Below are 57,671 nucleotides of genomic sequence, written 5' to 3' on the forward strand. Positions count from 1 at the left end.
CTAAGAGTGAGTTGTGTACTCCAATTCGTAATTTTTGTTTCTAGAAGCAGGTTTTTTTTATGTGCTGCCAGATAAGATTCTATTTCCTTGCTATTTTTTTCTATGCGTGTATAATCAATCTGATGATCTGCTATTGATTTTTTAAGAGTTTTTAATGCTTTTTCACCCTGCTGCTTTGTTTTTAAAAGGGTGTCTCTATTGGTTGCTATACTTTTAATATTCGCATCTAATTTGGTTACCTCATCTAATTTAGGTAGCCAAAGATCTCGTTTACGCTCTGTTTTGAGTACGTTTTCTTTATGTTGACTATCTTTTTCTTTTACTGCATCAAACTGTTTAGAGAGAGTATGGTATTCATTTTTAAGCTTTTGATAGTGTTGTCTTTTTTCTTCTAAAGTGGTTTCTGTCCGTTTTAATTCATCTACTTGCTCTTTAAATGGTTTTGCTTTTTGATGAGTTTCTAGTAACTGAATCGTTGACCTTTGTGCATCTTTTTCTTTTTGTAATGCTTCTATTTTCTGTTTTAGAATTTCTTTTTCTTTCTGTAATACTTCTTGATTAACATACCATTGTTCTATTTTGTTTAATTGCTCTAACTTTGGTGTAATTGCTAATATCTCAGCGGATAAGTTATTTTGTTCTTTTAATAATTCGGTACGTTGGAGATCCGATAATAAATCTTCGGTATTGATTTTAGATTTTATACTATCTAGATTTTTAGTTTCTTCTGCTTTTTTAGCTCCTATAGCCTCTCCTATTTTTTTATAGATTTCTTCTCCTGTAATTTGCTCTAATAATGTTCCTTTTTCTTTGGCACTTGCCGAAAGAAAGGCTGCAAATTCTCCTTGTGCTAACATCACAGACCTTAAAAACTGCTTATAGGTTAGCTGAGTTATTTTTTCTATTGCTATTTTAAATTCTGTTTTCTTTTCTGCTATTATTTTCTCGGAACTGAGATTTTTTAATCGAACTGTTTCATCTGGTCTATTTAGTTTCTTACCACTTTTACCTACTAATCGTATGTTCCACTGGGCTTCATATCGAACTCCTTTATTAGAAAATGTAACTCTAGAGAATGCACCTGTTGCTCCATAGCTTACTACATCTATTAAACCTGCTTTACTATTAGATTTATTAAATCGAGGTACTTCTTGATACAATGCAATGGTAATCGCATCCAAGATAGTGGTTTTACCTGCTCCCGTAGGTCCTGTGATAGCATATAAGCCTACATCCTGAAAGGTCGCCTCTTCAAAATCAATGATAATTGGAGTGCTGGATTGTAATGAGTTGATATTTTGTAACTCAATTTTTAGAATCTTCATAAGCTATACTTATTGTTCTTTAACGATTTGTACAATTTCCTGAAATGCATCCAAAAGATCTGGATGCTCTTTTAGATCTACTTCCTCTTCTTCGCATTTCTTTTTAAATACTTCTATAGGAGATAATTCCTTTACAGATTGCGAATAATCAATGAGCTGTTCTAATCCTTTTATTGTACGTTGGTCTTTCACAGTTATTTTTAACACCTTAAAATTACTATGTTCTACAGCCTTAGTTATTTCTGAATGATCTGCCCGAATACCTAAATTCTTATCTAATACTACCTCTACCCATGTGGTTAGGATATCGGCACTCGTATTAATTTCTTGTAGTTTAGCGATACATTCTTCTATAGTACCTTTTACTCTCAGTATTTTTCTAAATGTAGGTACAGTTACCTCTTCTATATCTTTAATTATATTGTTTTGAGTCTCTAGTACAATAACTTTCTTATCGTATCCGATTTCACTAAAACTAAGAATATTGGGAGATCCCGAATACCGAATATGGGTATAATCTCCTACAATCTGAGGGCGATGTAAATGTCCTAGCGCTACATAATCAAAGGTTTTAGGAAAATCTTCTGCTCCAATATGCCCTAGGGTACCTACATAGATATTTTGCTCACTATCTGATGTCGATCCCCCAATCGCAAATAAGTGTCCCATGGCTATAATCGGAGTATTTTCTTTTGCTAATGTTTTGCAATAAGTAGCTGCTGCTGCATAATGATTTACCAAAGCTGCTTTATAACGATCCGTAACTTGATCAAAGGTTTCTCCTGCTACTGCACGTCTGATATCCTGATCTCGTAGATAAGGAACAGCTGCAATAATAATTTGTTCTTCTCCTACGGTAAGCTCTAAAACCTCATCTTCAATATTTTCTGTAGCTTTACCCACTACATGCACCGATAAAGCTTGTAATAATGCTTTAGGAGCATTGATAGTACCAGGTGCATCATGGTTTCCTCCTGTAATTACGACATGACTACAGTTAGTCTGTTGTAAATTGATTAGAAAATCATAATACATTTTTTGACTTTGGGTAGAGGGTACTCCTGTATCATAGATATCTCCAGAAATTAATAGAATATCTATTTTATGTAGATCAATCTGGGTAGTCAACCATTCTAAAAATAGTAATTGTTCTTTATATTGGGAGTGCTCGTGCAAGCGATGTCCTAAATGCCAATCTGCAGTATGGAGAAGTTTCATTGAGGGAAACATGGTTTAATTGAACTATATGATGTTACATCAACTAAACCTCTACGTTTTCTAAAATCTACTTGTCCGTTTTTAGGTACATTGAAAGGTTTAATTGATAATACAAAGCTACAGATTAACTTTTTTAAAATTCTGAAACATTTCTGTTAAGTTCTGTTCTTTACCTTTTAGTACTAAGTTTTATATTAAATATGGAGCTATACGGTGTAATATTATATCTGGTATTCCTTAAAAAATTATATAACATGATCTAAATGAAAAATTATATAAGACTCCTCTTTTTGTTATATAACAATAGAAGCATATATTACGTTATGATTACTTTATTATAGTATAACTCTAAAAAAAGCTGTTATTAAACAAGCTCGATATATGAAATTTTTAACATCCATTCTTGTATTCCTAATCATATATCAGAGTTATGCTCAACAAAGAGAAAGCGCTAGTCCTAATAGATATCGATTTAGTTATAAATCCAATACCTATAAAGGTACAAGAGTAGAGATCACTACACAATTAAGAACATTAAAAAATAATTCTTGGTTTATAAATATTCCTAAAGAAAAACAGACTGTACTCAATACTTTATTTAAAAAAGTAAAAGAGCAGCCTATACCAAGATTATACCGAAAACGTGCCATCATATTTCTTGATGCCTTGTATGCTTATGAGAAGTTCTTAATACTATATGATAATGCTGTCTATGAAGTTATCCAAAACCTAAAACAAGACATGCGACGTCTCGATTTTAAATTCGAAAGGCAATATACAAAAGCCAAAAGAATACTAGATCGAACTCAAAAAGAAGATAAAAATAATGTCCAAAAAATAGGCTTCTTACAAAAAGAACTCCATGACAGTCAAATAAAATTAGTTAGTCATCGTTGGATGAAGAAAATAATTGAACGATATAACGGCATGGATGCTGTTAAAAAACCAGATAAATTCATTACAGAATTTAAAAAAATAGAAGCTATGAATGTTTTTATTATGATTGAAGAAAAAGAAATCGACAAAATCAATTCATACCTTGAAAATCAGATTATTGACTTTTTTTATAAAAAATCTATACCCGAAATAGATCCGGATAAACTTGAACTTGATTATATTGATAAAATATAAAAACTCAGTAATACTAATAATTTGTGAGTATCTTACTTACTATAAAAACAATTCATGACAGCATCAAATAAAGACAAAAATGCTTGGGCTTGGGTTCCTTCTTTATATTTTACCGAAGGATTACCTTATATCATTATTAGTACTGTTTCTGTAATAATGTATAAAAAATTAGGAATTAGTAATGCCGCTATTGGATTATATACTAGCTGGCTTTACTTACCCTGGGTAGTAAAACCCTTATGGAGTCCTTTTGTAGATATTAAAAGTACCAAGCGTCGTTGGTTTCTGGGAATGCAATTGATTATCGCAATAGCATTTTTAGTAGTAGGTTTAACAATTCCCACTACTAATTTCTTTGTTTTGAGTCTTTCATTTTTTTGGATTGCTGCCTTTGCATCAGCTACCAATGATATTGCATCTGATGGATTTTATTTAATTAGTCTTTCAGAAAAAAAACAATCTTTTTTCTTAGGTGTACGAAGCACATTTTATCGTCTAGCAATGATAACAGGACAAGGGTTAATTGTAGTACTCGCTGGTTTTTTAGAAAACCAATATGGCAATCATCAAACAGCGTGGTCATATACCATGATTATTACGGCAACTTTTATGATTATATTAACGCTGCTAAATCTCTTTACCACTCCAAAAATAGAAGAAAAGGATACTGCTTCTAAAGTAGAAAAAATAGATTTCTTAAGTGTTTTTAAAACATTTTTTCAAAAGAAACAAATCGGTATTGCCCTCGCTTTTATCCTTGTATATCGATTAGGAGAATCCCAATTAGTAAAAATGGCATCCCCCTTTTTATTAGATCATATAAAAGATGGTGGATTAGCGCTATCCACTACAGAGGTTGGTACTATATATGGTACTTTTGGAGTTATTGCGTTAACTATTGGAGGTATTTTAGGAGGTATTGTCATTTCTATGCATGGATTAAAAAAATGGATGCTCCCTATGATTCTAGCACTAAATCTCCCTAATGTATTGTATGTTTTATTAGCGTTCTGGCAACCTTCTTCTATTGTATTTGCTACTATAGTCGTCGTTATAGAACAATTTGGATATGGGTTTGGATTCGCTGCCTTTTTGATGTTTTTAATCTATATCGCAGAGGGAGTTTCTAAAACTTCTCATTATGCTATTGCAACAGGGTTTATGGCACTAGGGATGATGTTACCAGGTATGGTTAGCGGTTTTATTCAGCAAATTATTGGATATACCGGTTTTTTTATATGGGTAGTTATTGCTGTAATTCCTGTATTGATACTATCTCGATATATTCAATATCCTGAAAATTATGGAAAAAAAGATAGAAATTAAATAATGGAAAGCCCCACTCAAACAATGCATATGCCTAAACTATCAAAAATCGAAAAAATAGGTCAGCTTTTCTGTCCTGCAGCATTTATAAATGATACAGATCAGGAAGTAAAAGCAATTGAAAAATTAATATTAGATTATAAAGTAGGAGGTCTTACTTTTTTTCATAGTAGAGCTAGTGCGGCTACTAATTTTGAAGGAAAGAAAAAAGTTATTAGAAATGAAGATAGTTCTAAACGACTTGCCGAACTCATTACACACTATCAAAGTCTATCTTCTACTCCTCTATTAATAAGTATTGATGCAGAATGGGGCTTGGCAATGCGAGCAGAGAATACTCCACAATATCCTTATGCTATTACTCTGGGTGCAATCCCTAGTAAGCATACAGAACTAATCTATAATGTAGGGAAACAAATAGGATATGATTTAAAAAATATAGGGATTCATCTTAATCTGGCTCCTGTAGCAGATATAAATACCAATCCTAATAACCCTGTAATTGGATATCGTTCTTTTGGAGAGCATAAAAAACAAGTTACTGATCAGTCTCTTGCATTTTATAATGGGTTAAAAGCATCAGGAATATTAGGTTGTTTTAAGCATTTTCCTGGGCATGGCGATACAGAAGTGGATTCGCATTTGGGACTTCCTATAATCACTAAATCTAAACAAGAGCTATATGATCAAGAGCTATATCCATTTATAAAAGCAATCGCTTCAGGAATCGATAGTATATTAATAGGGCATCTGGCAGTTCCTTCTTTATCAAAAGGAAAAAGTATTTCTGCTACTTTATCAAAAGAAATTATCCAAGGAATACTACGAAAAGAATTAGGATTTAAAGGTGTCGTTATATCAGATGCCCTTAATATGCATAGTGTTTCTAAACTATATCCCGAAAAAGGAATACTAGAATGGAAAGCATTTGATGCTGGTAATGATATCCTCTGTTTTGCAGAACATGTAGAAGAAGGAATTCGTACTATAGAGAAAAATGCAACTGATCAACAAATTGAAGAAAGCGTTAGCAGGATACAAAAATTAAAAGAAAATACATCCAAAGAAACTACTTCTGACCATACTTTAAGTTTTGAAAAAACAGCCTCCATAAATCTTGATATCGCTAAAACATCGCTAACACATTACCAAATAGATAAAGAAAGTTTTCAAAAATTTATTACCGAGGATTTTGAAGCTATAGCTATTGGAAATACAAAGGATTGTATATTTTTTAAAGAAATTGAAAAGTTTAGACGTTTTAATAAAATTACTACAGATATTTCTACAGATTTTTCTAGTACTAATATCCTTATTGCCCTATTTCCTCCTTCTATAAAACCAATGCATAAATTTGGTATTGTACCAGAGCTATTACAAATGATTACTGAATTAAGTAAAACAAAAAATGTAATGCTATATCTATTTGGCAATCCCTATGTATTACAAATATTACCAACTAAACATATTAAAAACATAGTACTTTCGTATCAAAGTTTTGATACTTTTCAACAAGTAGCTGCTACTCACTTTCTTGGAGTACATCAAGCTATTGGCATATCGCCTATACAACTTCCTATATGATACCTATAAAAAACCAATACACCGTAATCGGCTTAATGTCAGGAACCTCATTAGACGGTTTAGACATTGCCTGTTGTTATTTCGAAAAGAAAAATAACCTCTGGACATATGCTATTCTTAATAAAGATAGTATTGATTATAAAGCTTCTTTTAAAGAGAAGTTACAAAGTACAATTACTATGACCCCTACAGCTTTATTAGCCTTTCATAATCAATACGGAAGCTGGTTAGGTGTTCAGGTAAAAAAATTCATCACTACACATCATTTACAAGTAGATTTTATCGCTAGTCATGGTCATACTGTTTTTCATCAACCAGAGATTGGGCTTACCTATCAAATAGGATCTGGGCAACATTTAGCTAATACCTGTAGTCAAAAAGTGATTTGCGATTTTAGAACTAATGATGTAGCTCTAGGAGGGCAAGGTGCTCCTCTTGTACCTATAGGAGATCAATTATTATTTAGTCATTATAATTTTTGCCTTAATCTCGGAGGGATTAGTAATATTTCTTTTGTTACCAATGGAAAAAGGATAGCCTATGATATTTCTCCTGCAAATATGGCTCTTAATTATATCTGCAATACCATAGGAAAAATATATGACAAAGGTGGAGAAATCGCCAGAACAGGCACATTAAATACTGCACTATTAAACACCCTAAATGGTTTAGCATACTATACTCTACCCTACCCTAAATCTTTAGGATATGAATGGTTTATAAAAACCATGATTCCTATCATAGACACTACTCAAGACTCTGTAGAAAACCTGTTACATACAGTAGTACACCATATTGCAGATCAGATTACTAATACTATTAAAAAAACTACAATAAAAAATGCTTCTCTATTAGTAACTGGTGGAGGAGCAAAAAATAAATTTCTTATTGAGATACTACAACAAAAACTAGAGGGCTACGCTACTGTTATAGTGCCCTCAGAAGATCTTATAGATTTTAAAGAAGCGCTTATTTTTGCATTTATGGGAGTATTACGAGCTAGAAATGAAACAAATTGTCTAAGATCCGTTACTGGTGCTAATAAAAATTCTTCTTCTGGAGTTATTTTTGAACCTTCGTAAAACTTATGTTTTTATAATCAATTTAGATCATCACTGATATAAAATTTAATCATCGAGCCAGATCATACATATTATATTACGATCTACTCCTATTATCGCAGAAACTGGAGCTACATCATCAAGTCCTTCTGGAGTATTATTAATAAAAAAACGAGTGTGTTTTATATCAAATAATTGTCCTAAAAATAGTTTTTGAAGATAGCTATAATCTTCAAAATTTATAATGCTCTTTCCATTATAATCATATGATACTGTTTCTGATTTAAAAAAATCATTAACTTGTTTTTTTATCAAGGGATCTTTTGCATAAAGACCATCAAGTGTTTTTATATTTAACCTGGATAACAAACAGCTAATTTCATTACGATTATAATGCTGTCTTTCTTTAATTTCTTTTATAGATTTTGAAATCATTTGATGAAGTACTATTTCATGCGCTTTATGTTCTGCAAGTTCCCAATAACCATCTAAGAGATCATAATAAGGCGTAGTCTCTGGTGTACAATACTTTAATTTCTTTAAAAAACAATCTCTAAGTCGTATATGAGTTTCTATTGCATCTGGCATATTTATGTAACTATTCATCCCTTCTTGTTCCTCTTCATTGAGCCACTTAGTAGTTAGTACATCAATACTCACTGCTTTACACCAAGCAACGCTTAGATCATAATGATATACAAATTTCATTATCTCTTCTATATGATCTTTATAATTTTGACTCATATTTTACAATAATCAGATAGACATTTATTTATAATTTAATAGGATATGCTCAAAAAAAAATATTCTCATCTTATACTAAGATAAAGTAATGTAATAAATATTTAATTTGATAATTATAATCAATTTAATTTTTAATATTGATACTAACCATTACCCATCTTAATAATGAAACAAAAAGTTCTTTTGATCTAATAGGCGTTTTTGTTCCCAAAATTATTCTTTTAAAATATTGTTTTAATATTTTACTGTTTTATAATTCTAAAACTTTTATCTTCAATTACTCCAAAACTCAAAAACCACATTCTCTTTAAAACTCAAAAACAATCTTTAAATTTGCCAAAAAAAAACAGAAAATGCTCATTATAGGAATAGCCGGAGGAACAGGTTGTGGTAAAACCACCGTTGTTAATCAAATTGTAAACGAATTGCCAGAAGATGAAGTATGTGTCATTTCACAAGACTCCTACTATAAAGATACCAGCCATCTTACTTATGAAGAAAGAGTAAAAATAAACTTTGATCACCCACAATCTATAGATTTTGACTTACTAGGAACACATCTAATCGCGCTAAGAAAAGGAGAAACTATAGAACAACCTGTATACTCGTTTGTAGATCATAACCGTACTCACCAGACCATCCCAACAACACCTAGCAAAGTTATTATTGTAGAAGGAATTTTGATCCTTACCAATCCTCTAATTAGAGATATGTTTGATATCAAAATATATGTACAAACCGATAGTGATGAACGACTAATACGAAGATTAAAAAGAGATATTTCTGAGCGCGGTAGGGATATTGATGAGGTTATAGATCGATATCAAAATACATTAAAACCGATGCACCAACAATTCATAGACCCAACCAAAGAATTTGCTGATCTTATTATACCTAACAATAACTATAATAATGTCGCTATTGATATTGTACGTACAATTATTAAAGAACGCTTAGATTAACTTTTGTACCTTTACATCACTATATTTTCTAATAGATTGAAGCTAAAGCACTATTTTCAGAAACTAAAAAATACACCGGCATTAATACCTGTGTTTGCCATATTTTTAAATAAATATGTTCTTATTATTTTTCTATTTATAATCTGGATGCTGTTTCTGGATACGAATTCTTGGTTAATTCATAGAGAATTGGATCAAGAAATCCAAGAATTAAAAGATAATAAAGAATATTATGTGAAAGAAATTATAAAAGATCAAAAAAATATTAAAGTTTTAAAAGATAGTAGTGAACTAGAAAAATTTGCTCGAGAAGAATATTTTATGAAACGAGATGATGAAGAAATATACATCATCGAATATGAAGACAGTATCCCTAAAAACGAAAATGATGACTAAACCGCTATTTGAAAGTTTTGAAGAAGTTTCTGCAAAACAATGGAAACAAAAAATTCAATTTGATCTTAAAGGAGCTGATTATAATGAAGCTTTAATTTATAAATCTTTAGAAGGCATTGATATCAAGCCTTTCTATCATCAAGAAGATCTAATAAATATAGATAATCCAGTATCTCATCCTTCTTCATGGAAAAATGCTGTAAAAATACTAGTTGATGACCCAATCATAGGGCATCAAAAAGCATCAGAAGCTATAAAAAAAGGCGCTGAAAGTCTACATTTTGTAATCTCTAAAGAAGCTATTGATCCAAGAATAGTACTACAAAACAGTACTACAAAAATTGATATTTTTATACAGACCAATTTTATTTCACCCACTTATATTCAAAAACTAAGCGACATCGCTAAAGAGAAGGGACTGACGATTTATATCCTAACAGATATCATTGGCAATCTGGCAAGTACCGGAAATTGGTATCACAATCTAAAAGAAGATCATACACTACTAGATGAGATTGTTACAAAAACTCATCTTAATAGTTACATCCATATTGATATGGGATTATATCAAAACGCAGGTGCTACCATGGTACAACAGTTAGCATATGGATTAGCCCATGCTAATGAATACCTAAATCATTTTAACAATAAAACAAGTTCCCCTTTTACCAAAACACCAATAGTATTTAGTATCGCAATTGGGGGTAACTACTTTTTTGAAATTGCAAAATTAAGAGCTCTTAGAATCGTATGGAGTACATTAACCGAAGCCTACAATACACTCCCAGAATGTCATATTATAACGTCTCCATCACATAGAAATAAAACTATTCTGGATTATAATGTAAATATGCTACGTACTACCACAGAGTGTATGAGTGCAATATTAGGTGGTGCCGATACTATACAAAACCTACCCTATGATGATATCTATCATCTCGAAAATGATTTTGGAGCCAGAATATCCCTTAATCAACTATTAATATTAAAAAATGAAAGCTACTTTGATCTAGTATCTAACCCTGCTTCTGGATCTTATTATATCGAAAGTTTAACAGCTCAGATGGCAGAAAAAGCACTTCTATTATTTAAAAATATCGAAGAAGGTGGTGGGTTTTTACAACAACTAAAATCAGGTATCATTCAGAAAAAAATAAAAGAAAGCTCCAAAAAAGAACAAGAATTATTCGATGATGAAGAAATTATACTAACAGGAACTAATAAATACCAAAACCCCGAAGAACATATTCCCGAACTTCAGAAACCTGTATTTATTGAGAAAAACGTAAGAAAAACACTACTCCAACCCATTATAAAACAACGATTAAGTGAAGAAATCGAGAAAAAAAGCCTAATAAAACGTTAATATTTACCAACTTATTGTTAACTTCACGCAGATATAACACAATTAAGTTCATTTATTAACATTACTAAATCTAAATCAATGCCCCTTAAGATTGGATCTAGAACCATATTACTCTATTTATTAATCTGCGTAAATACTATTTACTCACAATCTATTGACAACTGCTTAAGAGTCGATGACACAGGTATTATAAAAAAAGCATATAACTCTTTTGAAAAAGATTTATTTGATTACTATAAATTTAGTAACGACTCTATAAAAACTTATCGAACTTTCTTAGCAGAAGTTGCCAGTTTATCATTAGATCTCAGAAAATTCCCTTCTATTAATTCTATACAATTAGCACGCGAGTTTAAAAAAAATGCAGATACTAAAAAATCACTCTGGATTAAGCTAAGTGAGTATGAGAGCCAAGAGGTAACAAAAAAAACATCCTCCACTACTTCTAAAAAAAATGAAAAAGAAATCCTAATCTTTAACTATCGAGGTGGGTTTATTCAATGTTTAAAAAACACGAGTAATAGTAATGACTTTAAAGAAATCATTACAACCCTAGAAAACGATGGAAATGTAAGCACCTCGTTAATTTCTCAAAAAGTGTACTACCTTATTGATAAAGAATTCTCGACTATAGAAGTCAAGAATTTTATCGCTTTTGATATCTACTACTCTATTTTGATGGTTATTGAAAAAGCTTTTAAGTAAACTACCTCTAAGCAAGCCCGAAGCATCCATCTGAAAAATATTTTTGGTATCGAGGCATAAAATACAACGTATTAAAATCTCACTTAATGAGCCTTTTTTTATCATATTCACTAATAAACTTAGACCTCAATCTATTTTTTTTGATAATAATCATTAATAAAACCTTAATTTTATGGCTTTATTAATGTATCATTTTAATACTACCAATTAAATAACACTAAATAATTTTATTTTATTGGTATATATGAGGCTTTGAGTAATGAATAGAAAAAACATACAACACATACAATTACCAAAAAAAAAGACACCCAATAGAACCGTAAAAACCTCAACATTTACCTCCTCAGAAGGTGTTTCTATTAAGTCTTCATATACTAAAGAAGATACTACAGAGGTAACACATCTCAATTTTTCTGCAGGAATCCCTCCTTATTTGCGGGGTCCTTACTCTACAATGTACGTTCGTAGACCATGGACCATACGGCAATATGCAGGATTTTCGACTGCAGAAGAAAGTAATGCTTTTTATCGTAGAAACCTTGCTGCAGGACAGAAAGGATTATCTGTAGCATTTGACCTCGCTACACACCGTGGGTATGATAGCGATCACGAACGTGTATTTGGTGATGTAGGAATGGCAGGAGTAGCAATCGATACAGTAGAGGATATGAAGGTTTTGTTTGATCAAATTCCATTAGATAAGATGTCTGTTTCTATGACGATGAATGGAGCAGTTCTACCCATCATGGCGTTTTATATTGTTGCTGCCGAAGAACAAGGTGTAGACAAGAACCTACTATCGGGTACAATACAAAATGATATTTTAAAGGAGTTTATGGTACGTAATACATACGTATATCCCCCTACTCCATCGATGCGTATTATAGGAGATATTTTTAAGTATTGCTCTAAGAATATGCCTAAGTTTAATCCTATCAGTATCTCAGGATATCATATGCAAGAAGCCGGAGCAACCTGTGATATAGAACTAGCATATACACTAGCTGATGGACTCGAGTATATTAGAAAAGGAATCGAGACAGGTATGGATGTTGATGCCTTTGCCCCACGTCTTTCTTTTTTCTGGGCAATCGGTATGAATCATTTTATGGAAATTGCCAAAATGCGTGCTGCTCGTATGTTATGGGCAAAACTCATCCAACAGTTCAACCCTAAAAATCCGAAATCTTTAATGCTACGTACGCATTGTCAGACTAGTGGATGGAGTCTCACTGCTCAGGATCCTTTTAACAATGTCGCACGTACCTGTATTGAAGCTAGTGCAGCTGCCTTTGGAGGCACGCAAAGCTTACATACTAATGCCCTAGATGAAGCCATTGCATTGCCTACTGATTTTTCTGCAAGAATTGCCAGAAATACACAAATATACCTGCAAGAAGAAACACAGATAACTCGTACTGTAGACCCATGGGCAGGAAGCTACTACGTAGAATCATTAACTAATGATATTGCTAAAAAAGCTTGGGAATTAATAGAGGAAGTTGAAAAACTTGGGGGAATGACAAAAGCAATTGAAGCAGGAATCCCAAAAATGCGAATAGAAGAAGCCGCTGCTCGCAAGCAAGCAAGAATTGATAGCGAACAAGATGTAATTATAGGGGTTAATAAATATAAACTAGAAGAAGAAGAGGCTATCAATACCCTAAAAGTAGATAATCAAGCCGTAAGAACCCAGCAAATAGAAGGGTTAATCAAAGTAAAAGCCTCTAGAGATGAGCAAGCTGTACAAAAAGCATTACAAAACTTAACCATCGCAGCAACAGATGATCAACAAAATCTACTTGCACTAGCTGTAGAAGCTGCAAGATTGAGAGCTACATTAGGAGAAATTAGTGATGCTCTAGAAAAAAAATTCGGAAGATATAAAGCTGAAATAAAATCATTTACAGGAGTGTATGCCAAAGAAATAAAAGACGATGCATCGTTTAATAAAGCCAGAGAATTAGCAAATCAATATGCCGAATTAGAAGGGCGAAGACCTAGAATAATGATTGCTAAAATGGGACAAGATGGTCATGATCGTGGAGCAAAAGTAGTTGCTACCAGTTATGCAGATGTAGGTTTTGATGTAGATATCGGACCACTATTCCAAACCCCAATTGAAGCTGCAAAACAAGCCGTAGAAAATGACGTACATATTGTAGGGGTATCTTCTCTAGCAGGAGGACATAAAACATTGGTTCCCCAAATTGTAACTGAATTAAAAAAATATGGAAGAGAAGATATTATGGTTATTGTAGGAGGAGTAATTCCACCAGATGATTATGATTTTCTTTTTGAAGCAGGAGCAGTAGCTGTATTTGGCCCTGGAACAAAAATAAGTGATGCCGCTATTACAATCTTAGAAATCTTAATCTCTACATTCGAGTAGAATGTATCTATTGGTATTATTTAGATCAATAATTTTTTAAAAAGAAGAGACTAAAGTACAAGCAATCTTATACTTCAGTCTCTTCTATAGAATTAAAGAACCTGATTCGTAAAAAAGTTAGTTATTTTTTATTGATATCTATTAAATACCTAAATTATATCTTCTTTTTTTACTGTACACTAAAGTATTGATCTAAAGAAACGTTATCATCAAAAAAACCGCAGTTTTCTAAAAAGAAAGCATTCCCTATAGTTCCTCCTCTGTAATCTAATCGTGATTTTTCTCTAGCAGTAGCATCAGCTGTAAACTTTGCTTTGTTAATCCTGTGCCATTGATCATTAGTATCTTGTACCCATTGATTAGAGAGACTTACTTTTCTGGATATATTCCCAGTACTAGTATCAAAGTTTTCTAAAAAAGAATAAAAATTCTGAAGATATGTAGTCGTATAAGGTCTTCTAAAAGAAGCTATAAGATACCAAACTCTTGTTTCTGGATCAAAGAATTTTGCAGTATAATCCGTTGTATTATTTATACTATTTGGCTTTCCTTCTAAGCGAAACTTATACGTTACTTCTGTTTTCCAATTAAAAACTTTATAGCTTTTTCCTCCAGAGCCTTCATTACCAAACTTTCCTGTAACAACACCTTCTCCTTTTTCGAGTAGTTTGATTTTGTAATCTTCAGGAATACTATTAGGATCATCTGTTGTATAAGGACTCCAAACAGAAAACAAAATTCTACGTTCATTTTTAGAATTTACCTGCATCCCAAAATAGCCTTCTTTAAAACCATTAACCATATAATAAGATCCTACAATATCATTGCCAGAAGGTACTGTAACCTCGGAATGAAAAATTTTAAACTCCTTATTTTTTGGTAAATCATATCCTAAATGTACAGAAGGTCCTCTTCTACCAAAATGAAAATCATCTTTTACAAAGAAAATATCTTGTATCGTATCACTATCTAGCAAAATAGTATTGACATCTCCTATATATACTCCGGTTTTTTCTATCCCTTGTATATCTACGTAATTGTACCCTTTTTTTGTTATACTAAAAGTGCCTACATCTATGTTCTGGTATCCTGTATTAGAGACTACTATTTCTTTAGACTGCCCAGCCAAAGATACTCTGATTTTAGAAACACCAGAAGGTACTTTAATCGTTAATCCTAGCTTCACATTTCCGGTGTTATTTACATGAAAATAAGTTCGTATAACATCCTCTAGCGCTATCCAGTTGTGTAATCCATGATCAAAAATAACATTGTTTTTAACATCACTTATTACCCAACTATTTCCTCCAATAGGAATTTCTGCAGTATACCTTTGAGTACTTTTTTGTAATCCTTTAGTTGTAGTAAAATCTTCTGTAACAAGATCCATATCCCTTGTACAGGATAGAAATACGATAGAACACAAAAGAATCTTGATGGTTGTTTTTAAAAATAAATTTTTCATTGTATTTGGGGTTTTCGAAAACATGTTTATATCTGCTCTCATTTATAAAATTAATTTACGGATCAGGTTTCTCCTTAATTTCAGCGTGCAAATAACCTCTTTTAAAAATCTTATGATGTTTAAAAAAAGTAAACTAATTATTATTTTAATGTGCCCTATCCCTAACTGGGTAATGGTCAAAAAACAATCGATTACAACCTTATATTTACTAGTGAAAATACACAAATTAAATGCCCATACCTAGATACAAATTTTACTATAACTTAAATAAATAAAGGCTTCTAAAGCTATAATTAGGTAACTATCAATTAGAATAAGTTAGAAATTCGTTTTTAATTTAATGTCTTTAAAAAAACCAATAACACTAGTATAAATCACACTTTTTGTTTTACTAATAATTAACAAAAAAATCACATTGATAAATAGGGTAATTCATGATTAAAATGTTGTTAAAAGATATAGGTAATCATTTTAACCCAAAACCACTACTTATGACTAATTATAAAGGCACTCTAATCTTACATACCTCTAGACTCTATATTTAATTAATAAAATTAAAACAGGTAGTACTGTTAGTAGCTCTTACCCTTTAAAACACTCATATTATCAATCAAAATATTCAAAAACCTGAGCTAAAAAAGCTCTAAAAATCATTTTAAATCAAGTTTATGAAAACAAAGATACTCTTCGGTACTTTATTACTTATTCAGTTTAGTTTTTCTCAAGAATTAGAAATTAATGAACTAACATATGACGATTATTTTAGTGATTTACAGGTTCTAAATAAAACTATAGAAGCACAACACCCTAACCCATATAAATATGTATCAAAAGAAGAGCAGCAAAAGAAACAAAGAATAGCTCTTAATCGTTTAAAAAAAGAACCTTCTTATCCAAAATTTCTACAAGCATTAAACCGATTTGGAGATGGTCATCTACAGTATGATTTTCCAGAAGAATTTATAGACAATAGTATTATGAAGTTTTCATTTTTCCCTTTTCCTGTACTGGTCAGAGAAGGAAAAATGTTTGTTAATTATAAAAACGGAGTGATTCCTTTTGGTAATCAAATCAGTAGTATACAAGGTACTTCTATAAAAAGTATTCTAAAAAAAATTAATGAACATGTCCATGGAGATGGGTATATTAACTCACATACAGAAGAGCAAGTATCCCTTAACTTCCCTTTTCTATATTCTTATTTTATGCATACAAAAACAACTATATTCTCAATAGAATATATTGATGATATTACCGGATTAAAAAAAACAATACAGATCCCTGCAATAGATTATTATGAAAATTATAGAAGAAATAGGCTTGCAATACATCCTGTAAATCAATTAGAAATTGCAGAGAACATACATGGTCGTTACTATCCTTCTAAAAAAACAGGAGTACTGACTGTTAACAGTTTTGATAGTAATGAAGCTTCTGCATACAAATCATATAGTAAATTCTTTAAAACAATAAATATAGAGGGGTATCAAACTGTGATAATAGATATTAGAAATAATACAGGGGGTGACCCTAATATTGCTGCCTTGTTATTTTCTTTTATTGTTGATCAAAATTTTAAAAACATTTTTAATTACCGAGTCAGCTCTATAAAAGTTAATTCAGAAAATTTAATGAATGATTATGGCAATCCTGCTGGGGAAAATGAAATTGAAGAATTTGAAAATTTCTTATACCAGCGTTTTAATTTAAATGAGAATATATATATCGGAAATGATCGTTTAAAAGAAGGCGTATTAGAAAACTTTCCTCCGGATAAAGACAACTTTAAAGGAGAGGTCTATGTCATTACTGGAGGACAAACTTTTTCTGCCGCGGTATATTTTGCTAAGTTATTCAAAAAATATAAACGAGGAACTGTGATTGGATTAGAGACCGGAGGAAATGAAAACACTACATTTGCAGGATATTTTCTAAACTATAAACTCCCAAAAACAAAACTAAAAGTACGAATCCCTATTGCTGAGCTATATTTTGATGATATCTCTGATACAAATCATGGAGTTTTACCTGATCGTATCATCCCTCTATCTCAATATATCAATTACCTAAAACAAGAAAAAGATCCTGAAATACAATATATTTTAGATCTAAAAGCTAAATAAAACTATCCCTATTAAACCCCGTACATTAAATATTTAATCTAATACCTCTTCATCGAGGAGGTATTAGGTTATAAATCACTCTAGGCGTTACATAAGTATTATCTCTGGCAAACTCCCTACTCTCTTGTAACATCTCTAGACGTAATCATACACTCTTCTTAATTAATACTTTGATCTAAATTTAACACTCTACCATATCCTCTAACATCACAGGTTAAGCACTTTTTTCTGTAAGTTGTATCCCAAACAATTCATCCAAAATTATTGGAGAAAAAGCTAAAAAGAGACATATAACTAAATAAACAAATAAATAAAAAGTACCTCTTCTTCGATCTTTTTTCTTTAAATGACTAAACTCGTCTACATAACTTATCCATTTTTTTTGGTACAAAAAAATAAAATAAAATAAAGCTCCAGTAAACAATATTGAGCCATATAAAATTGGTTCATCATAAGGGTCTCTTTTATAGTATGATTCAAGATTATCATTTAAACTAACATACGGAAAAAAAAAGTCCTTAAAAAAATAAGTTAACATTAGAAATAACAAGCCATGAAAAGTAGCTAAAAAAACAATCGAATTAAAATGTGCATCAGATCGATCACTTTTATAGGGTCGATACCAACTATAAGCGATATAAAAAAAATACCGTAGATATTTAGGAGCGCGTACTCTATCTAACCAGTTACTCATAGATTAAAATGTATTTCTTTAAATCGTTCAAAATCTTCTGTAATCTTTCTATCTACTTATAATAAGGAGACGTTTGCATAATTATCCAACCAGAAAAAATCAGTAATATTATTATGATGAATAAATAAACAGCTCCTTTTCTTCTATCTTTCTTCTTTAAATGTTCAAACTCTATTAAATAAAACTTCCATTTTTCTTTTTTATAAAATAAAATGTAATGACTCAAACCAATTATAAATACAATGATAAACGCGCCTATATTTCCATCAATTTTTTCAAAAAAATAATTACTAAAAAAAATAAATATGAAAGAGAACAAACCTATCATATGAAAAAAAGCTAAAAATAAAATTGTTGTTACTGGGGCTTCTTTACGTTCGCTTTTATACGATCTATAAAAAGAGTGTACGATATAAAAAAAATACCGTAAGTATTTAGGTGGACGTACTCTATCTAACCAGTTACTCATAGATTAAAATGTATTTCTTTAAATCGTTCAAAATCTTCTGTAATCTTTCTATCTATTTATAATAAGGGGAGGTTTGCATGATCATCCAACCAGAAGAAATAAAAAAAAGCATCATAATAAGTAAATAAATAAATAAATGAATAGCTTTTTTTCTTCTATCTTTTTTCTTTAGATGACTAAACTCTATAATATACGACTCCCATTTTCGATTAGAATAAAAACCATAATAGAAAAAAATACAATTTAAAGTAAAACCACATAAAAATGTTAATTTCAAATATGAATCCAATTTATATTCAGTCTGTATATCATTTAAATTTAGTGTGTTTATATAAAAAGAATATAAAAAGATAAATACTCCTAAAAAAAAGAACATATGACAAAAAGCTAAAAATAAAATAGCAGTCACTGGAGCTTCTTTACGTTCACTTTTATACGATCTATAAAAAGAGTATACAATATAAAAAAAACACCGCAGATATTTTGGTGGACGTGCTCTATCTAACCAGTTACTCATAGATTAAAATGTATTTTGTTTATAAATCACTCTAGGCGTTACATAAGTATTATCTCTAGCAAACTCCCTGCTCTCTTGTAGCATCTCTAGACGCATCTGATCCATAGGTTTACTATATAAAACATCAAATTCTGAACTATAATACTTTTTATGGGCTCTCGCCCAATCGTTACATTCTTATGTCATTTTATATATTTTAATATAGTCTAAGTATAATGTGGTGAGTTTTTTATTACAAAATAAAAACTTAATGGCAATAAGATCAAAAGAATAATAAAGAAATAAAGAAATAAATAAAGAGTTCCTCTCCTTCTATCTTTTCTATTTAAATGATTAAATTCATCAATATGACTTTTCCATTTTTTCTTATAAAGAAAAAAAAAGTAAAAAAATAAAAAAATTACAAAACAAATAAGGAATATTACCCCATTTTCATTAGCATTCCCATATAACTGATTTGTGTAAAAAATATTGAGAAAAATTAATAACAATAATCCTTTTGATACCCCCAAAATTATAATTGATGTATAATGTGCTTCTGAACGTTCACTTTTATAGGGTCGATACCAACTATAAGCGATATAAAAAAAATACCGTAGATATTTAGGTGGACGTACCTCTTCTAACCAGTTACTCATAGATTAAAATGTGTTTCTTTAAATCGTTCAAAATCTTCTGTAATCTTTCTATCTATTTATAATGAGGAGAAGTTTGCATAATCATCCAACAAGAAAAAATAAAAAATAGAATTATTATAAATAAATAAGTCAATAAATAAAGAGTGCCTCTTCTTCGATCTTTTTTCTTTAAATGACTAAACTCCTCGATATAAGATTTCCACTTTTTATTTTTAAAAAAAAGTATATAATGAATAACCCCAATAACTATAACTACCAATCCTATTGCTGTGCTTTTATCTAATCTTTCTAAAAAATATGTCCTAAAAAAAATAGATATAATCGATAAAAGAACTAAAATATGAATTGTAGCTAAAAAAACAATCGAATTAAAATGTGCATCAGATCGATCACTTTTATAGGGTCGATACCAACTATAAGCGATATAAAAAAAATACCGTAGATATTTAGGAGCGCGTACTCTATCTAACCAGTTACTCATAGATTAAAATGTATTTTGTTTATAAATCACTCTAGGCGTTACATAAGTATTATCTCTGGCAAACTCCCTGCTCTCTTGTAGCATCTCTAGACGCATCTGATCCATAGGTTTACTATATAAAACATCAAATTCTGAACTATAATACTTTTTATGGGCTCTCGCCCAATCTTCTGTAATCTTTCTATCCAACTCATTAGGGGTATACCCACTAGGCTGACCCCAGTCGCCAAATACCCCTCCCATACTCATCAAAAAATAAGTGCCAGAGATTGCCCAGCCAAACCCTGGGACAAAGGCTATAACTCCCATCGTAATATCTAGTGCGTTTTTTCCAACTACTCCCCATTTATTAGAATCATTTCTATCCAAAGCATCAATTATATTATATCCAGAAATCGCTACAGAAATCCCAAAGCAAATTTTCCCAATTTTTGGAGAAAACGGTTTTGCCTTATCCCCTCTTACTTTTGCCCAGTGGTGGCTGGTTTTAAGGCTTTGGCGTACAAAACCATTTTTTGCTTCTAAGATCTCTTGGTAGCTATGCCATCCGCCATCTAGGCTTTTCCATTGTATCCCCGGTAGTCCTTGCATATTTAAAAACGAGTGATTGTAATGCTGGGTCATAAAATAGGCATTAAGTGTACCAGCACTCTTACCTACCATACCTGATCCCGATTTTACAATCCCCAGAAAAGGACTCTGGTACTGCATCTCTCGCCAATCCTCCTCTAAGGAACCCCAGCGGAGGTTATCTAACAGCATCAGATCTTGCTTAGTAATCTCGTGATCGATATAAAACAGGCGTTTGCCATACTCGGGATCATAGGCAGAGACATGTATCGCAGGCTCATTATCGCTCTCCATACTACGCTCTATAGTAATAGAAATTTCTGATCTTTTAGAAAATAATACCCACGATTGACTATCCCTATCATAGATACGATAACCATTGCTATGCTCCTCGATATAGCGATTGCGTAGCTCCTCATCAGATAGGGTATTGGGATCATCTATAGCCCCCATTGCCATCTCATAGGCACTTCGGGAGACACTATCATCATAGCCATGCATTGCCAGATCTACCTTATATAAAGCTTCTGATAGCTGAGTGCGGGTGGCATCTATCTCTCGTTCGAATGCATGTGCTAACTGGGCTGCACTACCAGAACCACTGCTATTGCTATATCGGGCTGCTCTATTCAGTGCCTCGCTAAGAACACCATCTAACTCCTCTAGGGTTTCATTACACGTATAACTCATAATTATGCACTTTTGGTTGGCCAGTTATTAGTATGTGTCACTCCATTAAATAGGATGCTCTGAGCAGAAATTTTTAATTTTATACGTACCTGCTTACTACTTACTGAATTGTACTGACCTCCCAGTCGACCACAATAGGCATCTCTAAACTCTATAGTAAGTAATGATCCCATACCATCGTGTCGGTTAAAAATTACTTTACCACTCTTAGTCTGGGTAGGGCTTATCATCCACTCTAATAGATCCGTACTTTTTTCTAGATCAATCGTTACCATAATGATTCCCCCTCTAGGTNCATAGGTAACGCTACACTGCAGATAATAGTATGGATGTCTAAGATCGTATACTCCTTATAAGCTATCATATAAAAAAATAATGTATTAGTATAAAGTGGTAACAACTTTATCTATACCGTTCTCTAATTGCCAAATTACTTATGGGGTAGGAACAAAAGTAACGATTGGCAATGTATATTATATCGGACTAAAGTAGTAAAGGGAAATAGAAGAAACAACTGCTATGCTTCTTTTTCGATAAAGTACTTATTGTAGGGATACGCTACTATAGCATCCTCGTATGACTATGATACACTACCCTTAGCAAAAATAGCTTGTCAGAGGTTTCTGATAAATGGCCCATTAGACGTTAGAAATTGCCCGTTTAATGTATAAGAAGATAAAAATACAGTTCCTGACACGCTAAACTGCCTAAAAAGTACTCATCGGGGGTTCCCGATTGGCTGAACTGCCTAAAAACAGCGCGTCGGGAACTCCCGATTCGTAGAACTGACCAAAAACAGCTCATCGGGAACTCCCGATTGGCTGCCCTGAGTAAAAACAGCGCGTCGGGAACTCCCGATTGGTTAAACTGACTAAAAACTAGCAACCGGAAATTCCGATTGGTTAAATTGACTAAAAAATACTCATCGGAAGCAATAATTGATTAAAATAAGTAAAAACGACTTATCAGAAGAATTAGAGATCCAGAGCTTACTAAAAACATGTAACAACTAAAAAAAATAATTTTTTCTTAAAAAAAAGGTAACAATATCGAAACGTAGCACATTAACTAATAAAAAACTGTATCTCCATTCCTTTTTTATGTATCATAAAAAAATGGCTTGTAGATATATGTATCATATAGTAATCCATAATTCATTCATAAATGATAGAAACAATAGATATTTCCAAACTACGTAATGATGAGTACATCCAATTCATCACCGATATTATTAGTATTAGTAAAAATGAACGTGCTGTAGTAGAATTGATCAGAGATCAATTAACACCAATAGAAAATCACAAAGAAGAACTAGATACCGTTTTTAAAAAACAATTAGGGAGCGACACCTCTGATTATCTAAAGGAGTTAGACCAGCATAGAGATTTTGCTACTATAGGTATCAAAAAAGTTATCGAAGGATATGCCTATCACTATGCCCCTGAGATAAAAGAAGCTGCCAACCTTTTATTAGATAACATGTCTAAATACGGTTCTCAGATCTATACCCAGAACTATCAGGCACAGACCACCACAACCCGTAATTTAATTAATGACTGGACTACAGATACCAATCTAAATAATGCGATACAAACATTACATCTCACTAATTGGGCATTAGAATTAGATACTGCCAATAAGAACTTTAACACCACCTACCTTGATCGTAATACAGAACTATCAAAAGCTAGCGAAACCAGTGTTACCAGTCTTAGAAAAGAAGCTGCTACTCATTACAAAACTCTAATCGCACATATCAGTTCTCATGCCACACTACATGCTACAGATGCTCTTAATAGCCTTGTAGAACAAATTAATACCTTAGTTAATCAATACAGTAAATTACTTATCAACAGAAGTAACCGACAGAGTAACGATAACGAGTGAGTTAATTCTAAAAAACCTATGCGCGCATAGGTTTTTTTAATACTTTAGCAAAAAAACGACTCATACTATGAACTATACAGATAAAATGCTTCGTGATGGAGCGCTAAAAGGAAAAAACATTGTGGTAACTGGTGGGGGCAGTGGACTAGGAAAATCCATGACTCGTTATTTTCTAGAGTTGGGCGCTAATGTAGCGATTACCTCTCGTAACTTAGAGAAATTACAAAACACCGCAAAAGAATTAGAAGCAGAAACCGGAGGTACATGTTTACCCGTACAATGTGATGTAAGAGAATATGAGCAGGTAACTGCTATGAGAGATCAGGTTCTAGAAGCCTTTGGATCTGTAGACGTACTTCTTAATAATGCTGCAGGAAACTTTATATCCCCTACCGAGCGATTATCACATCGTGCTTTTGATACCGTTATTGATATTGTGCTTAAAGGAACTAAAAACTGTACACTTGCCTTTGGTAAACATTGGATCGATACGAATTATAAAAACACTGTAGTTCTTAATATTGTCACTACCTATGCATGGACAGGATCTGCATATGTTGTTCCTAGTGCTACGGCAAAAGCTGGTGTTTTAGCAATGACCAGATCCTTAGCTGTAGAGTGGGCAAAATACGGAATGCGCTTTAATGCCATTGCACCAGGGCCTTTCCCTACTAAAGGAGCATGGGATCGTTTACTCCCAGGAGATTTAAAAGATAAGATAGATATGGCAAAACAAGTTCCTCTAGCACGTGTAGGTGATCATCAAGAGCTTGCTAACCTAGCAGCCTATCTAGTTTCTGATTTTTCTGCCTATGTTAATGGAGAAGTAGTAACACTAGATGGTGGTGAGTGGTTAAAAGGTGCCGGACAGTTTAACCTTCTAGAACAAATCCCAGAAGCAATGTGGGATCAGTTAGAAGCAATGATCAGAGCCAAAAAAAACAAGTAGTTATTAACAATAATAAAAGCACATTAGGCTACCCACAATAAGGGTAGCCTTTTTTTATTGACAACTGTTAACATTTTTCGTTTTTATAATATATAATTAATTGTATTTTTATCGCTAATAAATCCAAATCTCCCCATATGGGTAAAATAATAGCAATTGCCAATCAAAAAGGAGGAGTAGGTAAAACTACGACCTCTGTTAATTTAGCAGCTTCTTTAGGAGTTTTAGAAAAGAAAGTACTATTGATCGACGCCGATCCACAAGCCAATGCCACATCGGGATTGGGATTAGATGTAGAAACAATCGAAAAAGGTACCTACCAGATTCTAGAACATACCGTAAAACCAGAAGACACTGTTTTAGAAACTAGCGCTCCAAATGTGCATATTATTCCGGCACATATTGATTTGGTAGCCATAGAAATCGAACTTGTTGATAAAGAACAACGAGAGTATATGTTAAAAAAAGCGCTCGAAGAGATCAAATCACACTATGATTATATTCTTATAGACTGTGCTCCATCGCTTGGGTTATTAACCCTAAATGCGTTAACAGCTTCGGATTCGGTTATTATCCCTATCCAGTGTGAGTATTTTGCATTAGAAGGATTAGGTAAACTGCTAAATACCGTAAAAAGTGTTCAAAAAATACATAATCAAAGTTTAGATATAGAAGGATTACTACTTACTATGTATGACTCTAGATTACGATTATCAAATCAAGTCGTAGAAGAAGTTCAGAAACACTTTAATGAAATGGTCTTTAAAACAATTATACAAAGAAACATTCGCTTAAGTGAAGCACCTAGTTATGGTGAGAGCATAATTAATTATGATGCCTCTAGTAAAGGTGCTAGTAATTATTTAAGTTTGGCACAAGAAATTATTAAGAAAAACACGTAAAGATTCATGGCGAAGGCAGTAAAAAAACAAGCACTAGGAAGAGGATTATCAGCCTTATTAAAAGATCCTGAAAATGATATAAAATCTGTAGAAGATAAAAATGCAGATAAAGTAGTTGGTAATATTATAGAATTAGAACTAGACAGTATTGATGTTAACCCATTCCAACCTCGTACTAGTTTTAATGACGAAACATTACGAGAGCTTGCAACTTCAATAAAAGAAATTGGCGTTATACAACCCATCACAGTTCGTAAATTAGATTTTAATAATTATCAACTCGTAAGTGGTGAGCGTCGTTATAGAGCCTCTAAACTAGTTGGATTAAAAACAATACCCGCCTATATACGTATAGCTGATGACCATGAGTCATTAACAATGGCACTGGTAGAAAATATCCAACGACAAGATTTAGATCCCATAGAAATCTCATTATCATATCAGCGCCTAATTGATGAGATTAACCTTACCCAAGAGCAATTAAGTGACCGAGTAGGTAAAAAAAGATCTACCATAGCTAATTACCTCAGATTATTAAAACTAGACCCTATTGTACAAACAGGGATACGAGATGGTTTTATATCTATGGGACACGGTAGAGCCTTAATCAATATCGAAGATCAACAAAAACAACTCGATATCTATGAATCCATTATAGGAAAATCATTATCTGTTAGAGATACAGAAAAATTAGTACGCTCATTAAACAACCCATCAGAAACACCATCCAAAGAAACTGGAGCAACAACGATATTACCAAGACATATTTCTAAAGGAATTAAAGAGTTTTCTGATTACTTTGGCGCAAAAATTGATATAAAAGTCTCCAACAAAGGAAGTGGTAAATTGATCATACCATTTTCATCAGAAGAAGATTTTAAACGTTTAAAGAAACTTATAAATAGTGAAGACTAGATTCTTTTATATTACTTTTTTTGTGATACTTTCAATTCAGAGTACTTTTTCTCAGGAAAATGAAGAATTAAAAGTAACTACAGAGAAGGTCGCCGTAAAAAAGAAAAAAAAGGAGAAAAAAAAGGAGAAAAAAAGCAAGATCCGACCTTATGAGCCCTTGGCTCCTGCTCGGGCAGCGTTTTACTCTGCCATAATCCCTGGACTCGGACAAGCATATACTAAAAAGTATTGGAAAATCCCTATCGTATATGCAGCACTAGGAACCGGTATTTACTTCTATACCAGTAATAATGACAATTATAACCGCCTAAGAGATGCATATAAAAGACGATTAGCAGGTTTTACTGACGATGAATTTTATGGCTCTGGCACTACTCCCAGAATAAGTAATGAACAATTAATATCATTACAAGATCGATATCGCCGTGAGAAAGAATTATCTTTATTACTTACTGTAGGGATGTATCTTTTAAATATTGTAGATGCTAATGTAACAGCACATTTAATGCAATACAATATTACTGATGACCTCTCTTTTAAACCAAAACTAAACATTAATGAGTTTGACTATAAGCCTAATTATGTAATGTCGCTCAACTATAGCTTTTAAAAAAATACGTTTTTTAAAACTAGTAAACTATAATACTATCAAAATATGAAAATTGCACTACTAGGATATGGTAAAATGGGTAAAACCATAGAAAAAATTGCAATAGAAAGAGGTCACACCATAGTACTAAAGGTAGACAAAGACACAACAACATATACTCTAGGAGATGCGGATGTAGCCATAGATTTTAGTATTCCCTCTGCTGCTGTAGATAATATTACAAACTGTTTTAATGCTAATATACCTGTTGTATCAGGAACCACCGGTTGGCTAGATCACTATGATGCTATGATCAATCTATGTAAAGAAAAAAATGGAGGTTTTATTTATGCTTCTAACTATAGCTTAGGTGTCAATTTATTTTTTGAGCTAAATAAAAAACTAGCAAAAATGATGAGCCCACTAGAGGGTTATGACGTGAGTATGGAAGAAATTCATCATACCGAAAAATTAGATGCTCCTAGTGGTACTGCTATAACTCTTGCAGAAGGGGTTATTGAACATACCAATAAAAACACATGGCAACTGGATCATGGGGACCAACACACAATTGCAATCACCGCTAAAAGAATCGAAAAAATCCCAGGAACACACACTGTTACATACTCATCAGAGGTCGATGATATAGAGATTACACATACTGCCCATAATCGTAATGGATTTGCATTAGGGGCTGTTGTAGCCGCAGAATGGTTAAAAGACAAAACAGGAGTCTATGAAATGAAAGATGTTTTAGGACTATAAAAAGTGTAACACTTTATAAGTAACAACTACTTATATTAAAACAAATATATAAAAAAATGACACTAACAGAATGGCTTATTTTTTTCCTAGTACTACAAGTAATTCACTTTTTAGGAACATGGAAATTATACAAAAAAGCAGGTAGAAAAGCATGGGAAGCTATTATACCTGTATACAATGCCGTAGTTTTAATGAAAATTATAAATCGCCCATGGTGGTGGGTGATCTTACTATGTATACCAGTAATTAATGTAATCATGCTACCTGTTATCTGGGTAGAAACCATTAGAAGTTTTGGCAAGAATACAACTACAGATACCATTCTTGTTGTGGTTACCCTAGGGTTATATATCTACTATATAAACTACATGCTAGAAGTAACGCACATAGAAGATCGGAGTCTAAAACCCAAAACAGCGACAGGAGAATGGGTAAGCTCTATACTATTTGCAATCGTTGCAGCCACTATAGTACACACCTATTTTATGCAACCTTACACCATACCAACAGGATCACTAGAAAGAACATTACTAGTAGGAGACTTCCTATTCGTAAGTAAATTTCATTATGGTGCACGTACCCCTATGACCGCGGTATCGTTTCCTATGGTACATGATACTATCCCAAAACTAGGTGTAAAATCCTACTTAGAAAAACCACAGTACCCATATTTTAGGCTACCTGGTTTCCAAAAAGTAAAACGTAATGATATTGTAGTATTTAGCTGGCCAGTAGATACCGTACGTTATTTTAGAGATCAATCTGGTAAACACTACTACAAACCTATAGACAAAAAATCAAATTATGTAAAACGTTGTGTAGGTGTCCCTGGGGATTCATTAGCCGTAGTAGATGGATATGTACATATTAATGGTAAACGAACTCAATTACCTGATCGAGCACAATTACAATTCTCATACTCAGGAACCACTAAAGGAAATAACTTTAACTCACAAAGCATATATAATCGCTATAAAATAAAACTAGGCGAGTTTGGTTATAACAATACTCAGTTTAGTGCTGCAGGAATGACAGAAGATGCCGCTACTAGGTTTAAAAACCATCCTAACGTAGCAAGTATACAACGTAATGTAACCCCTAAAGGCGTAAAAGACTCTAATATATTCCCTAATAATGGTAAAGTAAATTGGAACTCTGATAACTTTGGAGCAATCTATATTCCTGAGGCTGGTAAAACAGTAAAAATGGATCTAAAAAGCTTCTCTTTATACCGAAGAATTATAGAAGTTTACGAAGGCTCCGAGATAGGAATCGAAAACAAACTATCTGTTAAAGGTACTCAAGTCCTTCTTAACAATACTCCTATAGATAGCTACACGTTTAAACAAGATTACTACTGGATGATGGGAGATAACCGTCATAATAGTGAAGATAGTAGAGCATGGGGATATGTACCTGCTAACCATATTGTAGGGAAACCTGTTTTTATATGGCTTAGTTTGGACTCTAATGCTAAAGGGTTGTTTAATAAAATACGATGGGAACGTATGTTTACTACCGTAGGAGGAAACGGAACACCAACATCTTATTTTAGATATTTCTTAATTCTACTTGCTGGATGGATTATATATCGCCAGTACCAAAAAAGAAAGAAAAAAGCATAAACAAACATAATTATTATAAAAAAATATACTTAATCCCGACTTAGGTCGGGGTTATAAAAATAGAACAGTATACCACTCGATACACTATGTGTATAAAAATTTATCATTATCATTAAAACAACCCTACTCCATCCTATGTATTTTGGTCCTATCGCAAATTATGTTGCTATAGCACAATCTGATGTACTACTTTTTGAAAATGAAGATAATTATCAAAAACAGACCTATCGTAATCGTACATATATTTATGGAGCTAATGGTAAACTTTTATTAACGATCCCTATAAAACATTCTAAAAAAGGAGTTAAGCAATTGTACAGAGACATCCGTATAGAAAATGATTTTCAATGGCAGTTATTACACTGGAAATCATTAGAAAGCGCTTATAGGACTTCTCCATTTTTTGAATATTATGAGGATGAATTTGTTCATTTATTTAAAAAACCAAAAGAATTCCTCCTAGATTTTAATTATGAATGTATGCAAGTAGTCATGGAGTGTTTACAGTTAGACATCCCTCTATCAAAAACAGACACCTATAATAAAGAACCTAAAGAAGCACTCGATCTAAGATATATTGTAAATGCTAAAAAGGAACAATCATACTCCATGCAGCCATATATTCAGGTTTTTGATGATAAGCAAGGGTTTATCCCTAATCTTTCTATTCTGGACTTACTGTTTAATGAAGGAACTAATGCCCTGACATATCTCGAAAATCAGTCAATTAGCTAGTACTAATGATCCGACCAATTATACACTATGGATTTCATTTTATAATCCCTTTATTGATCGCCGTACTTGTTTATCCAAAACAATGGAAAAAAGTGTATTTCATTTTTATAGGAGCAATGTTAATTGATCTCGATCATCTATTTGCTAATCCTATTTTTGATCCAAATCGATGCAGTATTGGGTTTCACTTTTTACATAGTTATTATGCTATTTTAGTATACTGTATTACGCTATGTTTTACTACAACTCGGATCATCGGAATAGCATTACTATGGCATATCATCACCGATCAGGTTGATTGCTGGATGATCTAAAAACCACTAAAAAGCTATAAAAACGCTATAAAGAAAGGTAGTAACTATTAATAATTAATACTACAACCTAATTTGTGTTGAAATTGGGTAATGATCAGACAGTTCTAGATCATGATTATGAAAGCTCAATACTTCAAACTCTTCAGGTACTAGAATAAAATCAATACGTGCAGGAAATAATTCAAACTTAAATGTTTTTCCAAATCCTTTTCCTGCTTCCTTAAAAGTATCTTGTAAGTTTTCTGACTTAATCTTATCATATACATATGAATATGCTGTATTATTAAAATCTCCCATTACAATATTCTTATATGGAGAAGATTTCATATGTGTAATCAGTTCTTCTGCTTGGCTTTGCTGTTTTTTAAAAGAAACCCCTATACGTTTTAGTAATTTTTGCGAATCCTCTTTGGCAAGTTCATCTGTTTTAGAACTAATTCTATGAGATTGCAAATGAATATTGTATACTCTAACGGTATCTCTAGGTAACACTACATCTGCAAAGATTACATTGTTTGCTGTTTTTTTAAAACTTAAAGAGCCTTTATTTATAAATGGATATTTAGAAAATATTACTAAAGCTAATTCTCGGCTATTATGATTAAAATAATCATATTTATAGCGGTATTGACTAAAATCAATATCCGGATTATTATAAAACTCCTGAGTACAAAGGATATCTGGGTTTTGCTGTTTTACCAATTTAGAAATATCCTGAGGGATCGTTTCTGAATCAATCCAATCAAAACGATTAAAACTATGTACATTATAACTCATTAATGAGATACTCTCCTCTACTTCACCTACTGACTTACCACTTAGTTTATATAACGAAGAAACATGTGAAATCCCTAAAATCAAAACAATAAGAGAAAGAAGTACTCTTTTACTCAATATCAGCGCCCAATACAATAAAAACAGTGTATTAATAACAATCAAAATTGGTACTGCTAAACTTAAAACCGATAATAACGGAAACATTTTTGGGGAAACATAAGGCAGTAGATATGATAATAACAACGCAAAAGCTGCTATAGAATTCATTAAAAAAATAAGCTTATTGATTATTTTTCTCATAACTACTACTCTCTTCCTGCTTTAAACAAAAAATCTTTTTCTTGTTTAGTTAGGCTATCGTATCCACTTTTACTAATCTTATCTAATATAGCATCTATTTGCTTTTGATTTGGTTGATTCGCTGTAGAAGTTGTCGTACGTTCAGTAGTTTTAGTAGTTGTTTTTGATTTATGAACTGTTCGCAAAGGACTTTTCTTTTTAGGCTTAAATAGGTTTATCAATTCGTCCATTAGTTTTTCAAACCAAGCACCTATATCTTTTCCTTTTTTTAATTGTACTGCATACGCATATCCAAATATAGCTCCTCCTATATGTGCTATCATACCTCCTGCGTTTCCTGTAGTAGGAGATTGATTTGGCAATTGGATTAAATCTAGAAGCACCATAAACACTCCTATCTGCCATAATTTTACTGTAAACATAAATATCCTAACTTCTGCATTAGGTGTATATGATGCTATAAAAATTACTATTGCTAGAACTGCTGCAGAAGCTCCTAATAAATAACCTGATTTACCACTAAGAACTGGTAATACATTGTATGCTAGTACAAATAGCAGTCCTCCACAAATCCCTCCTAGTAGATATATCGTAAGAAATCTTTTCTCTGTAAACAAGTTTAAAACATACCGCCCAAACCAGTATAACATCAGCATATTCCAAAAAATATGTCCAAAACCAAAATGTAAAAAACTATAGGTTACTACTCCCCATACCTGAACAATAAAAGCATCTAATGCTGCTGGTAACACAAACCATTCCATCAATACACCAGGAGTAGTTTTAAACATCCAAGAGCCTAGTGTTGCAAATAAAAACAATGCTGTATTAATTACAATAAGCTTAATAGCAATACTAGCTGTTTTAAACTGATATAAAAGGTTATTTGCTGCCATATTAATCCCAACGATGCTGATTAAACGAATTTTTTTTCCAATACCACATAGTAATAAAACCAATTACTGCTCCTCCAATATGTGCCCAATGTGCTACATTGGATGGACCTAAAATAGCTTGTCCTGTTATTCCAGAGTATAAATCAAACAAAAAATATCCACCTATCAAATATTTAGCCTTGATAGGAATAGGAATAAACATAATATATAATGGCAAATTAGGGTATATTACTGCAAATGCTGCTAAAATACCAAAAATAGCACCTGAAGCTCCAACCATAGGCGTATGATATGCATTCTTAAAGTTTTCTATAGTATCCTCGGACGCTTTTATATCGTAATTCGATAAATTTAAATTAGAAGTTCCTCTAAACAAATCAAGTATTTGTTCTCCTGATATCCCTGCATCTAAAAAAGCTTGATACCCTGGTTGAAATTGAAAATAGGTAAACAACAATTGAAATCCAACTGCTCCTAAACCTGACGAAAAGTATATGAAAAGAAATTTTTTCTGGCTTATAGAGTTTTCTAAATGACTCCCAAACATATATAAAGCAAACATATTAAAAAAAATATGCCCCATATCACCATGCATAAACATATGTGTAACAATCTGCCATAACTGAAAGTTATCATTTTTAGGATACCAGAGTGCAAATAAATTAAATGCTGTATTTCCTAGAGTTAATGACCCTATAAAAAAAATAACATTTATGATCAGTACTACTTTTACTGTTTCGGTAATTCTCCCCATTGATTAAAATTTCTTATCGATTTCATCCATCGTTACTGTGATAAATGTTTTTTTATGATCTGGTGTTATTGTGGGTTCTGTACATGCAAATAAACTATTCACTATATACTGTTGCTGTTCTGACGCTAGCTCTGCTCCTGTACGTACCGCAATACTTTTAGCTATTGATTTAGCTAATAAATCTGTTTGTGAGAATCCACTATTCGGTACTTCGTTTTCGAGATCTCCAATTAATTGCTCTAATAACACAGCCACTTCTCCTTCTGATGTAATTGATGGTATACCATTAATTTCTACCTCTTCCTGAGACAATTCTCCAAATACAAAACCTGTATTTTCGAGCTGCTCTTTTACTGTTTTAAGCAATTCAATCTCACTGTTAGAAAACGATAACTTTAATGGAAATAATAATTGCTGACTTACCGCACTCGCCATAGTAATATTTCGTAAAAACTCTTCATACAATACTCTATAGTGCGCTCGATGTTGATTGACGATTACCATTCCACTCTTAATTGTAGTAACAATATACTTTTTTCTAAGTTGGTATGTAATATCATGCCCCATCTTCTTCTCATCTCCTTCAAATAATGAACCTGTAATTTCTGTACTTTCAAACTCTACTGAAGAAAAATCATTTTTTACAGATGTAGAAGCGGTCATTTCTGACTCTAATCCTACATATAAATTCTCCCAATCTCCTGCAGATTCTTTTTTAAATGAAGTATAATTTTTTGTAGCAGATTGATCTGTTTTACCTGTATTACTACCACTTGATATTTTTTCTTCTTTAAAAGGGTTAAAATTTCTATCTACTTCTATTGTAGGAGTTTTAACAGTCTTACTTTTATACTCGTATGGGGTATCCATAGAAGAATCTCTATTAAAATCTAATACTGGAGCTACATTAAATTGCCCTAAGCTATGTTTTATCGTAGCACGTAACATCGCATATAATGCATGTTCATCTTCGAACTTAATTTCGGTTTTAGTAGGGTGAATATTAATATCTATCGACTTAGGATCTACGGTAAGGTATATAAAATAACTTGGATGTGTTTTATCCTTTAGTAACCCTTCGAATGCTGCGCTAACCGCATGATTTAAGTAAGCACTTTTGATAAATCTATCATTAACAAAGAAAAATTGTTCTCCACGAGTACGCTTAGCGTATTGTGGTTTTCCGACAAACCCCGTTATAGTCACTAAATCTGTTTCTTCATTTATCGGAACTAACTTCTCATTAGTCTTACCTCCAAAAATGGCTGAAATACGTTGACGGTGGTTTGCAACGGGCAGATTAAAGACTTCATTAGTATTATGATACATATCGAACCGTATAGATGGATGTGCCATCGATACACGATGAAATTCGTCTATAATATGACGAAGCTCTACTGCATTTGATTTTAAAAAATTACGCCGTGCAGGAATATTATAAAATAAATTCTTAACACTTATAGAAGTTCCTTTTGATGTCACACACACTTCTTGAGCAACAACCTCACTCCCTTCAATCTTTATTTCTGTTCCTACCTCATCATCTACTCGTCTCGTTTTTAATTCTACATGAGCAATTGCCGCAATAGAAGCTAAGGCTTCTCCTCTAAAGCCTTTGGTATCGAGATGAAAAAGGTCTTCTGCTGATTTTATTTTTGACGTGGCATGACGCTCAAAACTTAACCGAGCATCCGTAACACTCATCCCTAATCCATCATCAATAACCTGAATAAGAGTTTTACCAGCTTCTTTTATAATTAATTTTATATATGTAGACTTCGCATCAATTGCATTTTCTAACAGCTCTTTAACCACTGAAGCTGGCCGTTGGACTACTTCTCCGGCAGCAATTTGGTTAGCTACATGATCTGGTAATAATTGAATGATATCAGACATTTATCGTCGTGCAGTAAATATGGATAAATCAAAATCTATGAGAACTAAAAAAACAAAAAGCAATAGTAGAAAAATCCACAAAATCCTACGATTAATTTTTCGGTCAGAATCATGTCTTAATTCCTCCCAAGCTGTCTTAAATTTATCTTTGAGATTATTTGTTCTTCCTACAGTACTTCGATATTTATCAAATCTATTTTCTATCTGATATGGATTGCCCTCTCCTTTATCATCCCAATATCGAGGTGAATAACTAAACTTTTTATTTTCTCTTGTTTTAAATATTCCCATAATTAACTCAAATATAATTAAAATGCATTATAATCTAAAGTTTTTTAGCATTACAATAACATCATAAGATCATTAGCAAGGATTATGCCGATTAAGTTCTTTTATTTTCATAATTATGAGAAATTCTATTTACACTAAAAACACATAAGCAAATCATTGTTTTAGTACAATTTAGATTTCAGTAATTAATAAGCATATATTACTTACAATTTACTATTCTCTAATTTATTATTTGTTTTAGATGATATTCTAAATGATCAACATAATCTTTGATTAAAAAATTCAGATCAGACAGTTCTCCATTATCTAACTCAATCTGGTAGCTCAAGGTATCTGTATCTAACACCTTAATCAGTTGAGTAATCCGTTCATTAATTGATAACCAAAAACTTAATAACTCCATTGAATCAGCATCGTTATATCGATTTATTTTCACTAATTCATTTTGGCTATATTTTCTAATCTTGTATGGTTTATTTTCAAATTGAATTTCGGAAAATCGTTGTAGATTATATATTCCAGAATCTATTAGATGACCTAAAGTCTCTTTTTTAGACCATATATCTGTGGATGCTTTAAATCTCAAATCTTCTTCAGTATTGTTTGCTACAAACCGAGTCCCCTTTTTTAATAGATCTGTCAATTTTACTGCTATCTCTTTCATTTTTCTGACTACTCCCTCAAAGATTTTTTTACTAAAATTTAGCTTCTTTACGTAGTTGTGCCATTTTAATTGCGGCTATTGCGGCTTCTGTACCTTTGTTACCATGTTTCCCTCCAGAACGGTCTATAGATTGTTGTATTATATTATCTGTAAGTACACAAAAAATCACAGGAATATCACTTTTTATATTTAAATCTTTAATCCCCTGAGTTACACCATCACATACAAAATGAAAATGCTCAGTTTCTCCTTTTATAACTGATCCAATCGCTATAACAGCATCTAGCATATCAAAAGATTCTTGCATCTTTTTACAACCATATATCAATTCAAAACTTCCAGGCACATCCCATCGTACAATATTTTCTTTTACTACTCCACAATCTATAAATGCATCAAAAGCACCTTGAAACAATCCTTGAGTAATTTTTTGATTCCACTCTGAAACGACAATCCCAAATCGAAAATTTTTCGCATCTGGGATTGTATTTTTATTATATTGTGATAAATTCTTATTTTCTGTAGCCATATTTAGTATATACTAGGTAGGTATCTATTTTTTTGAGCACTTTCTACAGCTATTAAGGTACTAGACCACAAGAGCATATATTATAAAATATAAAGTAAATCCATCACTACCAATAAGATTGCTCCTTGGAGAAAATATTTTTATAAAATCACGTAATGCAAAAAAGACATACCTATAAAGGTTGTTAAATTACTTCATTGCTTGTGCTTTCCCTAAATGAACATCAACTTGATTAGCTTCTACACTTTTAGGAAACTCGTTCTTAATACGTTCTAAATAAGGAACTGCTACTGTTGGTTTATTAATAGATATTGCTGTTATTGCAGCTTTCAATAAAAATTTAGGTGTAGTAAAGTCATTAACCTTTGCTTTTGCTGCTTTTTCATAATATCCTAATGCCTCTTCTGTTTGATCTAATTGAGAAAATGCATCTCCAATACCTCCAAGTGCTAAAGGATTTAAAATATCATCATTACCTTTAAATTTATCAAGATAATCTATTGCTTCTTGGTACTTATTCATATTAAGATAAGAAAATCCTGCATAATAATTTGCAAGATTAGCAGCGTTAGTACCTCCATAATTTTCTATAATTTCTAAAAAACCATATTTACCCTCTCCTCCATTAAGAGCTAAAGTATATAATGAGTCTTTAACTACAGAATTGCCATTAACAGCATTATCAAAGTATTGTTGCGCAGTAAACATTTCATTAGCTGCTTCTTGCTCTTTTGGTTCTTGAATAAATTTCTGAAAACCAAGGTATCCTAATACGACAACTGCAATCATTGCAACTGCTCCAAGTATATATTTTTGATTTGCCGCAACCCATTCTTCGGTTTTAGAAGCTCCCTCATCTAAAGTATTAAAAACCTCTGCTGTAGTTGAGTTATCCTCGACCTGTTCAACTTCTTCAACCTTATTTTTTGGTTTGTATCCTCGTTTCTTGTAAGTTGCCATAAATTTTCTTTAATGAACGGCAAAAATAAAATATTTATTCATAATAAAAAGCACAACTATTTATTATTTTTCAATATTTTGCACAGATTAACTATGAATCTTATTTAGAGTCTTGATTCTTTGATGATCACCATGTATATGATTTTAAAATCTCTTTCTTTACTTAATTATAAAAATTTTAAATCTATTAATCATAAGTTTGATGACAAAATAAATTGCCTTGTAGGAAGAAATGGAGTAGGAAAAACAAATATCCTAGACGCTATTTATCACCTATCATTTGGTAAAAGCTATTTCAATCCAATTACTAGTCAAAATATCAATCATAATGCGGATTTTTTCTTAATAGATGGTCATTACACAAAAGAAAATCGAGAAGAAAAAGTTATTGTAAGTGCAAAAAGAGGGCAAAAAAAAATAATCAAGCGCAACGGAAAAATATATGACACTCTTAGTGCTCATATTGGCTTTTTACCATTAGTTATAATTTCTCCTGCTGATAGAGACTTAATAACGGAAGGAAGCGATATCCGACGTAAGTTTATAGATGGTGTAATTTCTCAAAGTGAACAATCGTATTTAAAAACATTATTAAAATATTCTAAAATTGTATCACAACGTAATTCTTTATTAAAATATTTCGCAGTCAATTCTACCTTTGACCCTACTGCACTAGATGTTTACAATCAACAATTGCATGAATATGGAAGTAGTATTCATAAAAAAAGAGCCTCTTTCCTTGAAACTTTTATACCAATCTTTATAAATAGATATCAGGCTATAAGTTCTGGAGCAGAAAAAGTATCTCTTACTTATCAGAGTAAATTATCCGAAACAAATTTATTAACTCTTTTAGAACAAAGCATAACTAAAGATAGAATGCTTCAATATACTAGCACTGGAGTTCATAAAGATGATTTAGTATTCGAGATTGACGGGTATCCTATCAAAAAATTTGGAAGCCAAGGGCAGCAAAAGTCATTTCTTATTGCATTAAAATTAGCTCAATTTGATTTTATTAAAAAACAAAACAAAGTAAACCCTATATTATTATTAGACGACATTTTTGACAAACTTGATGAAAAACGTGTAGAACATATTATAAAACTAGTAGATGATCAAAATTTTGGACAATTATTTATCAGTGATACTCATGCAGATCGAACAGAAAATGTGGTAAAGAAGATATCACAGTCCTATAAAATTATTAAACTAGAAACTGAATATACTAAATGATCTTATATCAAAACATTAATTCTGAGCATTTTCTGACTGAAATTAAAAAGAATATCATAAATATTAAAACATGCTAAAATTGCTATTATACGTATTATTGTTATCTGCTTTTTCTTGCACAAAAAAGAATCCTGAAAAATACACTCAGTACCTAAATGGGTACTGGGAAATAAAGACGGTAATCTTAGCAGATGGAAGCAAAAAACAATATCGTTTTAACCAAAATATAGATTTTATTGAAATTAAAGATTCAACAGGTATACGAAAAAAAGTACAGCCTAAATTAGACAACAGCTTTATAACTACTAACGATAGTGAATTGTTTACATTAAAAATTGAAGACGATAGCTTACGATTATATTACAAAACCTCACTAGCAACATGGAAAGAGACTATTATTTCTATAAAAGAAAACAATATGACAATCAAAAATGAAACTGGAAATGTTTACTTTTATAGCCGATACAAAAAGATAGAATTATAATGTCCAAACGTCATCAAGAAAATCAAAGCATAGAGGAAGTTTTAAAAAATTTTGTTTCCAAAAATAATCTACAAAAAGGGTTGGACAAAGTAGCTGTACATGATGTATGGGAAAAGGTTATGGGACCTGCAATAACAAAGTATACTAGAAACATTAAATTAGATAGAGAAACTTTGTTTATTGAACTTACCTCTTCTGTATTAAGAGAAGAATTAAGTTATGGAAAACAAAAAATAATAGATAACCTTAATCATGAACTAGAAAAAGAACTTATTAAAAAACTAGTTCTTAGGTAAGATAATTTAAACTCAGAATCCTCACGCTCTCTATTCTTTTTAATTATAATTTATTCTTATAAACTTGATATCGTATATTTCTTTTGCTTTTTCAGACTCTTAAGAATATTCAATTTTCAGTTTTTTTTTGTAATATCATATGTAATTCATTTGTATTTTATGTTTTGTATTCATTATAGAAGCTAACTTTTTTATTCGTACAAAGAAAAAAATTATAGTAATTTAACTTATGTTAAGCACAAGGGTTTTGCTACAATAGTTTATTCTTATATTAAAAAAGAATGATTCTTACATTAAGATTACATTGTTTATGCAGGATTAAACCACACTCTTAATGGGTAGTATCATATTTATATCAAAAAAGATCATACATAACAATAACTTCAATCCTTCTAAAGGTTAGTTTTTTTCGACAAAAAACACAATTTCATATTTATGTTAACATAATTTTTACAAGAAAAACACATTGTTTTTTAGGTCCAAAAACAGAATTACAGTAATCAGTTATTCTCTTTTTTATTTTTTTTAAATCCTATACATAATAACTAAAAATTGTTAGCAGTCATAACATTTACAAGCACTAAACTCTAGCCTTCCATTTCTTAACAAAGAAAACACAACTATCTATATACCAACTCATAAAAATTATAAAAAATCATATATAATTTAACCGTATACAGTTCAGGTTTTAAAAAAAAATAAAACTTCTGATTTCACTTTTATACAGAACAGAAATACGTCATTTAATTGTTAAAAAATACAGCAAAAATTAACATTATAAATCTCTATAGAAATTCTCACAAACTCATTAAGTCGATCTTACGGTTTACCCTTACAAAACTAACGTTAATTTGTTGTTAAAAAAATATTATTTTCGTTCGTGTGTTAATTTATTAATACTTTTTCACCCACTAACAAAAATCATCATATGATAATGAAATTATTAACAAAAAAAATGCTAATATTTTTAGCTGTATTAGTCACACAACTTGCAGTTGCGCAAGAAAGCGCTATAACTGGTAAAGTTACAGATAGTGGAGGTCTGGCTTTACCTGGTGTAAACATTACCATAAAGGGTACTAATAGCGGAACTCAAACAGACTTTGATGGGATGTATGCTATACAAGCTCCCCAAGGAAGCGTTTTATTATTTAGTTACTTAGGTTTTGCTGACCAAGAAGTAACTGTTGGAGCTCAAAACACTATTAATATACAATTAGAAGTTTCTGCTTCTGAATTGGATGAAATAGTTGTTACAGCTCTTGGTATTTCTAGAGATAAAAAATCTTTAGGATATTCTACACAAGAAGTTGATGGGGAAGATTTAAACAATGTAAAAAGTGGTAATTTTGTAAATGCTCTTTCTGGAAAAGCTTCAGGTATTCAGATTAGAAAAAATAATAACTTAGGAGGATCTACTAACGTTGTTATTAGAGGTAATGCTTCTTTAACAGGAAGTAACCAAGCTCTGTTTGTAATTGATGGAATTCCTATCAACAATACAAATTCAAATTCAAAAATACAAGGTCAAGCTCGTGGAGGACAATATGATTATGGAAATGCTGCTTCTGATATCAACCCAGAAGATATCGAATCGATTAATGTCTTAAAAGGTGCCGCTGCATCTGCTTTATATGGATCTAGGGCTGCAAATGGAGTGATTATGATTACAACTAAAAAAGGTAAAGATTCTAAAGGGCTCGGAGTTTCTATAAATTCTGGAATTACTTTTGGAACAATTGACAAAAGTACATTTATTAAATATCAGACAGAATATGGAGGAGGATATGATCCTAGTTTTTATCTAAGAGATATAAATGGAGATGGTACCGCTGATGACCGTACAGTTCGTTATAGAGGGGATGGTTCTTATGGACCTGCTTTTGACCCTAGTATATTGGTATACCAATGGGACTCTTTTGATCCGGATTCTCCAAATTACAGAACAGCAACTCCGTGGGTTAATGCTAAGAATGGTCCTATAACTTTTTTTGAAACACCTATTACAATAACAAATTCCGTTTCTCTAGAAAAAGGATTTGACAAAGGATCATATAGATTAAACTATACTAAGTTTGATCAAAAAGGATTGATGCCTAATAGTTCTATTAAGAAACATAACTTCTCTATGAGTGGAAACTTTAAACTTAGTGATAAGCTTACTGCTACTGGTTATGCCAATTATATCAAAACAGATGGATTAGGGCGTAACTCTACAGGATATGGTGACAATATTGTTGCTGGTTTTAAGCAATGGTGGCAAACTAATGTTGATTTACAACAACAAAAGGATATTTATTTTGCCACACGAAGAAATATAACTTGGAATCCTCGTTCACCAGATGCAGGTTCTACTCCAATATATTGGGATAATCCATATTGGAATCGTTATGAAAACTATCAAACAGATTCAAGAAATCGTTTCCTAGGAAATGTATCTCTAAACTATATAGTTACTGATTGGTTTAATATTACTGCAAGAATTGCTACAGATACCTATTCTGAATTACAAGAAGAACGAAGAGCTAATGGTAGTGTCCCAACTTCTTTTGGTGTTAATCCTGGTAGAGGAAACGCAGATAATAGAGGTAATGTAGATTCTGGATATAGTAGAAGAAACATCAACAATACAGAGACTAATTATGATTTGATGCTTAACTTTGATAAAGACTTAAATGATGAGTTCAATATCAAAGGTATTCTAGGAACTAATATTAGAAGAAACCATTTTCAATCCATACACGCATCTACAGGTGGAGGTTTAAGTGTCCCTAGGTTATATTCTTTACAAAATAGCAAAGGCCCCTTACCACTACCTTTCGAGAGAGATGAAAAGATAGGTGTAGATGGGATTTATGCTAGTGCATCGATAGGATATAAAAACATGCTATTTTTAGACGGTACTATAAGAAGAGATCACTCTTCTTCACTACCAAAAGATAATAGTACTTTTTATTATCCATCTATTGCAGGTAGTTTTGTATTTTCAAGTCTTTTAGATACAGAAATCATATCATTTGGTAAAATCCGTGCTAATTATGCTGAAGTAGGGAATAGTGCTCCTTTTGATTTTTTAGCCGACATCTATAATGTTAATACTCCTATCGGGAGCGCAAGCACCTCTGTTAATGACCAAAAGAGAAATTCTACTCTAAAACCAGAGAGAACGACTTCAACTGAACTTGGTTTAGAAATGAAATTCTTAAAAAGTAGATTTGGGTTTGATGTGGCGTATTATATCAATAATTCTATTGATCAAATTTTTGGTGTCCCTGTTACTAGATCAACTGGATATAGTTCTAAAATTCTAAATGCAGGAGAGATTGAAAATAAAGGAGTAGAATTATCCGTATCTGGAACTCCTATACAAACAGAAGATTTTTCTTGGGATGTAAATGTAAACTGGTCTAAAAATGAGAATAAAGTAATCACTTTAGAAGATGGTATTAAGAATTTACAATTAGGTTCTTTTCAAGGAGGTGTTACTATAAATGCAACTGTAGGACAACCATATGGTGTTATCTATGGAACAGATTACACTTATTTAAATGGTCAAAAAGTTATTGACCCAAGTACTGGAAAACACATTATCACTAGTACTTCTAACAATATTATAGGAGACACCAACCCTGATTGGTTAATGGGTATTTCTAATAAGTTAAATTATAAGAATGTTTCATTTAGTTTTTTAATTGATATTCAAAAAGGAGGAGATATTTTTTCTTTAGATCAATATTATGGTTTAGGAACAGGTTTATATGCAGAAACTGCTTTTATCAATGACTTAGGAAATCCCGTAAGAAATACACTTGCTGATGGCGGTGGGCTTATTCACCCAGGAGTAAATCCTGATGGAACACAAAATACTACAAGAGTGGATGCTAATAAGTATACTGCTTTTGGATCTGATGGAGGTCACCCAAATGCTGGATTTGTCTATGATGCTAGTTATGTAAAACTAAGAGAAGTAGCTTTAACTTATAATTTTTCCAAAAAATTACTCGATTATACATTCTTAAGTAATGCTTCTCTAAGTGTAACTGGGTCTAACCTTTGGATTATTCATAAAAATATTCCGCATGAAGATCCTGAAGGTGGTTTAAGTTCTGGTAACTTACAAGGATATTCCGTAGGTTCATTACCAACAACCAGAGATTTTGGTTTCAATTTAAAATTACAATTCTAAAAAAATAAAGATGAAAAAAATATTAATCCTAATCACAGCGATAATTATAGCATCTTGTTCTGATAATTTAGAAAGTCTAAACGAGAATATAAAAGATCCATCTTCTGTTCCTGGAGAGTCTCTATTTACTGGAGCGCAGAAGAATTTGGTTGATCAAATAGTTGATTTAAATGTAAATAATAATAATACTAAGCTTTGGTCTCAGTATTTACAAGAAACAACCTATTTGGATGAAAGTAGATATAATCAAATCAGAAGAAAAATCCCTGACACCCACTGGAGTATTCTTTACAAGGATGTCATAAAAGATCTGAATGAAGCATCAAAAATCATAACAGATACTAAATATTCATTACCTGCCGATATAGAAACCAAAGCAAACAAACTTCAAGTTATAGAAATATTAATCATCTATTCTTATAGTATATTAGTTGAGACTTATGGAAATGTTCCATATACTGAGGCCATGAATATTAACAATTTATTGCCTAAATATGATGATGGAGAAACAATCTATAAAGATTTAATTAATAGATTAACAGTAGCTATTAATGCATTAGACACTAGCAAAGGAAGCTTTGGAGCTGCTGATAATATATATAGTGGCAATATAACTTTATGGAAAAAATTTGCTGCTTCTTTAAAATTAAGAATGGGTATTCTGTTATCTGATGTAGACAATACTTTTGCAAAAACTGCTGTTGAAGCTGCAGTTACTAGCGGTGTATTTGATAGTAATTCTGATAATACCAATTTCAAATACTTATCAGCTGACCCTAATACAAACCCTGTTCATAGTAATTTAGTATTGAGCGGAAGAGATGATTTTGTTGCAGCGGTTACAATTGTTGATATGATGAATACATTAAATGACCCTAGAAGGCCTTTATATTTTAAAACCGTACCAACTACTGGAACATATATTGGAGGAAACATTGGAATGCTTTCTGACTATGACGCATATTCTCATGTATCAGACAAGGTAGAAGCAGCTACAAGTCCAGGTATAATTATGGATTATGCTGAAGTTAAGTTTTTATTAGCTGAGGCAGCTGTAAGAGGTTTTAATGTTGGAGGAACTGCCAAAACACATTATGATGATGGTATTAAAGCATCTATAGAAAACTGGGGAGGAACAGCTACTGATGCTACAACCTATCTTGCACAATCAACAGTAGACTATGATACAGCTTTAGCTGCAAGTACCGCTACCATACCTTGGAAAGAAGTTATTGGTAATCAAAAATGGATTGCCTTATTCAATAGAGGTTTAGAAGCATGGACATCTATCAGACTTTTAGACTATCCTAAATTAGCAACTCCTGATCAAGCAGTTTCTGGTTTCCCTACCAGATATACATACCCTATTATTGAACAAACCTTAAACGAATCAAATTGGACCGCTGCATCTGCCAAGATCGGTGGTGACCTTCCTGAAACAAAGCTTTTCTGGGATAAAAATTAAGTAAATTATTTTTAACTAGGTGAAATAAAATTTCACCTAGTTTTTATAAATCAGAGAATTACAATTCATAAATCAAAAAACTCATCAATAATATATTATTGATGAGTTTTTTATTCTTAACTTTAGTAATCTTATTAAGAATTAAGATATTACTAAAGATTTATTTAGACGATATTCTCTACCTAAAATTGCTCTCTTCCTGAAAAATGGAAAGCTCCTTCGATAGCAGCATTTTCATCACTATCACTACCATGTACGGCATTCTCACTTATAGAAGTAGCATATTTTTTACGGATAGTACCTTCTGCAGCTTCTTGTGGATTAGTTGCTCCAATTAGAGTTCTAAAATCTTCTACTGCATTTTCTTTTTCTAAAATTGCGGCTACAATCGGACCACTAGTCATATATTCTACTAATTCTCCGTAAAAAGGACGTTCTTTATGAACTGCATAAAATGCTGAAGCATCATCTGTAGTAAGTTGCGTTAACTTCATTGCTACAATTCTAAATCCTGAAGCTGTGATTTGCTCTATAATTCCTCCTATATAACCTTTTCTTACCGCATCCGGTTTAAGCATTGTAAAAGTTCTGTTTGTTGCCATTGTATTTTTTTGTTATAACACTCTAATTGATAAAAAGTGTTCTTTAATTACTAATTCTAGGTATGTAAGCCTCTATTTTTTAATTTTGTGCAAAAATATGTATAAAAATATCAAAAACAAGAATTATTATTCATTCTCTTCTCATATCAAAAAAACTATTTTTTAAGGTATTCTATTTTATATTCTTGTAGTACTTTATTATTATTTCCACGAATTTGCATTGCTACACTGTAAGATTTAAAATCAAATTTTAATACTCCAAAACTAGGAACCGAGGTAACATCACTAATTCTATATGCATTTGGCTCTCCTTTAAATCCTACATATGAATGTGTTAAACCACTAGATGTAAAATCAATTAATGGATATCCAAGCCCTTTTACTTTAGCTGAAGAAAATTCAGAAATATGTCGATCTCCACTAAGTAGTATTGCATTTTTCACTTTTTTACTTACTAATATTTCTTTTAATCGCTCTACTTCATGAGGAAAATTACCCCAAGTTTCAAAACCATGTTCTGATGATAGGATTTGAATACTACTGACTATAATCACGAAATCTGAATAATTAGATGCTAATTCTTTTTCTAACCACCTCCACTGTTTATCCCCTAATAGCGTTCCTTCTTTATTTTTATAGGGTTGATATCGCTTAGTTTCCTCATTACTCTTTTTTAATGGTGTTCTAAAATATCGAGTATCTAAGATAATTACCTTAACACTACCTTTTTCTGTTTCAAATATTTTAGATGTATAAATCCCTTTTCTAGTTCTTCTAGGGCTATCTTTTTCTACTCCTAAAAAATCTAAGAATAATTGCTGGCTTTTTTCTTTCTGACTCCACTCTTCTCCCCCATCATTAAGCCCATAATCATGATCATCCCAGGTAGCCATCACGGGAATTACCCTTTTAATTTTTTGATAATCAGCAATATTATTTTGTATCAGATAATCATTCTTCATATTAGAAATATCATCAGAAGTGGTATAAATATTATCTCCTCCCCAGATGAATAGATCAGGATTGTTTTTCTGAATTTCATCCCAAAAAGGCTGAGGGCTATTTTGTTTGTTACAACTTCCAAAAGCTATAACAAAATCATTAAAAATCGGCTCTGTGATATCTTGTGAAAAAGATAGTTGGACGGCACCAAAAATTATAAGAATAAAACTGCAACTATATTTCATTTTAGAAAATCTAATTATACAACAAAATTAGTGGTTCTAATATTACCAAAATATTATTTATCGTATCTTCGCTGACCTATGACTACTAATGACGCAAATAAAATAAAGGAGTTACTTTCTACTCCCAAAAATATTATTATAGTAACACATAAAAATCCTGATGGCGATGCTATAGGTTCTAGTTTAGCCTTATATCACTATCTTACTTCATTAAATCATAATGTTAGCGTAATTACTCCTAATGATTATCCTACTTTTTTAAAATGGGTTCCTGGAGAAGATACTGTTCTAAAATATGATAGTGCTACTAAAACTGCTATTTCAAAAATTGAAAAAGCTGACCTTATTTTTACTTTAGATTTTAATCATTTATCGAGAAGTGGTGATATGGAAAATGTTTTAGCAAAAACTAAAACTACTTTTATCATGATTGATCATCATCAACAACCTGATGATTATGCTACATACACATACAGTGATACAAGTATGTGTTCTACTTGCCAGATGATATATCATTTTATAGAAAAATTAAATGATATAGATAAGATTACTCCAGAAATTGCTACTTGTATCTATCTTGGTATAATGACAGATACAGGATCCTTTAGATATCGATCTACTACAAGTACTACTCATAAGGTTATAGCAGATTTAATTGATCGAGGAGCTGATAACACTAGTATTCATGAAAATATTTATGATACAAATACACTTTCTAAAATCAGGTTAAAAGGAGTTGCCTTAAACAACTTAAAAGTATTACCTAAATATAAAACAGCCTACATTACCATATCTCAAAAAGAATTAGATCAAAATAATTTTAAAAAAGGAGATACAGAAGGGTTTGTTAATTTTGGGTTATCTATCAAAGGAATTAAATTTGCTTTAATTTTTATAGAAAATAAAGGAGAGGGAATTATTAAAATTTCTTTACGTTCTAAAGGTGATTTTTCGGTGAATGAATTTTCGAGAAATCATTTTGAAGGTGGTGGACATCATAATGCTGCTGGTGGCAGAAGTAATCTATCGTTATCTGGCACAGTTGAAAAATTTATTAGTATCTTACCGACATATAAAAACGCCTTAAATCAATGAGATTAGCACTTCATTCACTCTGTCTTATTTTTTTATTATCTTCTTGTAAAACACCTGAAGCCCGTAGACCAATAAGTAGTAAATCAGGCTCTTTCATAAATGAATCTATTCATCGAAATAAAGAACTTGCTGCTAAAGAAGAGTCTAGAATTCTAAAAATTATTAATAGCGATACCACCAATAGCTATATTACATCTGAGACAGGTTTCTGGTATTTCTACACAAAAAAAGATACGCTATCTACAAGTATCACTCCTAGGTTTGGTGATGTTGTAACCTTTACATATAATGTAAAAGATCTAAGTGGAAATATCATTTACACTAAGCAAGAATTAAATACAGTTACATACCGCATTGACAAGCAAGAACTTTTTTTAGGTCTTAGAGAAGGATTAAAGCTTATGAAGCAAGGCGAAATGATAACTTTTCTTTTCCCTTCTTATCAAGCATATGGATATTATGGTGATGATCATAAGATAGGGACAAATATTCCGTTAATAGCAGAAGTGACACTCAATACAATTACAAAAGAATCAACAACAGAAAATTAATTATCAACAAAAATGAGAAAATTAAATCTATTATTCTTAGCTATTATTACATTAGCTTTTAACAGTTGCAATGAAAAATACCCAGATTTGCAAGAAGGTATATATGCAGAGATTATTACAAATAAAGGTACGGCTGTAGCAAAATTACATCATGATCTTACTCCAATGACCGTTGCAAATTTTGTTTCTTTAGCAGAAGGAACTAATACTATGGTTGATAGTACTTATAGAGGAAAAAAATATTATAACAACATTTTATTTCATAGAGTAATTAAAGAATTTATGATACAAACTGGTGATCCTTTGGGTACCGGAGCTGGTGATCCTGGATATAAATTCCCTGATGAAATTGTAGATTCACTTACTCATAAGTCAAAAGGGATTTTGTCAATGGCTAATTCTGGTCCAAACACTAATGGTAGTCAATTTTTTATTACTTTAAAAGAGACTCCTTGGTTAAATGGAAAACACACCATATTTGGAGAAATTATTATAGGACAAGATATTATTGATAGTATAGGCGTTGCAAAAACTGGTCCTAGAGATAAGCCAGAAGAAGACCTAAAAATGCTAGAAGTTAATATCATTCGTAAAGGGAAAAGTGCTAAAGCTTTTGATACAGAAACTGCTTTTACAAATAAAATAAAAGTTCTAGAAGAAGAAAAAGCAGAAAAAGAAAGAGTACAGAAAGAAAAGAATGCGGCTACTTCTAAAAAATTTAATGAATTAAAATCTAAAGCTACAAAATTAGAAAGTGGTTTAGAAATTACGTTTACTAATCAAGGAGATGGAAAACAACCTACATCTAGTGACATGGTTAATGTAAACTATGCGGGTTATTTTACTGATGGTAAAATCTTTGACACTAATATTGCTGAAAAAGCTAAAGAATCAGGAACTTTCGATGAGCGTAGAGCAGCAGATCCTAGAGGGTATGCTCCTATGCCTATGTCATACTCTCCTGATGCAAAAATGATTCCTGGTTTTAAAGAAGGTGTACAAAAAATGAAAGTAGGTGATAAAGCAATACTTTTTATCCCTTCACACCTAGCCTATGGCGAAAAAGGTGTTGGTCCAATACCTCCTAATACTGATCTTATTTTTGAAATAGAACTTATAAGCATTCAGGAAAAAAAATAATAAATATTCTATTAGTATAATTTAATAAAAAGAGGCTACTTCTATTGTAGCCTCTTTTTATTAAATTATAGTTTTAAATTCTTCCTTTCCTTCTTTTGTTAAAAATGGATATAAAGAATACATAAATGTTTTTTTATAATTAACCTTATACTCATCCTTACTATTTTCTTTTAATATCTCTACCGATGATAAGTAAAAATCAGAAAATACTTGAACTCGTAAATATAAGTTATCATATTCATCCGGTAATTCTTCCCTTCTTAATATTCCTTTATCTATCAAATAATATATAGTCCGAACAAACTGATCTTGTCTTAATTTTAGTAATTCATTATAATGCTTAACCACTTTATCATTACTTTTCATCAAGTGTACAAAATCTAGGAATATAAATCTGTATTCATATATTAATTCAAAAAAAAGATCTATAAAATCCCCCAAAATAGATAAGTTTAAATCCTTATTCATTACTCTAGTATACAGCTCATCAACATAAAAAACCAATTCGAAATACAGCGCTTCCTCTATATCTTCTTTCTTTTTAAAATGATATGTTAAATTTCCTGGACTAATATTCAAATACTCTGTTATTCTTCTTTGGCTAACATTAGATACACCATAAGTATTATAAAGTTTCAAACTAGAGTCTAGTATTTTTCTTTTAGTTTTATTCACGAGATAAAAATAATTAAAATAGTGCGGTTGTACTATTTTAATTATTAATTAGTACATTTGCACTAATTATTTTTATATCAATTTTATTATGGTAAAAAAAGATACTACCCCACAGACAAAGGGAATAAACAACGCTTTACATAAAGTAGATTTCACTGATACTTTTTCTACCACGAATCATAAGAATAACTTAGAAGAAATTGCAAGATTAATTTTTGAAACTACTCCTACATGGGTAAGCTATCTATTTAGGATAAGAAACTTTATAGTTAGCTTTATAGGTTTAAAAACAGGAATCCCTAAAGATTATAATACTAATTTTAAATTAGGAGGCTATATTGGATTCTTTTCTATCTATACTATTCTAGAAAATGAAATAATATTAGGCGCAAATGATAAGCATCTTAATTTTAGAGTTAGTATTTTTAATTCTGAAGAAAGTAAGTATAATATTAAAGTGGCTACTCTAGTTGAATACAAAAACCTTTTTGGAAAGGTATATATGACCATCATTACTCCGTTTCATCGTATTATAGTTAAAAGGATGGTGCAACAAGCTTATGCCTAAAAAACATTTACAGCAATTAAAACTGTAAGCTATAGAAGGTAAAAAAAGAGAGGGGGTTTAAAATTAAACAGCCCTCTCTTACCTAACAACTACTACTATGATAAAACAGTTTGTTTATTTTTTTACAATAGGACCTACAAATTTAGATCTTCTTGCGCTATTTGGCATGTTCTTTACAAACAACAATACAGCAATATATTTTTCAACATCCGTACTCTTAAGAACATAACTTCTTTTAGTTGCTCCTATTATTTTTTTTGATTTAGTTCCCTTTAATCTATCTGATATATACCATTGAAAAGAGACATTAGTTTTTTTCTGGAGTAGGTATTCTACCGTTAATCTCTCTCCTTCTTTATTTTTACCTATAATATTAACATACTCTATCTTAGTAGTATCATTTCTAAGATTTTCCTCATCACCTATATCACAAGAATTAATAAAGACAATTAAGAAACTGGCTATACTAATTTTTATAAAATTTTTCATGTGTTTTCATTTCTCAATACATTTGGTTTTACTATACAACAACTAACTTAAAAAATACCCTATCAAATGTTTTAATCTTATTTAGGGTGTAACTAGGATTACTACAGATAAGTACCGAAGAAAATCTAAAAAAAAACAACCATCGTTAAAAACGATGGTTGTTGGTCAAAAAATAATGAAAACAACACTTATTTTTATAGCTATTTTCAAACTATAAAAATTTATATAAAATTGTTACCACCACCAAGATGAGGCGTTGATGTTATCTCCTCCCATAGCTTTTGAAGCTTGCTCATAATTGGTAGTATTAACTGATTGTTCTAAACTAGGATATCTTAACCTTACTGGAACTACATTATTATTAAGGTTACCTGATCCTGCTTTAATAAAAGATGGTTTATCTGTTCTTTTCCAATCTAACCATGGTTCTATTCCTGTATGATAGAGTGCTAACCATTTTTGCTCATATAAACGTTCTGTACTGTTATCATAGGGTGTTATAACAGTTAGAAAATCAACAGGCATAGTAACTCCCCATTGTATAAAAGAAGCTTTTACCGCAGTATCATAATATTCCTTAGCTACTCCTGTAGCAATTATATTTTTTTCCACAGCTTCTGCTAAGATAAAATTGAGTTCGCTATACGTCATAAATATTCCTTGAATTTTTGTAGCAGACTCAAAAAATTCATTAGATCTACTACTAAAATCTGCAGGTCGTCCTATCTCCCTTAATGATTGTCCCGGTACAACTCCAAGTGTTCTATTGTCCGTATCTTTTTTAGGGCTTATCCATAGTTCTAATCGAGGGTCATTATTAGCATTTAGCAAATCTAAAAAATGTGTTGTTGGGATTGGTAAATAATATTCATACCCTCTTCCTCCTCCGGGTTTAGAAACATTAGAAATATCCGGAAAAACTCCACTATAATTATAAATAGCATTATCTTGATTAGAGGTAAAAATAGGATAGATATCAGGGTTATTGATTATTTTTTCCATATCTACTTTTACATTCTTAACATTAGAGATTCTCATTAACAAACGCAAATGCAGAGAGTTTGCAAATTTTTTCCATTTATTTAAATCTCCATCATATATCTTGTCTCCTTCAATTTTTTTAGAAATATCTACAATAGTATTCGCTTCTTCTAGTTTTTTAAATATCGCTGTGTAAATAGCCTCTTGTTTATCATATACAGGAGCAGTAATACCTTCTAGTGTTTTATTTGCCTCTGTCATAGGTACATCTCCATATGCGTCTGTAATAACACTATAAATGTATGCTTCTAGAATAAGGCTTATTGCTTTATAATTAGTATCGTTGTTAGTTTCTGCAAAAGTTTTTAAATCCTTTACATTTTGTAAAACTTTATACATCGGTGACCAAAACCTGTCATCTGCCTGCCAACGATATATATCGATATCATTAGACTCATAGTTTGCACCATATTGACCAATAATATCCCCAAACGCATAAGTCTGATTTACAGTAATATTAGATAGATCCAAAAGTATAGAAGGTAATACTAATTCCTCAGTTACTGTTGACGGATCATTTGGATTCGTATTTAATTCTTCAAATCCCTCTGTACAAGAACTCAATAAAACCAGAGTTAATACATAAATTATTTTTTTCATGATCGTATCGTTTTTTATAATTTCATATTTAATTTAAATCCATAAGTTCTTGCTGAAGGCAATTGTGTTACTTCAATACCTGGCAATAACGATCCTCCATTTAGAGCCTGAGCTTCTGGATCTATATTAGGTACATCTGTCCATAAAAATAAATTAGACCCTACTAAACTCATTGAAAATTCTTGTAATCCTAATAAGGAAACAACACTTTCAGGAAAAGAATATCCTAAGCTTAATTGACGTAATTTTACATAAGAAGCGTCAAAAATATTTGCTTCTGCATTACTTCTTGGTATACCATACCCCCACTCTTCTGCAGTTACCTCTTGTGTATTTGGCACAAAACCACCAGAGCCATCTCTTACTACTCCTTCTCCTACAACACCATCTCTCCACCCAGAAGTAAAGTCTAAAATACCACTCTCTCTTCCTATAGCATTTGTATATGAATAGATTTCTCCACCTTGCCTTACATCAAATAATATAGATAAGTTTAGTCCTTTATACCTTAGATTTGTAGATAATCCTAACATCCAATCTGGGTTATAGTTTCCTACTTTTTTTCTATCTCCTGTCACTGGTATTCCATTCTCATATATGATATCGCCTGTTTCATTTCTTTCGTAGGCTTCTCCATAGATATCGCCCATCTGTTCTCCTGGTCTTGCCTCGACAGTTACATTATTAGGTCCTCTTGCTATGATAAATGTCTCCAAGTTTCCGGATAAGGATTTTACTTTACTTTTATTTTTAGAAAAATTAGCTTTTAAACCCCACTCAAAATTTTCCGTTCTTACGGGCACTATGCCTAAAGCTAGTTCTACTCCAGAGTTTTCTATTTCTCCAGCATTAGTTACTAAAGAATCAAAGCCATTAGCACCAGAGATTCCTACATTTAAAATCTGATCTCTAGAGGTAGAACTATAATACGTTGCATCTAAAGAAATTCTTTTCTGGAACAAATAGGTTTCTAATCCAAACTCTGTAGAAGTGGTTCTTTCTGGTTTTAAGTTAGCATTTGGTAATTTAGATCGATTTGTTAAAGATCCTGGTAAAACTGCAAATTCGAATGTTTTTTCAAGATTATATGGATCAGTATCTTTACCTACTTCTGCAACATTAAATCGTAACTTTAAAAAATCTATTGTTTCTGGTAATGTAAATAATGTCGAAGGAATTAAAGATAAAGAAGCTGCAGGATAAAAATAAGAATTATTGCCTTTCGGAAGTGTTGATGACCAATCATTTCTAGCAGATACATCTAAGTATATAAAATCTTTGTATCCGATAGTGGTAAATGCATAAGCACTATTAATTCTTTTTTCAAAAATATCACTTCTTAATTTTGGTATTACATTAATATTTTGTGTGTTATAAAGCCCAGGAACTGTTAATCCATTTCCTTGTAATAAACTTTCTTTAATTTTTTGATCAAATCTATTTCCACCTATAGAAAATTTAGTGTCAAAATCACCAAATTCTTTTTCATAAGACAGTAGAAAATCTGCATTAATTTCAGAAAAATTAATTTTTTGCTCCCTATATAATCCATTAGATGCTCTTTGTGCTCCTTTAGATCTTCGAGACCATCTAAAATCATTAGACTCGTCTGCTCCAATCCTAGCTAATATGCTTAAGTGTTTTGTTAGCTTATAGGTAGTATTTATGTTTCCTATAAATCTTTTTTTACTGAATGCGTTACTATTTTCGTTTACAATAAACCAGGGGTTGTCTCCCCAAGTGAATAATCTACGTTGCTCCTCATCTTCTACTTTCCAATAGTCCCTTAGTTCACCCAGATCCACGTTTATATAATTCCAAAGTAGCGTATACATAATACCTTGAGAGCCATATCCAGCTACAGGAAGGTTATCAGAACCTCTGGTGATATAATTAGAAGTAGCATTAATTCTCCACTTATCATTTATATCATATCCCGCATTTAGTCTAAAGCTATTCCCTTTTAAGTTACTATTAGGTATGATCCCTTCATTATAACTATTACCATAGCTAAATAAGAAATCTCCTTTATCATTTGCTCCAGAAATGGAGACTGTATTATTTAAGTTTAACCCTGTTTTAAAAAAGTCATTAAGATCATATCTGTTTATAAAGGGTCTATCAACAGGTTCCCCTAATGCTAATTCTTGAGAAACTATAGAGCCGTCTAATCTAGGACCAAAATTAGTTCCAAAATTAGATGCATATTTTCCTGCCCATCCGCCACCATATTCTGTCTGTAATTGTGGTAGTTTTAATGCTGAGCTAAACATGGTAGAAGAAGAAAGTTCTACTCCCAATCCATGTCCTGCTTTACCTTTCTTAGTTGTAATTACAATTACTCCATTTCCTGCTCTGGATCCATATAATGCAGATGCTGCAGCTCCTTTAAGAACTGTTATTGATTCAAAATCATCTGCGTTTAATTCTGAAATTCCATTACCATAATCCGTAGGAAGATCTGCCTGATCTGTAGAGTTTCCTCCAATACCAAAAGCTCGATTGTTTACAGGAACCCCATCTAAAATAAATAATGGTTCATTACTATCTAAATTAAGTGAATTCTCTCCTCTAATTATTACTCTTGTAGAACTAGCTAAACCATTACTAGCCCCTGTTATCTGTAAACCTGGAATTTTACCCGAAAGAGTATTCATTACATTAGTTGACCTTACTTTAGTAATCTCTTCTGCTTTTAACTCACTAACAGCATATCCTAATACTTTTTTTTCTTTTCTTATTCCTAGAGAGGTTACGATCACTTCTTCTAACTCATCAATACTATTTTCTAATATAATATTAAGAATACTTTGATTTTTTATAATAACTGTCTGATCCTTGCTCCCTAAAGAAGAAAATTCTAAGATTTCTCCTTCTTTAGCTTCTATAGCATATCTACCATCAAAATCTGTTATTGTACCTCTGGTTGTATGTTGTACTACAACACTAACTCCTGGGATAGGTACCCCAGCAGAATCTTCTACAACCCCTGTGATTTGCTTTTGTGCAAAAAGGGAGGTAGAAAATATAAAGAATAAAATAATTAAGTTCTTGTTCATTTTCACAAGTTTTTTTAATGTTATTTAATAGTTTAGTAATAGTTGATTATGGGGTTATTTTTACCCAAGTATTTATAGTTTGATTTTTTGTAGACATTACAATTTTTATGTACTCTACTCCTTTAGGAGGACTTATTACAGTAGTAAACTCTCTTTTCTGAACATCTACATTTCCTAAAAAAGTGAAGTCATCATTCTCTCCCTTCTTATACTTATCTGTATAGCTTACATATACATTCGCCATTTCACTTTCTTTCTCTTCTGTTAGCCATCTAAGACTTATATACTTTTTATTTACACATACTCCTTTTAGGTCAAACAAGTCAACTTTTTTTATTAAAGAGACCCCATCTAGCTCGTACGCTATTTTTTGAGGTACTGTAATACCCATATGATCACAAATGGTAGGAAACACGTCTACAATAGCTACTCTATTATTCTTAAAATATTGATTAGAAACAGGTTTACTTAAAGCTACCCAAGTGCTTCGCTCTCTATAGGATTGTTGTCCATGATGTTTTCCATCGCTTGGCATTCTTCCATGATCTGTGGTTACCACAATTAACCAATCTTCTCCTGTTTCTTGTTCTCGCATTTTAACAGCATCCCATATTAATCCTATTAATGAATCTTCATATGATACAGCATTAAAATACGCTGGACTTTCTCCATACATATGCCCCATATCATCACTATGTTCTAAATACACCCATGATAAGTCTGGTCCTGATTCATATATATGATTTGCTGCTTTTCTAGCGACCTCTGCATCAATTCGTTTTAAGTATTTCTTTAATTTATCATGGGGATATTTTACCTCATCCAATTCTAAGCCATCAAAAGAAAAATCCATTTTAATATTTCCTGTAGCCTCTAACCCTTCTCCTACCAATTTAGTTCTGTTCTCTAACCATGTTGAATAAATCGCTATACTCTTATTAGGAGATGAATCTTTAAGTAATCTAAATATCGTAGAGTAGTTATAATTAGGATTTACAATCTCATTCCCTAATACATTATGCTTATTAGCCCAAGTACCTGTTAGTAAACTATTATAACCCACTGCGGATATTGTAGGACTTTCTGAGTACCCTCCTTTTTCACCTCCAACATATGCTTCTGAAAAAGCGCCTTCTTTGGACATTGCATCTATAAAAGGAGTGTTAGCTTTATAGAATAAATCTGAAGAAATACCATCAACTAGTATAAAAACTACTTTTCTAATATTACTCTTTGGAGTGCTTTTAGAAGTTTTATCTTGACTATAAGTAAAAAAGCTAAGTAGTATGAATACTGCATTTAAAAAAATCTTCATGAGATATATTATTTAGTTACAAAACGAGGTTAAAATATCAAAACAGTACTGTTTTACCGTCACAAATCTACAGCGAA

53 protein-coding genes (1 of these 53 only partly in view) are annotated in these 57,671 nt (G+C 31.6%); 28 read left to right on the top strand and 25 right to left on the bottom strand.

Features of this window, described 5'->3' with window-relative positions; translation table 11 throughout:
• Positions 1-1,325: the beginning of an AAA family ATPase gene (locus tag N456_RS19260; protein ID WP_062060728.1), read on the bottom strand. 2,335 nt of this gene lie to the left of the window's left edge; the window shows 1,325 of its 3,660 coding nt (coding positions 1-1,325); the start codon lies at positions 1,323-1,325; its stop codon lies off the left edge, out of view.
• A 9-nt stretch (positions 1,326-1,334) separates the two neighbouring features.
• On the bottom strand, positions 1,335-2,543 hold the full coding sequence (locus tag N456_RS19265) for an exonuclease SbcCD subunit D C-terminal domain-containing protein (protein WP_062061149.1): 1,209 nt from the start codon (positions 2,541-2,543) through the stop codon (positions 1,335-1,337).
• Positions 2,544-2,924: 381 nt separating this feature from the next.
• On the opposite strand from N456_RS19265, the gene N456_RS19270 reads away from it, so the two are divergent.
• Genes N456_RS19270 through N456_RS19285 form a run of 4 tightly spaced genes read left to right on the top strand, consistent with a single transcriptional unit; the run spans position 2,925 to position 7,666 of the window.
• Positions 2,925-3,674, top strand: a complete 750-nt coding sequence (locus N456_RS19270) for a hypothetical protein (protein WP_062060731.1) — start codon at positions 2,925-2,927, stop codon at positions 3,672-3,674.
• Positions 3,675-3,728: 54 nt separating this feature from the next.
• Positions 3,729-5,000, top strand: coding sequence for an MFS transporter (locus tag N456_RS19275; protein ID WP_062060734.1), 1,272 nt, complete (start codon positions 3,729-3,731; stop codon positions 4,998-5,000).
• Positions 5,001-5,003: 3 nt separating this feature from the next.
• Positions 5,004-6,584, top strand: coding sequence for a glycoside hydrolase family 3 protein (locus tag N456_RS19280; protein WP_205410287.1), 1,581 nt, complete (start codon positions 5,004-5,006; stop codon positions 6,582-6,584).
• Positions 6,581-7,666, top strand: a complete 1,086-nt coding sequence (locus N456_RS19285) for an anhydro-N-acetylmuramic acid kinase (protein ID WP_062060736.1) — start codon at positions 6,581-6,583, stop codon at positions 7,664-7,666. The genes N456_RS19280 and N456_RS19285 overlap by 4 nt, the downstream gene beginning before the upstream one ends.
• Positions 7,667-7,711: 45 nt before the next feature.
• On the opposite strand, the gene N456_RS19290 is transcribed toward N456_RS19285, so the two are convergent.
• A complete protein-coding gene (locus N456_RS19290) occupies positions 7,712-8,389 on the bottom strand; it encodes a hypothetical protein (RefSeq protein ID WP_062060738.1) in 678 nt (225 codons plus the stop codon).
• 353 nt (positions 8,390-8,742) lie between these two features.
• On the opposite strand from N456_RS19290, the gene udk reads away from it, so the two are divergent.
• From udk to scpA, 5 genes are all read left to right on the top strand, one after another.
• Positions 8,743-9,351, top strand: coding sequence for a uridine kinase (gene udk, locus N456_RS19295; protein WP_062060741.1), 609 nt, complete (start codon positions 8,743-8,745; stop codon positions 9,349-9,351).
• Positions 9,352-9,387: 36 nt separating this feature from the next.
• Entirely contained in the window at positions 9,388-9,747 is a 360-nt protein-coding gene (locus tag N456_RS19300; RefSeq protein ID WP_420834731.1) for an FtsB family cell division protein, read from the top strand.
• Positions 9,710-11,113, top strand: a complete 1,404-nt coding sequence (locus tag N456_RS19305; RefSeq protein ID WP_240315561.1) for a methylmalonyl-CoA mutase subunit beta — start codon at positions 9,710-9,712, stop codon at positions 11,111-11,113. Before N456_RS19300 ends, N456_RS19305 begins: the two co-directional genes overlap by 38 nt.
• Before the next feature lie 78 nt (positions 11,114-11,191).
• The gene (locus tag N456_RS19310; protein ID WP_062060749.1) at positions 11,192-11,818 is read left to right on the top strand and encodes a hypothetical protein; all 627 of its coding nucleotides are present in this window, start codon (positions 11,192-11,194) and stop codon (positions 11,816-11,818) included.
• 259 nt (positions 11,819-12,077) lie between these two features.
• Positions 12,078-14,210 carry a methylmalonyl-CoA mutase gene (scpA, locus tag N456_RS19315; RefSeq protein ID WP_062060752.1) on the top strand — a complete coding sequence of 711 codons (2,133 nt, stop codon included), beginning with the start codon at positions 12,078-12,080 and terminating at the stop codon, positions 14,208-14,210.
• Positions 14,211-14,379: 169 nt separating this feature from the next.
• Here the strand turns inward: scpA and N456_RS19320 are convergent, their stop codons facing one another.
• Complete coding sequence (locus tag N456_RS19320) at positions 14,380-15,675, bottom strand: DUF3472 domain-containing protein (protein WP_158447937.1); 1,296 nt, start codon at positions 15,673-15,675, stop codon at positions 14,380-14,382.
• Positions 15,676-16,343: 668 nt separating this feature from the next.
• Here N456_RS19320 and N456_RS19325 point away from each other — a divergent pair.
• Entirely contained in the window at positions 16,344-17,798 is a 1,455-nt protein-coding gene (locus tag N456_RS19325; RefSeq protein WP_062060755.1) for a S41 family peptidase, read from the top strand.
• 214 nt (positions 17,799-18,012) lie between these two features.
• Here N456_RS19325 and N456_RS19330 read toward each other — a convergent pair whose 3' ends face one another.
• From N456_RS19330 to tssD, 6 genes are all read right to left on the bottom strand, one after another.
• The gene (locus N456_RS19330; RefSeq protein ID WP_062060757.1) at positions 18,013-18,492 is read right to left on the bottom strand and encodes a hypothetical protein; all 480 of its coding nucleotides are present in this window, start codon (positions 18,490-18,492) and stop codon (positions 18,013-18,015) included.
• Between the two features lie 52 nt (positions 18,493-18,544).
• Entirely contained in the window at positions 18,545-18,961 is a 417-nt protein-coding gene (locus tag N456_RS19335; RefSeq protein ID WP_062060759.1) for a hypothetical protein, read from the bottom strand.
• Between the two features lie 52 nt (positions 18,962-19,013).
• A complete protein-coding gene (locus N456_RS19340; protein ID WP_062060761.1) occupies positions 19,014-19,478 on the bottom strand; it encodes a hypothetical protein in 465 nt (154 codons plus the stop codon).
• A 690-nt stretch (positions 19,479-20,168) separates the two neighbouring features.
• Entirely contained in the window at positions 20,169-20,597 is a 429-nt protein-coding gene (locus N456_RS19350; RefSeq protein ID WP_062060765.1) for a hypothetical protein, read from the bottom strand.
• A gap of 3 nt (positions 20,598-20,600) precedes the next feature.
• A complete protein-coding gene (locus N456_RS19355) occupies positions 20,601-21,857 on the bottom strand; it encodes a hypothetical protein (protein ID WP_062060768.1) in 1,257 nt (418 codons plus the stop codon).
• Positions 21,858-21,859: 2 nt separating this feature from the next.
• On the bottom strand, positions 21,860-22,151 hold a 292-nt coding region (gene tssD / locus N456_RS25455), incomplete at its 5' end, for a type VI secretion system tube protein TssD (RefSeq protein ID WP_420834732.1).
• 870 nt (positions 22,152-23,021) lie between these two features.
• Between tssD and N456_RS19365 the strand changes: the two genes are divergently transcribed.
• The 9 genes from N456_RS19365 (at position 23,022) to N456_RS23830 (ending at position 30,538) form a co-directional block, all read left to right on the top strand.
• Positions 23,022-23,744: a DUF6261 family protein gene (locus N456_RS19365; protein ID WP_062060774.1), complete on the top strand. Its 723-nt coding sequence runs from the start codon at positions 23,022-23,024 to the stop codon at positions 23,742-23,744.
• Between the two features lie 67 nt (positions 23,745-23,811).
• A complete protein-coding gene (locus N456_RS19370) occupies positions 23,812-24,693 on the top strand; it encodes an SDR family oxidoreductase (protein ID WP_062060777.1) in 882 nt (293 codons plus the stop codon).
• A gap of 137 nt (positions 24,694-24,830) precedes the next feature.
• Positions 24,831-25,595: a ParA family protein gene (locus N456_RS19375; RefSeq protein ID WP_062060780.1), complete on the top strand. Its 765-nt coding sequence runs from the start codon at positions 24,831-24,833 to the stop codon at positions 25,593-25,595.
• Between the two features lie 6 nt (positions 25,596-25,601).
• On the top strand, positions 25,602-26,510 hold the full coding sequence (locus tag N456_RS19380) for a ParB/RepB/Spo0J family partition protein (protein ID WP_062060782.1): 909 nt from the start codon (positions 25,602-25,604) through the stop codon (positions 26,508-26,510).
• Between the two features lie 22 nt (positions 26,511-26,532).
• The gene (locus N456_RS19385; RefSeq protein WP_240315562.1) at positions 26,533-27,120 is read left to right on the top strand and encodes a DUF5683 domain-containing protein; all 588 of its coding nucleotides are present in this window, start codon (positions 26,533-26,535) and stop codon (positions 27,118-27,120) included.
• A 45-nt stretch (positions 27,121-27,165) separates the two neighbouring features.
• Entirely contained in the window at positions 27,166-27,864 is a 699-nt protein-coding gene (dapB, locus tag N456_RS19390; RefSeq protein ID WP_062060788.1) for a 4-hydroxy-tetrahydrodipicolinate reductase, read from the top strand.
• A gap of 56 nt (positions 27,865-27,920) precedes the next feature.
• Positions 27,921-29,489, top strand: a complete 1,569-nt coding sequence (gene lepB, locus N456_RS19395) for a signal peptidase I (protein ID WP_062060790.1) — start codon at positions 27,921-27,923, stop codon at positions 29,487-29,489.
• Between the two features lie 135 nt (positions 29,490-29,624).
• A complete protein-coding gene (locus tag N456_RS19400) occupies positions 29,625-30,224 on the top strand; it encodes a WbqC family protein (RefSeq protein ID WP_082422599.1) in 600 nt (199 codons plus the stop codon).
• Positions 30,225-30,229: 5 nt separating this feature from the next.
• On the top strand, positions 30,230-30,538 hold the full coding sequence (locus N456_RS23830; RefSeq protein ID WP_082422600.1) for a DUF6122 family protein: 309 nt from the start codon (positions 30,230-30,232) through the stop codon (positions 30,536-30,538).
• Positions 30,539-30,598: 60 nt separating this feature from the next.
• Here N456_RS23830 and N456_RS19405 read toward each other — a convergent pair whose 3' ends face one another.
• The 8 genes from N456_RS19405 to N456_RS19440 all read right to left on the bottom strand — a co-directional run bounded on the left by N456_RS19405 (position 30,599) and on the right by N456_RS19440 (position 37,605).
• Positions 30,599-31,615 carry an endonuclease/exonuclease/phosphatase family protein gene (locus tag N456_RS19405; protein ID WP_062060796.1) on the bottom strand — a complete coding sequence of 339 codons (1,017 nt, stop codon included), beginning with the start codon at positions 31,613-31,615 and terminating at the stop codon, positions 30,599-30,601.
• A 5-nt stretch (positions 31,616-31,620) separates the two neighbouring features.
• The gene (locus N456_RS19410) at positions 31,621-32,511 is read right to left on the bottom strand and encodes a rhomboid family intramembrane serine protease (RefSeq protein ID WP_062060799.1); all 891 of its coding nucleotides are present in this window, start codon (positions 32,509-32,511) and stop codon (positions 31,621-31,623) included.
• A gap of 1 nt (position 32,512) precedes the next feature.
• Complete coding sequence (locus N456_RS19415; RefSeq protein WP_062060802.1) at positions 32,513-33,265, bottom strand: rhomboid family intramembrane serine protease; 753 nt, start codon at positions 33,263-33,265, stop codon at positions 32,513-32,515.
• A gap of 3 nt (positions 33,266-33,268) precedes the next feature.
• A complete protein-coding gene (gene mutL, locus N456_RS19420; RefSeq protein ID WP_062060804.1) occupies positions 33,269-35,161 on the bottom strand; it encodes a DNA mismatch repair endonuclease MutL in 1,893 nt (630 codons plus the stop codon).
• Complete coding sequence (locus N456_RS19425) at positions 35,162-35,452, bottom strand: hypothetical protein (protein WP_062060807.1); 291 nt, start codon at positions 35,450-35,452, stop codon at positions 35,162-35,164. It abuts the gene before it with no gap.
• Positions 35,453-35,672: 220 nt separating this feature from the next.
• Positions 35,673-36,116, bottom strand: coding sequence for a DinB family protein (locus N456_RS19430; protein ID WP_062060810.1), 444 nt, complete (start codon positions 36,114-36,116; stop codon positions 35,673-35,675).
• A gap of 31 nt (positions 36,117-36,147) precedes the next feature.
• Complete coding sequence (gene ribH / locus N456_RS19435; protein ID WP_062060813.1) at positions 36,148-36,645, bottom strand: 6,7-dimethyl-8-ribityllumazine synthase; 498 nt, start codon at positions 36,643-36,645, stop codon at positions 36,148-36,150.
• Positions 36,646-36,834: 189 nt separating this feature from the next.
• The gene (locus N456_RS19440; protein WP_062060816.1) at positions 36,835-37,605 is read right to left on the bottom strand and encodes a tetratricopeptide repeat protein; all 771 of its coding nucleotides are present in this window, start codon (positions 37,603-37,605) and stop codon (positions 36,835-36,837) included.
• Positions 37,606-37,743: 138 nt separating this feature from the next.
• Here N456_RS19440 and recF point away from each other — a divergent pair, with 138 nt between their 5' ends.
• From recF to N456_RS19465, 5 genes are all read left to right on the top strand, one after another.
• Entirely contained in the window at positions 37,744-38,841 is a 1,098-nt protein-coding gene (gene recF, locus N456_RS19445) for a DNA replication/repair protein RecF (RefSeq protein ID WP_062060819.1), read from the top strand.
• Positions 38,842-38,920: 79 nt separating this feature from the next.
• Positions 38,921-39,325 (top strand): lipocalin family protein, encoded by a 405-nt coding sequence (locus N456_RS19450; protein ID WP_148639386.1) that lies wholly within the window; start codon positions 38,921-38,923, stop codon positions 39,323-39,325.
• Positions 39,325-39,621, top strand: a complete 297-nt coding sequence (locus N456_RS19455) for a DciA family protein (protein ID WP_062060825.1) — start codon at positions 39,325-39,327, stop codon at positions 39,619-39,621. The genes N456_RS19450 and N456_RS19455 overlap by 1 nt, the downstream gene beginning before the upstream one ends.
• A gap of 955 nt (positions 39,622-40,576) precedes the next feature.
• Positions 40,577-43,807 carry a SusC/RagA family TonB-linked outer membrane protein gene (locus N456_RS19460; protein ID WP_240315563.1) on the top strand — a complete coding sequence of 1,077 codons (3,231 nt, stop codon included), beginning with the start codon at positions 40,577-40,579 and terminating at the stop codon, positions 43,805-43,807.
• Between the two features lie 10 nt (positions 43,808-43,817).
• Positions 43,818-45,272 carry a SusD/RagB family nutrient-binding outer membrane lipoprotein gene (locus N456_RS19465; protein ID WP_062060831.1) on the top strand — a complete coding sequence of 485 codons (1,455 nt, stop codon included), beginning with the start codon at positions 43,818-43,820 and terminating at the stop codon, positions 45,270-45,272.
• Between the two features lie 182 nt (positions 45,273-45,454).
• Here the strand turns inward: N456_RS19465 and N456_RS19470 are convergent, their stop codons facing one another.
• Both N456_RS19470 and N456_RS19475 read right to left on the bottom strand, forming a co-directional pair.
• A complete protein-coding gene (locus N456_RS19470; RefSeq protein WP_062060834.1) occupies positions 45,455-45,874 on the bottom strand; it encodes a nucleoside-diphosphate kinase in 420 nt (139 codons plus the stop codon).
• A gap of 155 nt (positions 45,875-46,029) precedes the next feature.
• A complete protein-coding gene (locus N456_RS19475; protein WP_062060837.1) occupies positions 46,030-47,061 on the bottom strand; it encodes an alkaline phosphatase D family protein in 1,032 nt (343 codons plus the stop codon).
• 78 nt (positions 47,062-47,139) lie between these two features.
• On the opposite strand from N456_RS19475, the gene N456_RS19480 reads away from it, so the two are divergent.
• From N456_RS19480 to N456_RS19490, 3 genes are read left to right on the top strand one after another with little or no spacing between them, the layout of a single operon-like run.
• Positions 47,140-48,156: a DHH family phosphoesterase gene (locus tag N456_RS19480; RefSeq protein WP_062060841.1), complete on the top strand. Its 1,017-nt coding sequence runs from the start codon at positions 47,140-47,142 to the stop codon at positions 48,154-48,156.
• Complete coding sequence (gene gldI / locus N456_RS19485; protein WP_062060845.1) at positions 48,153-48,707, top strand: gliding motility-associated peptidyl-prolyl isomerase GldI; 555 nt, start codon at positions 48,153-48,155, stop codon at positions 48,705-48,707. The genes N456_RS19480 and gldI overlap by 4 nt, the downstream gene beginning before the upstream one ends.
• 12 nt (positions 48,708-48,719) lie before the next feature.
• A complete protein-coding gene (locus N456_RS19490) occupies positions 48,720-49,847 on the top strand; it encodes a peptidylprolyl isomerase (protein ID WP_062060848.1) in 1,128 nt (375 codons plus the stop codon).
• 60 nt (positions 49,848-49,907) lie between these two features.
• Here N456_RS19490 and N456_RS19495 read toward each other — a convergent pair whose 3' ends face one another.
• A complete protein-coding gene (locus N456_RS19495) occupies positions 49,908-50,522 on the bottom strand; it encodes a TetR/AcrR family transcriptional regulator (protein WP_062060851.1) in 615 nt (204 codons plus the stop codon).
• An 88-nt stretch (positions 50,523-50,610) separates the two neighbouring features.
• Here N456_RS19495 and N456_RS19500 point away from each other — a divergent pair, with 88 nt between their 5' ends.
• On the top strand, positions 50,611-51,090 hold the full coding sequence (locus N456_RS19500) for a DUF2867 domain-containing protein (RefSeq protein ID WP_062060853.1): 480 nt from the start codon (positions 50,611-50,613) through the stop codon (positions 51,088-51,090).
• Between the two features lie 114 nt (positions 51,091-51,204).
• Here N456_RS19500 and N456_RS19505 read toward each other — a convergent pair whose 3' ends face one another.
• The 4 genes from N456_RS19505 to N456_RS19520 all read right to left on the bottom strand — a co-directional run bounded on the left by N456_RS19505 (position 51,205) and on the right by N456_RS19520 (position 57,594).
• Positions 51,205-51,579, bottom strand: a complete 375-nt coding sequence (locus tag N456_RS19505) for a hypothetical protein (protein ID WP_062060856.1) — start codon at positions 51,577-51,579, stop codon at positions 51,205-51,207.
• Between the two features lie 234 nt (positions 51,580-51,813).
• Entirely contained in the window at positions 51,814-53,220 is a 1,407-nt protein-coding gene (locus N456_RS19510; protein WP_062060859.1) for a SusD/RagB family nutrient-binding outer membrane lipoprotein, read from the bottom strand.
• A gap of 14 nt (positions 53,221-53,234) precedes the next feature.
• Entirely contained in the window at positions 53,235-56,279 is a 3,045-nt protein-coding gene (locus N456_RS19515) for a SusC/RagA family TonB-linked outer membrane protein (RefSeq protein ID WP_062060862.1), read from the bottom strand.
• Positions 56,280-56,325: 46 nt separating this feature from the next.
• Positions 56,326-57,594, bottom strand: a complete 1,269-nt coding sequence (locus tag N456_RS19520) for an alkaline phosphatase family protein (RefSeq protein ID WP_062060865.1) — start codon at positions 57,592-57,594, stop codon at positions 56,326-56,328.
• Positions 57,595-57,671 lie beyond the last annotated feature (77 nt).

The sequence above is a fragment of the Aquimarina longa SW024 genome, from assembly GCF_001401755.1.
Classification (GTDB): domain Bacteria; phylum Bacteroidota; class Bacteroidia; order Flavobacteriales; family Flavobacteriaceae; genus Aquimarina; species Aquimarina longa.

Coding starts and splice junctions, on each gene's coding strand:
- N456_RS19265 (WP_062061149.1), bottom strand. CDS start 2,543: ATGAAACTTCTCCATACTGCAGATTGGCATTTAGGACATCGCTTGCAC.
- N456_RS19270 (WP_062060731.1), top strand. CDS start 2,925: ATGAAATTTTTAACATCCATTCTTGTATTCCTAATCATATATCAGAGT.
- N456_RS19275 (WP_062060734.1), top strand. CDS start 3,729: ATGACAGCATCAAATAAAGACAAAAATGCTTGGGCTTGGGTTCCTTCT.
- N456_RS19280 (WP_205410287.1), top strand. CDS start 5,004: ATGGAAAGCCCCACTCAAACAATGCATATGCCTAAACTATCAAAAATC.
- N456_RS19285 (WP_062060736.1), top strand. CDS start 6,581: ATGATACCTATAAAAAACCAATACACCGTAATCGGCTTAATGTCAGGA.
- N456_RS19290 (WP_062060738.1), bottom strand. CDS start 8,389: ATGAGTCAAAATTATAAAGATCATATAGAAGAGATAATGAAATTTGTA.
- udk (WP_062060741.1), top strand. CDS start 8,743: ATGCTCATTATAGGAATAGCCGGAGGAACAGGTTGTGGTAAAACCACC.
- N456_RS19305 (WP_240315561.1), top strand. CDS start 9,710: ATGAAGACAGTATCCCTAAAAACGAAAATGATGACTAAACCGCTATTT.
- N456_RS19310 (WP_062060749.1), top strand. CDS start 11,192: ATGCCCCTTAAGATTGGATCTAGAACCATATTACTCTATTTATTAATC.
- scpA (WP_062060752.1), top strand. CDS start 12,078: ATGAATAGAAAAAACATACAACACATACAATTACCAAAAAAAAAGACA.
- N456_RS19320 (WP_158447937.1), bottom strand. CDS start 15,675: ATGAAAAATTTATTTTTAAAAACAACCATCAAGATTCTTTTGTGTTCT.
- N456_RS19325 (WP_062060755.1), top strand. CDS start 16,344: ATGAAAACAAAGATACTCTTCGGTACTTTATTACTTATTCAGTTTAGT.
- N456_RS19330 (WP_062060757.1), bottom strand. CDS start 18,492: ATGAGTAACTGGTTAGATAGAGTACGCGCTCCTAAATATCTACGGTAT.
- N456_RS19335 (WP_062060759.1), bottom strand. CDS start 18,961: ATGAGTAACTGGTTAGATAGAGTACGTCCACCTAAATACTTACGGTAT.
- N456_RS19340 (WP_062060761.1), bottom strand. CDS start 19,478: ATGAGTAACTGGTTAGATAGAGCACGTCCACCAAAATATCTGCGGTGT.
- N456_RS19350 (WP_062060765.1), bottom strand. CDS start 20,597: ATGAGTAACTGGTTAGATAGAGTACGCGCTCCTAAATATCTACGGTAT.
- N456_RS19355 (WP_062060768.1), bottom strand. CDS start 21,857: ATGAGTTATACGTGTAATGAAACCCTAGAGGAGTTAGATGGTGTTCTT.
- N456_RS19365 (WP_062060774.1), top strand. CDS start 23,022: ATGATAGAAACAATAGATATTTCCAAACTACGTAATGATGAGTACATC.
- N456_RS19370 (WP_062060777.1), top strand. CDS start 23,812: ATGAACTATACAGATAAAATGCTTCGTGATGGAGCGCTAAAAGGAAAA.
- N456_RS19375 (WP_062060780.1), top strand. CDS start 24,831: ATGGGTAAAATAATAGCAATTGCCAATCAAAAAGGAGGAGTAGGTAAA.
- N456_RS19380 (WP_062060782.1), top strand. CDS start 25,602: ATGGCGAAGGCAGTAAAAAAACAAGCACTAGGAAGAGGATTATCAGCC.
- dapB (WP_062060788.1), top strand. CDS start 27,166: ATGAAAATTGCACTACTAGGATATGGTAAAATGGGTAAAACCATAGAA.
- lepB (WP_062060790.1), top strand. CDS start 27,921: ATGACACTAACAGAATGGCTTATTTTTTTCCTAGTACTACAAGTAATT.
- N456_RS19400 (WP_082422599.1), top strand. CDS start 29,625: ATGTATTTTGGTCCTATCGCAAATTATGTTGCTATAGCACAATCTGAT.
- N456_RS23830 (WP_082422600.1), top strand. CDS start 30,230: ATGATCCGACCAATTATACACTATGGATTTCATTTTATAATCCCTTTA.
- N456_RS19405 (WP_062060796.1), bottom strand. CDS start 31,615: ATGAGAAAAATAATCAATAAGCTTATTTTTTTAATGAATTCTATAGCA.
- N456_RS19410 (WP_062060799.1), bottom strand. CDS start 32,511: ATGGCAGCAAATAACCTTTTATATCAGTTTAAAACAGCTAGTATTGCT.
- N456_RS19415 (WP_062060802.1), bottom strand. CDS start 33,265: ATGGGGAGAATTACCGAAACAGTAAAAGTAGTACTGATCATAAATGTT.
- mutL (WP_062060804.1), bottom strand. CDS start 35,161: ATGTCTGATATCATTCAATTATTACCAGATCATGTAGCTAACCAAATT.
- N456_RS19425 (WP_062060807.1), bottom strand. CDS start 35,452: ATGGGAATATTTAAAACAAGAGAAAATAAAAAGTTTAGTTATTCACCT.
- N456_RS19430 (WP_062060810.1), bottom strand. CDS start 36,116: ATGAAAGAGATAGCAGTAAAATTGACAGATCTATTAAAAAAGGGGACT.
- ribH (WP_062060813.1), bottom strand. CDS start 36,645: ATGGCTACAGAAAATAAGAATTTATCACAATATAATAAAAATACAATC.
- N456_RS19440 (WP_062060816.1), bottom strand. CDS start 37,605: ATGGCAACTTACAAGAAACGAGGATACAAACCAAAAAATAAGGTTGAA.
- recF (WP_062060819.1), top strand. CDS start 37,744: ATGATTTTAAAATCTCTTTCTTTACTTAATTATAAAAATTTTAAATCT.
- N456_RS19455 (WP_062060825.1), top strand. CDS start 39,325: ATGTCCAAACGTCATCAAGAAAATCAAAGCATAGAGGAAGTTTTAAAA.
- N456_RS19460 (WP_240315563.1), top strand. CDS start 40,577: ATGCTAATATTTTTAGCTGTATTAGTCACACAACTTGCAGTTGCGCAA.
- N456_RS19465 (WP_062060831.1), top strand. CDS start 43,818: ATGAAAAAAATATTAATCCTAATCACAGCGATAATTATAGCATCTTGT.
- N456_RS19470 (WP_062060834.1), bottom strand. CDS start 45,874: ATGGCAACAAACAGAACTTTTACAATGCTTAAACCGGATGCGGTAAGA.
- N456_RS19475 (WP_062060837.1), bottom strand. CDS start 47,061: ATGAAATATAGTTGCAGTTTTATTCTTATAATTTTTGGTGCCGTCCAA.
- N456_RS19480 (WP_062060841.1), top strand. CDS start 47,140: ATGACTACTAATGACGCAAATAAAATAAAGGAGTTACTTTCTACTCCC.
- gldI (WP_062060845.1), top strand. CDS start 48,153: ATGAGATTAGCACTTCATTCACTCTGTCTTATTTTTTTATTATCTTCT.
- N456_RS19490 (WP_062060848.1), top strand. CDS start 48,720: ATGAGAAAATTAAATCTATTATTCTTAGCTATTATTACATTAGCTTTT.
- N456_RS19500 (WP_062060853.1), top strand. CDS start 50,611: ATGGTAAAAAAAGATACTACCCCACAGACAAAGGGAATAAACAACGCT.
- N456_RS19505 (WP_062060856.1), bottom strand. CDS start 51,579: ATGAAAAATTTTATAAAAATTAGTATAGCCAGTTTCTTAATTGTCTTT.
- N456_RS19510 (WP_062060859.1), bottom strand. CDS start 53,220: ATGAAAAAAATAATTTATGTATTAACTCTGGTTTTATTGAGTTCTTGT.
- N456_RS19515 (WP_062060862.1), bottom strand. CDS start 56,279: ATGAACAAGAACTTAATTATTTTATTCTTTATATTTTCTACCTCCCTT.
- N456_RS19520 (WP_062060865.1), bottom strand. CDS start 57,594: ATGAAGATTTTTTTAAATGCAGTATTCATACTACTTAGCTTTTTTACT.